The 44,428-nt window shown below is 58.1% G+C and carries 44 protein-coding genes and 2 pseudogenes; 10 read left to right on the top strand and 36 right to left on the bottom strand.

Translation table 11 applies throughout. The features are described 5' to 3' along the window. Positions 1-341: 341 nt before the first annotated feature. From DSM25558_RS24005 to DSM25558_RS23990, 4 genes are read right to left on the bottom strand one after another with little or no spacing between them, the layout of a single operon-like run. On the bottom strand, positions 342-1,184 hold the full coding sequence (locus DSM25558_RS24005; RefSeq protein ID WP_077107179.1) for an MOSC domain-containing protein: 843 nt from the start codon (positions 1,182-1,184) through the stop codon (positions 342-344). Between the two features lie 8 nt (positions 1,185-1,192). Then, positions 1,193-1,834 (bottom strand): HD domain-containing protein, encoded by a 642-nt coding sequence (locus DSM25558_RS24000; protein ID WP_077107176.1) that lies wholly within the window; start codon positions 1,832-1,834, stop codon positions 1,193-1,195. 53 nt (positions 1,835-1,887) lie between these two features. Continuing rightward, entirely contained in the window at positions 1,888-4,650 is a 2,763-nt protein-coding gene (locus DSM25558_RS23995) for a DUF2339 domain-containing protein (protein WP_077107175.1), read from the bottom strand. Positions 4,651-4,695: 45 nt separating this feature from the next. Next, entirely contained in the window at positions 4,696-6,270 is a 1,575-nt protein-coding gene (locus DSM25558_RS23990) for a VOC family protein (RefSeq protein WP_077107178.1), read from the bottom strand. A gap of 285 nt (positions 6,271-6,555) precedes the next feature. On the opposite strand from DSM25558_RS23990, the gene DSM25558_RS23985 reads away from it, so the two are divergent. The 3 genes from DSM25558_RS23985 (at position 6,556) to DSM25558_RS23975 (ending at position 9,381) form a co-directional block, all read left to right on the top strand. After that, a complete protein-coding gene (locus DSM25558_RS23985; RefSeq protein ID WP_077107174.1) occupies positions 6,556-7,596 on the top strand; it encodes an ABC transporter substrate-binding protein in 1,041 nt (346 codons plus the stop codon). A gap of 181 nt (positions 7,597-7,777) precedes the next feature. Further along, complete coding sequence (locus tag DSM25558_RS23980) at positions 7,778-8,566, top strand: ABC transporter ATP-binding protein (RefSeq protein WP_077107173.1); 789 nt, start codon at positions 7,778-7,780, stop codon at positions 8,564-8,566. Continuing rightward, positions 8,563-9,381 carry an ABC transporter permease gene (locus tag DSM25558_RS23975; protein WP_077107172.1) on the top strand — a complete coding sequence of 273 codons (819 nt, stop codon included), beginning with the start codon at positions 8,563-8,565 and terminating at the stop codon, positions 9,379-9,381. Before DSM25558_RS23980 ends, DSM25558_RS23975 begins: the two co-directional genes overlap by 4 nt. Before the next feature lie 9 nt (positions 9,382-9,390). Here DSM25558_RS23975 and DSM25558_RS23970 read toward each other — a convergent pair whose 3' ends face one another. Genes DSM25558_RS23970 through DSM25558_RS23960 form a run of 3 tightly spaced genes read right to left on the bottom strand, consistent with a single transcriptional unit; the run spans position 9,391 to position 10,916 of the window. Next, positions 9,391-9,726, bottom strand: a complete 336-nt coding sequence (locus tag DSM25558_RS23970; RefSeq protein WP_371480493.1) for a HepT-like ribonuclease domain-containing protein — start codon at positions 9,724-9,726, stop codon at positions 9,391-9,393. A 20-nt stretch (positions 9,727-9,746) separates the two neighbouring features. Further along, a complete protein-coding gene (locus DSM25558_RS23965) occupies positions 9,747-10,043 on the bottom strand; it encodes a nucleotidyltransferase family protein (RefSeq protein WP_077107170.1) in 297 nt (98 codons plus the stop codon). 51 nt (positions 10,044-10,094) lie between these two features. Next, positions 10,095-10,916, bottom strand: a complete 822-nt coding sequence (locus DSM25558_RS23960; RefSeq protein ID WP_077107169.1) for a mechanosensitive ion channel family protein — start codon at positions 10,914-10,916, stop codon at positions 10,095-10,097. Positions 10,917-11,196: 280 nt separating this feature from the next. Here DSM25558_RS23960 and DSM25558_RS23955 point away from each other — a divergent pair, with 280 nt between their 5' ends. After that, the gene (locus tag DSM25558_RS23955; protein WP_077107168.1) at positions 11,197-12,015 is read left to right on the top strand and encodes an EF-hand domain-containing protein; all 819 of its coding nucleotides are present in this window, start codon (positions 11,197-11,199) and stop codon (positions 12,013-12,015) included. Positions 12,016-12,137: 122 nt separating this feature from the next. Here the strand turns inward: DSM25558_RS23955 and DSM25558_RS23950 are convergent. The 8 genes and pseudogenes from DSM25558_RS23950 to DSM25558_RS23915 all read right to left on the bottom strand — a co-directional run bounded on the left by DSM25558_RS23950 (position 12,138) and on the right by DSM25558_RS23915 (position 16,921). Beyond that, positions 12,138-12,661 (bottom strand): annotated as a pseudogene (locus tag DSM25558_RS23950) (tyrosine phosphatase family protein). Further along, on the bottom strand, positions 12,658-13,269 hold the full coding sequence (locus DSM25558_RS23945) for a YfbR-like 5'-deoxynucleotidase (RefSeq protein ID WP_077107167.1): 612 nt from the start codon (positions 13,267-13,269) through the stop codon (positions 12,658-12,660). Before DSM25558_RS23945 ends, DSM25558_RS23950 begins: the two are co-directional and overlap by 4 nt. Before the next feature lie 2 nt (positions 13,270-13,271). Next, a complete protein-coding gene (locus DSM25558_RS23940) occupies positions 13,272-14,120 on the bottom strand; it encodes a CAF17-like 4Fe-4S cluster assembly/insertion protein YgfZ (protein ID WP_077107166.1) in 849 nt (282 codons plus the stop codon). 73 nt (positions 14,121-14,193) lie between these two features. Continuing rightward, the gene (locus DSM25558_RS23935) at positions 14,194-14,922 is read right to left on the bottom strand and encodes a hypothetical protein (RefSeq protein ID WP_077107165.1); all 729 of its coding nucleotides are present in this window, start codon (positions 14,920-14,922) and stop codon (positions 14,194-14,196) included. A gap of 14 nt (positions 14,923-14,936) precedes the next feature. After that, positions 14,937-15,194: a hypothetical protein gene (locus DSM25558_RS23930; protein ID WP_077107164.1), complete on the bottom strand. Its 258-nt coding sequence runs from the start codon at positions 15,192-15,194 to the stop codon at positions 14,937-14,939. 104 nt (positions 15,195-15,298) lie between these two features. Continuing rightward, the gene (locus DSM25558_RS23925) at positions 15,299-15,667 is read right to left on the bottom strand and encodes a TIGR02301 family protein (protein ID WP_244554296.1); all 369 of its coding nucleotides are present in this window, start codon (positions 15,665-15,667) and stop codon (positions 15,299-15,301) included. Between the two features lie 116 nt (positions 15,668-15,783). Beyond that, entirely contained in the window at positions 15,784-16,203 is a 420-nt protein-coding gene (locus DSM25558_RS23920; protein WP_077107162.1) for an NUDIX hydrolase, read from the bottom strand. Between the two features lie 37 nt (positions 16,204-16,240). Further along, positions 16,241-16,921, bottom strand: coding sequence for a glutathione S-transferase family protein (locus DSM25558_RS23915; protein WP_077107161.1), 681 nt, complete (start codon positions 16,919-16,921; stop codon positions 16,241-16,243). A gap of 117 nt (positions 16,922-17,038) precedes the next feature. Between DSM25558_RS23915 and DSM25558_RS23910 the strand changes: the two genes are divergently transcribed. Together DSM25558_RS23910 and DSM25558_RS23905 are read left to right on the top strand one after the other, a co-directional pair. Then, the gene (locus DSM25558_RS23910; protein WP_077107160.1) at positions 17,039-17,362 is read left to right on the top strand and encodes a YnfA family protein; all 324 of its coding nucleotides are present in this window, start codon (positions 17,039-17,041) and stop codon (positions 17,360-17,362) included. Positions 17,363-17,365: 3 nt separating this feature from the next. Then, positions 17,366-18,127: an SOS response-associated peptidase gene (locus DSM25558_RS23905; protein ID WP_077107159.1), complete on the top strand. Its 762-nt coding sequence runs from the start codon at positions 17,366-17,368 to the stop codon at positions 18,125-18,127. Between the two features lie 12 nt (positions 18,128-18,139). Here DSM25558_RS23905 and DSM25558_RS23900 read toward each other — a convergent pair whose 3' ends face one another. The 6 genes from DSM25558_RS23900 to DSM25558_RS23880 all read right to left on the bottom strand — a co-directional run bounded on the left by DSM25558_RS23900 (position 18,140) and on the right by DSM25558_RS23880 (position 25,839). Beyond that, on the bottom strand, positions 18,140-19,438 hold the full coding sequence (locus DSM25558_RS23900; RefSeq protein ID WP_077107158.1) for a GGDEF domain-containing response regulator: 1,299 nt from the start codon (positions 19,436-19,438) through the stop codon (positions 18,140-18,142). A 277-nt stretch (positions 19,439-19,715) separates the two neighbouring features. Further along, positions 19,716-19,850, bottom strand: a complete 135-nt coding sequence (locus DSM25558_RS29685; protein WP_256387093.1) for a hypothetical protein — start codon at positions 19,848-19,850, stop codon at positions 19,716-19,718. Positions 19,851-20,031: 181 nt separating this feature from the next. Further along, on the bottom strand, positions 20,032-20,889 hold the full coding sequence (locus DSM25558_RS23895; RefSeq protein WP_077107157.1) for a CDP-alcohol phosphatidyltransferase family protein: 858 nt from the start codon (positions 20,887-20,889) through the stop codon (positions 20,032-20,034). A 24-nt stretch (positions 20,890-20,913) separates the two neighbouring features. Next, positions 20,914-21,612 carry a phosphatidylserine decarboxylase gene (locus tag DSM25558_RS23890; protein ID WP_077107156.1) on the bottom strand — a complete coding sequence of 233 codons (699 nt, stop codon included), beginning with the start codon at positions 21,610-21,612 and terminating at the stop codon, positions 20,914-20,916. 150 nt (positions 21,613-21,762) lie between these two features. Beyond that, positions 21,763-23,649 carry an ABCB family ABC transporter ATP-binding protein/permease gene (locus tag DSM25558_RS23885; RefSeq protein ID WP_077107155.1) on the bottom strand — a complete coding sequence of 629 codons (1,887 nt, stop codon included), beginning with the start codon at positions 23,647-23,649 and terminating at the stop codon, positions 21,763-21,765. A 120-nt stretch (positions 23,650-23,769) separates the two neighbouring features. Then, a complete protein-coding gene (locus tag DSM25558_RS23880) occupies positions 23,770-25,839 on the bottom strand; it encodes a LysM peptidoglycan-binding domain-containing protein (RefSeq protein WP_077107154.1) in 2,070 nt (689 codons plus the stop codon). Between the two features lie 155 nt (positions 25,840-25,994). On the opposite strand from DSM25558_RS23880, the gene DSM25558_RS23875 reads away from it, so the two are divergent. Beyond that, positions 25,995-26,615 (top strand): LOG family protein, encoded by a 621-nt coding sequence (locus DSM25558_RS23875; protein ID WP_077107153.1) that lies wholly within the window; start codon positions 25,995-25,997, stop codon positions 26,613-26,615. Between the two features lie 10 nt (positions 26,616-26,625). Here the strand turns inward: DSM25558_RS23875 and rarD are convergent, their stop codons facing one another. From rarD to DSM25558_RS23800, 14 genes are all read right to left on the bottom strand, one after another. Beyond that, positions 26,626-27,540: an EamA family transporter RarD gene (rarD, locus tag DSM25558_RS23870; protein WP_077107152.1), complete on the bottom strand. Its 915-nt coding sequence runs from the start codon at positions 27,538-27,540 to the stop codon at positions 26,626-26,628. Between the two features lie 169 nt (positions 27,541-27,709). Next, positions 27,710-28,666: a prolyl aminopeptidase gene (gene pip, locus DSM25558_RS23865; protein ID WP_077107151.1), complete on the bottom strand. Its 957-nt coding sequence runs from the start codon at positions 28,664-28,666 to the stop codon at positions 27,710-27,712. A gap of 10 nt (positions 28,667-28,676) precedes the next feature. After that, positions 28,677-29,141 carry a GFA family protein gene (locus DSM25558_RS23860; protein ID WP_077107150.1) on the bottom strand — a complete coding sequence of 155 codons (465 nt, stop codon included), beginning with the start codon at positions 29,139-29,141 and terminating at the stop codon, positions 28,677-28,679. Next, positions 29,138-29,614, bottom strand: coding sequence for a GFA family protein (locus tag DSM25558_RS23855; RefSeq protein WP_077107149.1), 477 nt, complete (start codon positions 29,612-29,614; stop codon positions 29,138-29,140). The genes DSM25558_RS23860 and DSM25558_RS23855 overlap by 4 nt, the downstream gene beginning before the upstream one ends. Further along, entirely contained in the window at positions 29,611-29,979 is a 369-nt protein-coding gene (locus DSM25558_RS23850; RefSeq protein ID WP_077107148.1) for an endonuclease domain-containing protein, read from the bottom strand. The genes DSM25558_RS23855 and DSM25558_RS23850 overlap by 4 nt, the downstream gene beginning before the upstream one ends. Before the next feature lie 301 nt (positions 29,980-30,280). Beyond that, positions 30,281-31,660 (bottom strand): cysteine--tRNA ligase, encoded by a 1,380-nt coding sequence (gene cysS / locus DSM25558_RS23840; RefSeq protein ID WP_077107146.1) that lies wholly within the window; start codon positions 31,658-31,660, stop codon positions 30,281-30,283. A gap of 211 nt (positions 31,661-31,871) precedes the next feature. After that, positions 31,872-32,612 carry an SDR family NAD(P)-dependent oxidoreductase gene (locus DSM25558_RS23835; protein ID WP_077107145.1) on the bottom strand — a complete coding sequence of 247 codons (741 nt, stop codon included), beginning with the start codon at positions 32,610-32,612 and terminating at the stop codon, positions 31,872-31,874. A 190-nt stretch (positions 32,613-32,802) separates the two neighbouring features. Beyond that, positions 32,803-34,296: an amidophosphoribosyltransferase gene (gene purF / locus DSM25558_RS23830; RefSeq protein ID WP_077107144.1), complete on the bottom strand. Its 1,494-nt coding sequence runs from the start codon at positions 34,294-34,296 to the stop codon at positions 32,803-32,805. A 138-nt stretch (positions 34,297-34,434) separates the two neighbouring features. After that, the gene (locus DSM25558_RS23825; protein ID WP_077107143.1) at positions 34,435-35,022 is read right to left on the bottom strand and encodes a CvpA family protein; all 588 of its coding nucleotides are present in this window, start codon (positions 35,020-35,022) and stop codon (positions 34,435-34,437) included. A gap of 96 nt (positions 35,023-35,118) precedes the next feature. Further along, positions 35,119-36,519, bottom strand: coding sequence for a DNA repair protein RadA (radA, locus tag DSM25558_RS23820; protein ID WP_077107142.1), 1,401 nt, complete (start codon positions 36,517-36,519; stop codon positions 35,119-35,121). Between the two features lie 5 nt (positions 36,520-36,524). Beyond that, entirely contained in the window at positions 36,525-36,806 is a 282-nt protein-coding gene (locus DSM25558_RS23815; RefSeq protein WP_077107141.1) for a type II toxin-antitoxin system RelE/ParE family toxin, read from the bottom strand. A 25-nt stretch (positions 36,807-36,831) separates the two neighbouring features. Beyond that, positions 36,832-37,101, bottom strand: a complete 270-nt coding sequence (locus DSM25558_RS23810) for a type II toxin-antitoxin system ParD family antitoxin (protein WP_077107140.1) — start codon at positions 37,099-37,101, stop codon at positions 36,832-36,834. Positions 37,102-37,165: 64 nt separating this feature from the next. Next, positions 37,166-38,335, bottom strand: coding sequence for an alanine racemase (alr, locus tag DSM25558_RS23805; protein WP_077107139.1), 1,170 nt, complete (start codon positions 38,333-38,335; stop codon positions 37,166-37,168). 196 nt (positions 38,336-38,531) lie between these two features. After that, positions 38,532-40,028, bottom strand: a complete 1,497-nt coding sequence (locus DSM25558_RS23800; protein WP_067643954.1) for a replicative DNA helicase — start codon at positions 40,026-40,028, stop codon at positions 38,532-38,534. 330 nt (positions 40,029-40,358) lie between these two features. On the opposite strand from DSM25558_RS23800, the gene DSM25558_RS23795 reads away from it, so the two are divergent. Genes DSM25558_RS23795 through DSM25558_RS23785 form a run of 3 tightly spaced genes read left to right on the top strand, consistent with a single transcriptional unit; the run spans position 40,359 to position 43,563 of the window. Further along, positions 40,359-40,814, top strand: coding sequence for a MarR family winged helix-turn-helix transcriptional regulator (locus DSM25558_RS23795; RefSeq protein ID WP_077107138.1), 456 nt, complete (start codon positions 40,359-40,361; stop codon positions 40,812-40,814). A 26-nt stretch (positions 40,815-40,840) separates the two neighbouring features. Continuing rightward, positions 40,841-42,478, top strand: a complete 1,638-nt coding sequence (locus tag DSM25558_RS23790; RefSeq protein ID WP_077107177.1) for an MFS transporter — start codon at positions 40,841-40,843, stop codon at positions 42,476-42,478. 17 nt (positions 42,479-42,495) lie between these two features. Continuing rightward, the gene (locus DSM25558_RS23785; RefSeq protein ID WP_077107137.1) at positions 42,496-43,563 is read left to right on the top strand and encodes an HlyD family secretion protein; all 1,068 of its coding nucleotides are present in this window, start codon (positions 42,496-42,498) and stop codon (positions 43,561-43,563) included. A gap of 606 nt (positions 43,564-44,169) precedes the next feature. Here DSM25558_RS23785 and DSM25558_RS23780 read toward each other — a convergent pair. Next, positions 44,170-44,428, bottom strand: a pseudogene (locus DSM25558_RS23780) (transposase); the annotation flags it as partial.

Below are 44,428 nucleotides of genomic sequence, written 5' to 3'. Positions count from 1 at the left end.
CATCATGGTCGTTCCCGACACAAAAGCTTGCACCAGAGGGTGAAACCGCAACGTCGAGACGCTCCTTCGACACGTCGATACCAACGATAATATCCATCTTATCCCATCCTTGCCTAATCGGGCTTTGCACGCGCAAGCGGCCCTGGCGACTGTTCGGGTTCGATGGAACGGCGGATGCACAACCGGGCTCTGCCACGGGCTTGGTGTCCCTAAGGGGCTTCGGTCTCACATCCGCCACCGCACAGGGCATTAAAACGCCAAAGGACGGCGAAGGGAAGTTACAAGGGGGGTAAGCCCCACACTCTGACATTCACTATAATCGCCTTACGACGTAAACGCTCTCACCGCCTCTTGAACGCCCACCCCTCGGCGCGCTCCTCCAAAACCCTCGCCACATCTCCCACCGCAATCGCGCCTTCACCGCGCGGTGTTACGTTCCAGCCGAACAGCGGGCCGGGGACGCGGCGGTCGGCGGACATGCGTAGGCGGCCCATGGCCTTCATGGGAGAGGGTACGTCGCGGGAGCCGGTGGTCTGATCCTGCGTGGTCATGATGCAGCGGGCGCAGGGCTTGACGAGATCGAAGCGGATGCCGTTGATCTCGAGCGCAGCCCAGCGGTCTTCTGCCCAGGGCTCATCGGTTTCCAGCACGATATTGGGGCGGAAGCGCTCCATGCCGACATGGTCTTCACCATTGGCGGCCATGTTTTCGTTCAGAGCGGCAAGGGATGCCGTGGTGGTGACGAGGATCTGGTAGCCATCCGCGAAGGTCACGGGCGTATCATTGCCGGTCCATTCTAGGCTAGCGCTGCGGCTTGACTGCTCATCGAAAAAGGCAAGCTTTACATCCCGCCCAAGCCAGCCGGATAGGGTGTTATTGACATCATCGGTCGCAACGGCGGCATCCACCACGGATTTCCACACGGTCGCATGAATGCGGGCATCGGAGGGTTCAGCGTTGACCTGGCCTTTACCATCGACCGAGAGATGAAAACCGTTCTGCTCAGCCCGTACGGTAATCGTGGCGATTTGCGGCAGCTCGCGCTGGGTGATGAATTGCCCGGATGGATCGACCAGCATGGCGCGGCGGTCGCCGGGTAGGCCCTCGGCGCTGATTGGGCTTTCGGCCAGCGAAATGCCGCGGGCGCTTTTCAGCGGGTAGATGTTGAGTTCGGTAATGCGCATCATGGGCCTCATATCTCATCCAGAAACAGGTCAAGCACCTGTTGCAGCCGCTCATGCCGGTCCTTGGCGATCTGCCGTCCGGTTTCGGTCTGGAAACCGTCTGCCAGCTTGAACAGCTTGTTTTCGAAATGGTCGATGGCAAAACGCCGGTCGTCGAGCGGGCGGTTTTTTGCCAGCGGATCGGCGGGATCGTAAAGGGCCGAGCCCATACGCCCCGCAATATAGAAACAGCGCGCCGCACCCACCATGCCGATGGCATCCAGCCGGTCCGCATCCTGAAGGATTTTCGCCTCCAGCGTTTGCGGCGCGATATTGGCGGAAAAACTATGGGTCAGAATGGCGTGAGCGACGGCCTCGATATCAGCGTCCTCCCAGCCAAGGTCACGCAGTATATGGGAGGCCTTTTCCGCCGCCAAACGTGAGGCTTGCGCGCGCAATGGGGAGTTCTTTTCCACGGCCACGCAATCATGCAGCAACACGCTTGCCGCCAGCACCGTGCCGTTGCCGCCTTCTTGCGCATGAATGCGCATGGCATTGCGGAACACGCGGTGGATATGCGCCAGATCGTGCGATCCGTCGTCGCCTTCCGCCGCATGCGGTATCAGCGTTTCGGCAAGCTGCTCGTAAGGCGCAAAGGCTTGTGCCTGCATGTGATTCCCCCGTCTGGACGGTTGCTTTTAAGACGCGGGCAAAGCAGGCGCAATCACCCCTGCGCTTCCTCCGGCTTTGGCTGGGCGGTCAATATCTTCTGGTAGAACAGGCCGATACCGATCAGCACGGCGCCCAGACCGATGAAGGACAAAGCGCGCAACACGCCTTCCAGATTGCTCATATCGATTAGGAAAGCCTTGGCGACAGCCAGCAGAACCAGAGCCGCGGAGGCCAGCCGCAGGCTCTTGGCATTGAAGCGTGAGCCGAGAACGAGCAGCAGCACGCCGATGACCAGCCAGACCACGGAATAGCTGTAGGTTTCGCCCTGAAGGAAGCCCTTCCAGTCCGCGATGTTCTCGCCCTGCCAGAAGCGGCGCACGGACAGCGTTGCCCATGCGAAACCAAGTGCCGCGCCGGAGAGAGCCAGCAGCGTGACATAGGCTACAGGGCGTTTGCCGCGCGCATACCAGGCCAGACCGCCATAGGCCAAGGCCGGAAGCAGATAACCGATCAGCAGCAGATTGAGGAACGGCCACGGCCCGGTGCCTTCGCCGGTAAAGTAAGGGTTGAGCGCGAAGAAATGCGCGACCAGCACGTTGAACATGGCAATGACGCCCGCCAGCATGGAGCCATAACGGAAGATGGGGCTTGGGCTTTTCAAATCCAGCGTCATCAACACGCCGGACATGCCGATGGTCAGCAGCGTGTAGATGGACTGTTCGCCCAGCGTCGGCACCGAGTCGTTGAGAACGCCGCCATTCATGGCATGGCGCACGAGGATGGCGATGGCCAGCAGGCCCATGAGGCTGGCAATAGCTTGCAGGAAATTCTTTGCCCGCACGCCCGGCCAGTCGCGCAACAGCCATGCGGATACGATGGCGAGTAGTGCCGGGATGCCGTAGCCGGGCAGCAGCGCGTTGAACACCGGCGTCGTGCCAAGGTTCTGCGGGCCGACGATGGTGGGTTCCCAGGCGATACGACCGAGAACGAAAAGGCTGGCCAGCGCCATGACCCATGGCAGCGCCGCCCAGGAGCGCTGACGCGTGGCAAGCACATAGGCAAAGCCGATAACAGGGATGAGAATGGTCGTCGCGAGCCCTTCTGTCAGCGTGTGGACGACGAAGGTGAAGGCCAGAAACGAGCCAAGCACCATGGTGTTGACAGGCATGACGAAAGCGTCATCCCGTTTGCGGTCCAGCCAGTAGGCGTTACCCAGCAGAACGAGGCCAACCGACAGGCCATAGGCGGCGTGCAGCCAGTCGCGCGTCAGGTTGCCATATTGCACGAAGCTGATGATGCCGAGACCGAGCGGGACGACCGAGCCAATGACGGCCCAGAGAGTTCCGAAGGACGGGTCGTTTGACGTCTTGCTCCGAACGGCCTGCCAGGAGAACAGCAGGAACAAAATGCCCAATATCCGCGTGACTGGTCCCTGCACGGCAACCGCGTCAGCAGTGGAAAGCGCGGTCGTGGCATCACCCAGCACCGGAAGATAATTGATGCCGAAACCGGCCAGGAGATTGGCGCAGCCGAGTGCCGCCAGCGACGCGAAGATGGCGGGCCAGATGGCGTAGTTACGGCCAGCACCCAGCGCCGCCAGACCGATAATGAGAACGGCCATCGCAAAGGCCGGGTGCATCGTGATGGCAGTTTCAATGACCGAGAAGGCCAGCGCCGGCAGCACGACGGCCAAAGACAGGGTCACACCAAGGCTGGCCGGCGGCCGGCCGAGCAATTCTGCAACGACAGGGAAATAGCTGTCCGAACGTGGCGTATAAATTGCCATGTCACGCGGCTGACCGGGGTATTTCCCGGGCCAGATCCAGATTGAACCGGCAATCATGGCCATCAGGCTGGCGACAACGGGTTCGGCCTCGATAATGGGCGCAAACACCATGTAGCCGATAGCCCACAGGCCCAACCCGGCATTGGCGAGAGCGGGAACGACATGCCACCGCTGGCGTCGCGCGGCCCCTGCCGTGGCAAGCCACGAGACGGTCAGGAAGCCGAACAGCGCCCAGATATTCGGGCTTTCGGTGGAAATCAGCGCCGGTGTGACCATGGAGCCGAGAAGACCGAGCCCGGCCAGCGCCTGTCCATGGAGAAGCGACAGGGCAATGGTGGCGAAGCCGACAAGCGCCAGTATGACGAATGCCGTCGTCGGCCCGATATAGTCGTAAATGCCGTATGCCGCGTAGGTGACACCGAACAAAGTCAGCGCGCCCGCTGCCGTCAGCACGCCGGGAATCATGGCATTGGAATAGGCGCTGGCAATGCCCGGCACAACCTTGCGACGGATCGCTTCACCGGCGGCTGCCAGCAGAAGACCGAAGATTGCTGCCATGGAAAGCCGCACGGCGGGGCTGAGAAGACCGCTTTCGATGGAGTATTTGACGAGGAAAATGCCGCCCAGCGCCAGCGCCAGGCCACCGGCCCAAACCGCCCAGCGGGCACCCAGCCTGCTTTCGAAGCTTTCTTTCGGGCGTGCGGGCGTGGCAGGCAAGGTGAAGGTTTCCGACGCGTCATCCGCTACCGGCTCATCTGCCGCAGCCCGCGCGGCGATTGCCTGATCTTCTTCGGATACTTCCTGCGCAGAATCAGCTTGGAAGGCTGCGTCGACGGGCGGCTGCTCTTCGGCTGCTATTGCATCCTGCGCGGGGAGGGCTGCCACCCCGCCCGCAGCGATCTGCGCTTTGAGCTTCGTCAACTCCGTCTCGACAAGCAAAAGCCGTCTGGAGTTTTTGATGCTCGCATTCAACGTGTAGAAGAAGGCGACGACGTAGCCGATGATAAGCAGAAACAGGAACAGTGTCATAAAAACCCCGAATATGGTCCTGTTTTTTAAGCCTTTTCTAGCCGCTTATGCAAGTCCGGTTGTGGGCAATGCGTTTGCCCATCGTTTGGCAAGCTCGACATCATCAAGTCCCAACTCGTGGCCATGCGGAACAAGCGCCACTTCGGCCTCCGCGCCAGCGCGGGTGATATACTGTTTCAATGCTTCGCCTTTGTCGCGGTAACGGTCCGTTTCGCCAACCGCCAGCGTCAATCGCGTGGCCGAAAGATCGGTTTCCGGCCAGTGTTCAAGCACCGGCATGGGCCGCAAAAGCAACGCATCTGCCGCAAATTGCGGATAGAGCGCAAAGAAAGCGGCAAGGAAATTTGCGCCGTTGGAATGGCCGATGAAGCTGAGCTTGCCTTTATCGATACCATAGGCCTGCATCGTCCCCTCCATGAAGACAGAGAAGGCTTCTGCTTCCGAGACAATATCCTTCTGATCGAAAGTCGAATCGGCAAAACGGCGGAACCAGCGGGCAATGCCTTCTTCCGTGCTGCGTCCACGCACGCCCAGCAGCGTTGCATGCGGATTGGCCGTGTGGGCGAGCGCCATGAGGCTGGTTTCACTGCCGCCGGAGCCATGCAGCAGGATGATGGTGCTGCCATCCGGCTCTTTCGGTGTGTAAAAGCGGTGCACGAAGGGCAGGTCGCGGTAGATGACGCGTTCTTCACCCGGCAGCGCGAACTGCGGCAGCGCCACGCGCACGTCCTCCTCATCGCGCATGAACAGCGGCGGGATGAACAGTTGCTCGCCCATCGTCTCAAACGGTTCGTCCACCGTCATGCCGGGTCCATCCGTCGCCATCTCGATCAGCACGTCGCCGGGCTCGCGCGCATAAAGCGAGTGAAAATATTTGCGATCATGCGCATTGGTGGGCGAGGAGTTGAGCGACTTCAACGCCTGGAGCGTTTCGTTCAGCTCGTCCATATCTGCCGCACGAAAGGCGATATGATCCACCGTGCCGGTGCCGGGTGCGCTGGACCAGAAGCCGGTGGCATCCCTGATATCGATGATATCGCCAGAGGCCGAAACGGTGCGGCGGATAGCGCCCTGCTGGCTGACGCTGATATAGCCGAAATGCTTGGCCAGAAAGCTTTCGGTTTCCTCCGGCACTTCGCTCAGCATGGTTGCGCCACGAATGCGGCGAATGGCATGTTCCAGCGGAATGCCGGGCGCTTCATGCGGGATCGCTTCTGGAAAGGCATGGGTGCCGACGAGTTTCAGGATGATGCCATCGGGGTCTTTCAGGCGAATGACCGGCTCACCGAATTCCTCCATCGGACCTTCGGTGCGGATGCCGGCAGACAGCGCCCGCGTCAGCCAGAAACCGATGCTGGCGGGATCGATGGCGAGCGAAACTTCCAGCGTCTGGCCATAACCCACCCGGCCTTGCGCCCCATCCTCCCAGACGAGAAATGTCAAGAGGGAGCCGGGAGAGGCGGCATGATCTCCGTAAAGCAGATGAAGCTGCATCGCATCTTCGAAGCCGGCGGTGCGTTTTGCCAGTCTCAAGCCCAGAAAGCCGACGTAGAAATCCACATTGGCCTGCACCTTGCGGGTAATCATGGTGATGTGGTGGATGCCAAGGGCCGATGTCATGAGCGGTGTCTCCGTGTCTTCATTCATGGCGGTATGTTCTTCGAGCAAAGCTTTTTGGCAATCCCACGCCAGGAGAACGATGTGTTCATTTTGTGAACAATGACGTGACAGTCTTCTCTATTGCCTGCGAAATATGCGGTCTGCACGCAAGCGTGAAGCTTATTGATTATATTTTATGCGACATAAATTTTGAGCAAAATATGTGCGATTTTCGCTTGCTATCCGAATTTAAATTGGTTTGTATGGTCCCAACGAGATAAAAATCTCCAGAGGGAAAAAATCAGAATGTTGACGCGAAGGCTGTTTTCAAAAACAGCGGCTTTGGCCGCTATCGGTATGTTTGCAACGATCGCAACTGCCCCAATACCAGCCTTCGCGGAAACACCCATCAAATTCACACTCGATTGGAAGTTCGAAGGTCCATCCGCCGGTTTCCTGCTGGCGCTGGACAAGGGGTACTTCAAGGCCGAAGGGCTCGATGTCACCATCGATAGCGGCAATGGCTCGGTCGAGGCCATCCCGCGCGTTGCGACCGGCGCGTACCAGATGGGTTTTGGTGACATCAATTCCGTCATGAAGTTCCTGGACGAAGACCCGACCCAGAAGATTAAGGCCGTCTACATGGTGTACGAGCGCCCGACATTTGCGGTCGTGGGCCGCAAGTCGCTGGGCATCACGGGTGATCCGAAATCACTGGAAGGCAAAAAGCTGGGCGCACCGCCGCCGGATGGTGCCTTTGCGCAGTGGAAGGCGTTCAAGCAGGTCGCCAAGATCGATGACAGCAAGATCGATATTCAGTCCATCGGTTTTCCGGTCCGCGAGCCTATGCTGGCAAAGGGTGACGTCGATGCCGTCTTCGGCTTCGCTTTCTCCGTCATTCTGAACCTGAAGGCACAGGGCATCGCCGATGACGATATCGCCACCATTCTGATGGCCGAACACGGCTTGAATCTCTATGGCAATGCCGTGCTGGTAAACACTGATTTTGCAGAAAAAAACCCTGAGGCCGTGAAGGGCTTTCTGAAGGCGCTGGCAAAGGGCTTTGCCGATTCGGTCAAGAACCCGGAAGAGGGCGTGGCCGCCGTGTTGAAGCGCAACGAAACGCTGAACAGCGATATCGAATTGCAGCGTTTGACCATGGCCAATGCCATGAACATCAAGACACCTTACGTGGTGGAGAATGGCATGGGCGGCGTCGACCCGGCGCGTCTGGCAGCTTCCATGGAAACGCTGAAAGTCTCCGTCGGCCTCAAGGGCAATGTGAAGGCCGAGCAGGTTTTCGACGCCAGCTATCTGCCGCCGAAGAATGAGCGCCTGTTGCCTTGATGGTGTGTCGAGTACCTTAAGACTGCCGTCACCCCGGCCTTGAGCCGGGGTCCAGTGCGATCAAGTCCTTGATCGCAAAAGACTCTTTCGCACCGCAGACGCGGTGCCGCTGGATTCCGGCTCAGGGCCGGAATGACGGAAAAAAGAACGGCTCTCCGAGAAAGTGAAGACAGGAACAAGCATGCCTCATCTGGTTGAAATCGATGGCGTCGATATGCGCTATGGCGGGGCATCTGGTACGCTTGCCGTTTCAGGTCTTGATCTCAAGGTCAAAAAGGGCCAGTTCGCCGCCGTCGTCGGTCCATCCGGTTGCGGCAAATCGACCTTGATGAAGCTGGTCACCGGCCTGCATATTCCGCAAAAAGGCAATGTCATCGTCGCCAACAAGCAGGTGACGGAGCCGGTGTCCATCGTCGGCATGGCGTTTCAGAACCCCACAATGCTGCCATGGCGCACGACGCTGGAAAACATTCTGCTGCCGCTGGAAATCGTTGAAAAACACCGCCACCGACTGCGGGCGAACAAGGCTGAATATGTCGCCAAGGCGGAGCGTCTGCTGGAAATCGTTGGACTGAAAGGCTTTGGCTCCAAGTTTCCATGGCAGCTTTCCGGCGGCATGCAGCAGCGCGCCAATCTCTGCCGCGCCTTGATCCACGAGCCAGACTTGCTGATGCTGGACGAGCCCTTCGGCGCGCTGGATGCCTTCACCCGCGAGGAATTGTGGTGCGTCATCAGGGATCTGCACGCCGCCAAGCGCGTCACCATTATTCTCGTCACCCATGATCTGCGTGAGGCAACATTTCTGGCCGACAAGATTTTCGTGATGAGCGCACGACCGGGCCGGGTGCTGGCGGAACACAAGGTGCCTTTCGCCCGCCCGCGCCAACTCGATCTGATGTATGAAAAGAGCTTCAACGAAATGGTTCAGCAATTGCACGGTGAGATCGCCAAGGCGAGGGTGGCGGCATGAGCGCGGTTGTTGAAAACACCGTTACCAAGGAACCCCGCTTGCCGCTGGTCGCCCGTGTGAACTGGGTCAAGGCTGCCCCCTGGCTCTATACCCTTGCGCTTTTTCTTGCGTGGGAACTGCTGGTCTATGCGCTGAAAATGCCGCAGACCGTTTTGCCATCACCGGTGCGGGTCGGCCAGGCCATCATTCAATACTGGTCGCCGATCTGGAAAAACTCGCTGCAAACGCTGTACACGACGACGCTCGGCTTTGCGCTGGCAGTGGTTGCCGGGCTGGGAATCGGCCTTTTCATCGGCTGGTCGAAGACCATCTATGCCGGGCTTTATCCGCTGATGATCGGTTTCAACGCCATTCCCAAAGTCGCGCTGGTGCCCATCCTCGTCATCTGGTTCGGCATTGGCACCGTACCTGCGGTGCTGACGGCCTTTCTGATTTCCTTCTTCCCCATCGTCGTCAACGTCGCGACCGGCCTTGCCACCATCGAGCCGGAAACCGAGGACGTTTTGCGGGCGCTGGGCGCGAAGAAAATGGACATCATGCTGAAAGTCGGCATTCCCCGCTCCATGCCCTATTTCTTCGGCTCCCTCAAAATCGCCATCACACTCGCCTTCGTCGGCTCGGTAGTGTCAGAAACCGTCGCCTCCAACTACGGCTTGGGAAACATGATGAGCTCGGCCCAAAGCCAGTTCAACGTGCCGCTCGTCTTCGCCGGTCTGCTGATGCTGGCCGTAGAAGGCATCGTCATGTACGCACTGATGGCGTGGGTTGAGAGACGCATGACAGGCTGGGCGCACCGGTCCACGATGGGGCAGTAGAAGAGAGCGTTAGGAGCGCGTCTCTTCCAAGGTATCCAGAATGCTTTGAACGCCATTTTTGAGCGGTGTGATGTGTTCGGTCACAACCGCCCAAACGACATCGTCGGCAACCCTGTGATATTCGTGGCGAAGGACATTTCCGACGCCGCGAATTTGTTTCCAGGGCACGTCAGGTACGGTGGTCAGTAAATCGTCGGGGATGTGCCGGGAGGCCTCCGAGATGATTTCCAATGCGCGCTGGATGGCCAGCTTCAGCAACCAATCGCGTTCGAAATCCTCTATGGTCTTTCCGGTTGTATGCACCTCGATGCCATTAATTGCATCCAGCATCTCGACAAGAACCAAATCTACCCTGCGTTTGACCATTAGAAAATCCGGATTGCGGATTGTTCGATGTCGCCTTTCAGCATTGGATGAAGGCTGGTGCGCGTGGTGACATCCACGCTTACCGATAGCTCTTCTTCCAGAAACTGTTTGATGCCGACAAGATCAAAAAGCGAAAAGCGCTTTGCGGGATCGTAATCGATAAAGAGGTCCAGATCGCTGGAAATCAGCGCCTCATCCCGTGCTGTCGATCCGAACAGGTAAAGCGTCGTAGCGCCCATGCGCTTTACCGCATCGGCGCGTCGCTTGAGCTCTTCTATGGCAACGGCTTTTTCCATGATGGAACTTTATACCATGTGTCGCGCGCCATCTACTTCAATAAACGGTGCCTAAGCGCCCTCGGCACTCACCTGCACATCCCGCTCATCAAACGCTGCCTTCAGCGCCTTGGTCACGTCGCGGGTAGTCGCAAACCAGTTTTCGCTGCGGGCCCAGTAACGCAATGTCACCGTCGCGCCGTCATTGCTGACGGAATCGATAAAAGTGGTTGGCGCGGGGTCCAGAAGCACGCGGCTGTCGGAGCGGGCGATGGTCATCAGCATGTCCTGGGCATCGGCGGTGCTTTCGCCCTTTGGCACGGTGACGCTGAGTTCGTGGCGGCGGGAGGGGAAGCGGCTGTAGTTGGTGATTGGCACGTTCCAGAGCGTGGAATTGGGTGCTAGGCGGTAGAGGCCATCGCTGGTTTTCAGCTCCGTGGCGAAGAGGCCGATTTCAACGACGGTGCCGGTAACAGCGCTGGTTTCGATATATTCACCGACGCGGAACGGGCGAAGCACTAGAAGCATGATGCCGGCGGCGATGTTCTGAAGCGTCCCCTGAAGTGCGAGGCCAACGGCCAAGCCTGCGGCACCCAGTGCAGCGAGGATGGAGGCGGTCTGCACGCCGAACTGGCCGAGCACCATGACGAGCACGAGAATAAGGACGACATAACGAACGATGCCTGAGAAAAAACGCGCCAGCGTTTCATCGAAACCACGGATGCGGGAAAGTCCTTCATAGGACCAGCGCTGTAACAACATCGCTGCAACCCAGCCGATGATGAGCAGTATAAGAGCGCCGACGATCGAGAAGGAATATTGAACCATCAGCGCGCTTGCTTGGCGAAGTGCCGCCTGTGATGCGACGATAATATCGGTTGCCTGCTGGTCCATCAATCATAGTCTCCTGCTGTTGTTTCTGAAATGGTAACGACGTGATGCCCGTTTTGCTCCATCTATGATGCGAAACCATGCCGCGACAGGGCTCTCACGTGAGCAAAATCCTTAAAACTTTATTAGTTTTTTCTGCATAATTATGAAAAATAATGGTTAACAAATTCTTTTGGTTTTGAGCGTGAATCACATTAGCGTGTACGCGTTCGCATTTATTGCGTGGCGCGAACATGTCCCCCCAAAATGTTTGAAAAAATTTGCTCCGACAGGGAGACCATTAATGACGACCATTTCATCTGTTTCCAATTATCAATATAATCGAAGCCTTGGTGGCCTCGGAAAAACGAGCGAGAGCACTGTCGATTACGATGAGAGCAGCGCATCCTCGTCGCGTAGCTCTTCCGCAAGCTCAGATGTAAGTTCCGACAGCGCAGATAGCAGCAGCGCGATCAACCAGTTCCTATCGACCTTGATGACCCTCGTCCTCAATCTTTCGCAAAGTGCAGCGTCGAGCGATACGAGTGAGCAATCCGACGCCGATTATTTTTCCGGTCTTGATACGGATGGAAGCGGTGCGCTTTCTCAAGCCGAGTTTTCTGCAGGTCGGCCTGATGATTTCACGGAGGAGATGTCCGATACGCTCTTTACGCATCTGGATGGCGACGGCGATGGTGCCATCAGCGCAGAAAAACTGGCAACGAAGGAGTCGGGGCGTAACGGCCCGCCACCTCCTCCTCCAGGCGAATTCAATAGCGATGAAGCGGCTTCTGCCGATATTTCCGCGCTCGATACGGATGGCGACGGTGTTGTCTCTCAGGCCGAGTTTCTAGCCGGGCGTCCCGATGACGTGACAGAGGATATGGCGACCAACCTATTTGGTGCGATCGATAGCGATGGTGACGGTACAATCAGCGTGGAAGAGCTGAAGGCACAGGAACAGCCACAAGGCCCTCCGCCGCCAGCTATGTCCAATGAGACGGCCAGCAGCGAAGGCAGCAGTTCGCTTGACGATCTCATCTCGCGTCTGGAAGAAATTGCCAGGGCCTACCAGGCCGTCAACAGTGACGAGGATGTCTCTTTGCAGGCTATCAGCGTCTGATTTGGTGACAGACCTGTCGCATGTTATGCGGCCGTTTAATTTCGCAAAACCGGGAGGGTGCACCGCGCTCCCGGTTTATCCGCGATAAAATCATGCCAGTCCGTTCGTTGTCGCCAAAGGCCCTAACTGGGTTCGGCAATTGGCAACACGAAGGGCACGTTGCCATCCGTATCCGCACCGCGCCCAATTGTCTTGATCGCGGCAATCAGAGCACCGCCACGACCCAGCAGCCGGTCGCCGATTTCAATGATGCGGGCATTGGGTGTGGCATAGGGGGAGACGGTGCGAAGCCGTGCGGCGAGGGCCGCATCGTCCTGCTCGGGCTGGACCGCGAGAGCGACGATAATGGCCGCTGCCGGAGAGCGGGAAACGCCCATCCAGCAATGGATCAGCAGCGGGGCCGATTGGTCCCAGCCATGGGCAAAATCGACAGTTGCTGAACATGCAGATCGTCAGGCGCAATCAGCTTGTCGGTGCCTTTGAAGGTGATGTCGTTCATTTGCAGCGTCAGATGCCGGTCTGCGGAAATCACTGCAGGGCGATGAAAGGCCTGCTCCTTGGCAATCAACGTCACCATTTCCCGCGATTTATGACGCACGGCCATTTCCGCGATACGGGAGAGAGGGCAGACAACGATCTGGCTCATGCCTTGCCCTTTCGCAGCACATCGATGGCCTCGAAGCGCTCGATGAAGCGGCTTTGGGCTTCAAGGGCCGGCACGGGGTCTATCTCGATCATGTCCTTGGTGATACCGCGTGGCAGGCCGAAAAACTTCTGTGCTTCCGCCATGGAAAACCCGGCAAGTTCGGTCGCTTCGAAATAGGCGGCCACAGTGTCCGCCTTCTTGATTCGGTCCTTGAGATCGCGGCTGGCATGCGGCGGCAGGGTAAAGCGCAGATGCACGGCGGCTTCCAGCCGCTTTTCCACGCTCTTGTAGCCGCCACCGACCACGGATTTGAACGGGGAGATCATATCGCCGATGACATATTCCGGCGCATCATGCAGCAGCGCCATCAGCATATCGTCAGGCGTGGCAGCAGCATTCATCCGGCAAAATACCGTCTCGACGATCAGGCTGTGTTGCGCAACCGAAAAAGCATGGTCGCCGTGCGTCTGGCCGTTCCAGCGCGCCACACGGGCAAGACCATGGGCGATATCCGCCAGTTCCACGTCGAGCGGTGAGGGGTCCAGCAGGTCGAGCCGCCTGCCGGAAAGCATGCGCTGCCATGCGCGGGGTGTTTTTGAGGTCGCCACGCTCAGTCTTCCGCAGTGGCTGACGGATCGACAGCGGAAAAGCTGAGGCCGCTCCATGCGGGCAGGGTAACGGTCACGGCGATGCCTTCCGTGGTGATATCCGTACCAGCCGCCATGGCATCTGCGGCGCGATCCGTGCGGATGATGGCCAGACCCTGCTTCCCGCTGACGGTGCCAAGCGTGCCGATAGGTTTGCCACCCGCGACGATTTCCGTGCCGGTAGCGGGGAGTTCAGCTTCAGAGGTCACGATGACCACGCGGCGTCGTGCGGTACCACGGTGTTTCATGCGCGAGACGACTTCCTGACCGACGAAGCAGCCTTTTTTGAACGACACGCCGTCATTCACGTCCATTAGGACATCATGTGGAAAAGCGTCGCTCAGCGCGTAATCGATACCAGCGATGACGATGCCGTTGGCGGTGCGCAGGGCATCATAGGTGGAGGCTTCGCCAGGGGCGGAAGAACCAGGTAGCCGATAGAGTTCTATGCCGGCCTTGGCGAAACGACTATCTTTAACGGCACCTTCGGGTGGGGCTTCGTCCCAGAATACGCTAGCGCCCTTGGCTTCGTCCGCCTTCAAATCCACCGGCGCGCGCAGCTTGTACATGGTCAGGCGACGCAGCAGCGCGTCCTGCTGGTCGGCACCCGTTTCCACAACATAACCGTCACCATTCCGCCAGATCAGGAATTCGAACATGATCTTGCCTTGCGGCGTCAGCAGCGCGCCGACGCGTGCTTCGCTCTCAGGCAGTGAGTCGAGATCGGGCGTGATCAGATTTTGCAGGAAATCCGTGGCTCCGGTGCCGGAGACATGAATGAATGCGCGGTCTGCTAAGAAGGCGGAGGACATGTGCTTTACCGTTCGGGTTGGTTGTCACCCGAACAGTTAGGGTTTTTGAGCATCAACAGCAAGCGTTGTGACCTCAGTCGCCGGCGCTAAAGAACTTCCACTGGCCATCCGGCGAGATGCCGATGCGGTAAAAGCTGTAATTGCCATATTCCTGCATGTCGGCCAAATCGCCTGCCGTGATAATGCGCAGCAGTTCCACCTTTTCCGGTGGCGTCAGCGTCGTCAGCGACTTTCCAGCGAAATAGGGGAAGACATACATTTCATCCGGGGTGCCAGCATCCACACGTGCATAACCGGTGGAGAGGAGGTCGATGATGATGGCGAGCACTTCCAGCCCGTCGGGATCACCGGAAAAGCTTTTCAGAGCGGCAATTGGGTCGTTGCCGTTGTCACCATCCACGCGGGCCTGGTTAGGGCCGGTATTGACGAGCGGACGCAGCTTTTCGATGTCGCCAGTGGAGGCGGCATCAATGATGAGCTGGCGCAGGCGACGCACGGGTTCCGGTGCCTTGCTGATGTCATGTTCGATCTGTGCGGAAATCTGCGGCGCGTCGGTCTGCTGTCCGGATGAGCGGTTCACCAGCGGATCCGGCAGGGGAATGCCGTCCGAATCACCTTCCACTGCTTTCGGTTCAACGGGCTGCTGCTTGTCTGCGGGCTTTTCGCTCTCACTTGCAGCGTCCGGTGCCGGGCGAAGCTCGGAAAGCGCGTAGGCACCATGGGGCACGCTGGCAACGGCCAGCGACAACATCAAGGAAAGCGCGGCAGAAGAGCGCAAAAGCCCCTTGCTAAAGCAAGACATGACTGAACTCCGGCTTACTGAATAATACGGTGAGGGGAGAATTCGCCCTCGAGCATCCGCTGACGCAGCGATTCGAGCATGGCTTCAGCGCCTGCTTCGCCATGCATGCGGACGGTTTCGCGCATGGCCAGAGCAATAGCGGCGTCTGCGATGATCTCCGGCTCGATGCCATCGGCCATACCATCGGCCCATGCTTCGTTCTGATGTTCCAGAGCGACCTGCATTTTTTCATGCACGATCATATCGTGGATTTCGTTACGGCTTGTTTGCATCTTTCATCCTCGACAGGCAGGCAACTCGTTACCACCCTGTTAACAACTCTAACAGTCTTTTATCAAAACGGCACGGCCTGCGGCCAAAAGAGGTTAATAAACCTCTAATTTCCAAACCTAGACGCGATTTCTTGCGCCAGTGTTGCCCCTTCGATACGGTATTTCTCTTCCGCTGCAATGGCAGCCGACGTGCAGGTGGTGTGAACCGCCGCAAATGTGCGGTATCCGCGGTTGAAAGCGGCCGTCATGCGTTGCTTGCGCTCCGGCTCGCTGGCGGTATCCGCCACCAGCAGATCGTTCATCGCCTTGCGCCATTCTTCCGAACCGGAAGCCGGGCAAATCGTGCGCAGATATTGCACCGCACCCAGTATTTCAGACAGCCGCGCCATCTGGTTATCGTAAGGGGCAGGCTTGTTGGCAGGCGGTGGTGCAACGGATTTTACCGACGGCTGCGCACCAACCTGCGATGTCATCGGCAAGGCCATGCCGAGACCCAAAAGCAGTGAGAGCAAAATCCGTGGTTTCATCAGTTTACGCATTACCCGACATGTCGTTTTGACAACGTGTGCACAACTAGCCGCGATTCTGCTCAGCATTGCAACTGGCCCAGCAAACGTTCAGCGCATTCCACAACGCTGTCAGGCGCGGGCAGGCTGCGGATTTCCTCCAGCGTGTACCAGCCCGCATCCGCAGCATCATCCGCCGCCAGCACAGCGGCTTCGGCATCCGCTTCCACAGTGTAGACCGAAAGGAAGAAATGGCTCGTCAAATGTCCGTCGGCGTCATGGCTCGGCAGATCATAGGTCGCGAAAAGCTGTGGATGACGGGCGATGATGCCGGTTTCCTCCTCCAGTTCGCGCAGCGCCGTCACGTCTGGTGTTTCTCCGGGCTCGCCGCGACCGCCGGGAAAGGCGAACATATCTTGTGATGGCGGGTTGATGCGCCGCACGAGCAGCACACGGTCACCACGTCGGACGATTGCGGAAGAGGCAGGTTGGGGCATGGGCATGCAGTGTCCTTATAAGGTTATGCATCCCATTATGCGCTCAACCTTGCAGGAAACGTGGCGGCATCTTCTCGTTGTAGGGAAAATACTGAAAATAGGGCCGCGCCTCGGCAATCGTGCGCTTGACTGAAGGGCGCTCCATCAGTCGCTCGAAATAGGCGGCGGTGTTCGGCATGTCATCTTTGAACGGATGAAGGATCGACGCGTAGAACAGGGCAGGCGATGCCGCGCAATCCGCCATGGAGAAATGATCCGCGCCCGCCCACAGCCGTCCTGCCATGTGCTTTTCAAGAACGGCATAGGCCTTGTCCAGCATCGCAAAGGCTTCCGAAACGCCATGCGGATCGAGGCAATCGGCCAGACGCAGCCGCTCCCCGACGATCCTTTGCATCGGCATATGGACATAGAGATCGAAGAAGCGGTCCCACAGCCGCACTTGCAACGCCTGCTCCGCATCCACGGGCAACAGCCGCACCGCACCCGGATAGTGCTGCTGCACATATTCGATCATGATGCTGGTTTCCGGAATATCCATGCCGGTCACACTATCATGCAGCACGGGAATTTTGCCGATCGGCCAGCGCGAAAACAGCGCCTCTCTTGATTCTGAATCGCCAAAATTGACCATAACTGCTTCAAAAGGCGTCTCGTTTTCGTAAAGCGCAACAAGAGCCTTGTGGCAGAAGGATGAGAGCGGATGAAGGTAGAGCGTAAGGGTCATGGCACCAGTTCCAATAAGTGATGATCGTTAAGACGCGGCATTCAATATCGGATTGCTTTCGATATGATGCGCCAAAGGAATCGAAAATTCCACACCGTCGTTTGGCTGGAAAACGGAATGAAACTCTACCTTATCTACGCTGCCGCAGCGCTTGCCGAGATCGCCGGATGTTTTGCGTTCTGGGTGTGGCTGCGCATGGAAAAATCGGGCGGGTGGATTTTGCCAGGGATGATTTCGCTCGCAGCTTTTGCGTGGTTGCTGACGCTGGTACCGACAGAGGCGGCGGGCAGGGCCTATGCGGCTTATGGGGGCATCTATATTGTTGCCTCATTGATCTGGCTGTGGAGTGTGGAAGGACATGTGCCGGATCGTTGGGATGTGGCGGGCGGCGTTGTTTGTCTGGCGGGTGCATCGCTCATTCTTTTTGGACCGAGAGGCTAAGTCATGTGCGGGCGGTTTGTCTTGAATGCTTCGCCGGAAGAGGTAGCGGACTATCTGGATTTGATCGGGCTGGAGGATTTTCCGGCGCGGTTCAACATCGCGCCGACCCAGCCCATTCTCATCGTGGTCGAAGGCACGCAGCCTGAACCGGGCAGCAATCTGCCGAACCGGCAGGCCATGCTGGTGCGCTGGGGCTTCATGCCCGGTTGGGTGAAAGACCCCAAGGAATTTCCGCTGCTGATCAACGCCCGCTCCGAAACGGCCATCGGCAAGGCGTCATTTCGCGCCGCCATGCGCCACCGGCGCGTTCTCATTCCCGCCACGGGATTTTACGAGTGGCGCAGACCGGCGAAGGAAGAGGGTGGAAAGCCGCAGGCCTTTTACATCAAGCCCAAAAAGGGTGGTATCGTTGCCTTCGCCGGGTTGATGGAGACGTGGTCCTCTGCCGATGGTTCGGAGGTGGATACTGGCGCAATCCTCACGACATCCGCAAACCGCTCCATCGCGCGCATTCATGACCGGATGCCGGTGGTGATCTCACCCGAGGACTTCAGCCGGTGGCTGGATTGCAAAACGCAGGAGCCGCGCGATATTGTTGATCTGATGAGGGCGACCGACGAGGACTTCTTCGAAATGATCCCGGTGTCTGATAAAGTCAACAAGGTCGCCAATACAGGTGCGGATTTGCTTGAGCCGGTGGCGGAAGTGCTGGCTCCCGCACCAAAACAAGCACCCAGAGACGATGCGCAAATGTCGTTGTTCTGAGCGAGAAAGCCGTTATCGCCGGTCGATTTCGCGCATTTCGCTGCGAATGGTGACGTCGGAATAAACCTGGTTTCGTCCATTGGCTTTTGCGACGTAAAGCAACTGGTCCGCTGCCGTCAGTTGGTGGTCGATGGAGCCGCCCGTTTCGACCTCCACCACGCCCACGGAGATCGTGAGCGCAATATCAGTACCGCTCAAAGCCTTGCCGTTGCTCTCGACTTCCATACGCAGGCGCTCACAAAAAGCATGCGCCTTCTCGCCGTCCAGTCCTTTGAGGAAGATCGCAAATTCCTCGCCGCCGATGCGGGCGACGATATGGTCTTGCGGCCCGCAGAAGCTGGAGAGCAGCTGCGAGAGTTTCTTCAGCGCCTTATCACCGGCATTATGGCCAAATGTATCATTGATCTGCTTGAAGTGATCGATATCCAGAATAGCGACTGCGCCGCTTTTGATTGTCCGGTCACTGTTTTTCAATGCGTCGAGAAGGACATCCGCTTGCTCGAAGAACGAGCGCCGGTTGGGCAGGCCGGTCAGGTGGTCCTTTTCCGCAAGTTCACGCAGCCGCATCAATTGCTTCAAGGTTTCGACATTGTTGTCGATGCGACATTGCAACTCCTCGGGTACGAAGGGCCTGTAAATGAAGTCCGATGCGCCAGCCTTGAGAAAGTGTGCGGACAGCATCCGGTCTGTGGAAGACGAAACGCCAATGATCCGAATATCCTCGGATGAACGTTTTGCACGAATGAGGCGCGTCAGCTCATAGCCGTCCATGTCAGGCATGTAGTAATCGGTAATCACCAGTTGGACCGAGGAATCGCCGGATAAGATGTCCAGCGCCTGTGCGCCCGAATAGGCTTCGCGCACGCTGAAATTCTGCCGCGTCAAAATTTCCACGAGACTTGATCTCGCAGCTTTGGCGTCATCGACGACGAGAATAGAAAACTGACGGTTGGTCAAAATCCGCTCGACGGTTTTGACCACCGTATCCACCGTACGGCGTCCATCCTTGACGATATAGTCGATGATTTTCTTTTCGGCATAATGCTGCCGCGCTCTTTCATCCACGGTCGCCGTGAAGACGATGGTGGGGACTTTATGTTTCTCCAGCAAATTTAGGATTTCACCGTTTGGCGCATCGGCAACTGTCAGCCCGGTCAACGCCAGGGTGAAATTGTGCTGCGTCAGCAGGCCGGAGGCTTCCTTCAGGCTCTCGCAGTGAAAAACCTCCGCTGCAGTATCGTCTGCCAATTTGTTTTTGAGCAAGATGGATAGAGCAACGGAATCTTCGATGAGAAGAATTTTATCCTGCATGACCTGGTCTCAACTTCCGAAAACGAATTGCGGAGTCATTGTTTTCGTTAGGCTGAAAAGCTCAGTTGCAGCAAACAGTGCAGAAACAATCATCCGAAAAGGCGTCGCGATTTGTAAAATTTAATATGTATTTAGTCTGTTTTACTTTTTCGTGAAGAGCCCAATTTTGTACGATAAAATAGCACATATCGAGTTCACGGCTGTGTGAAGGGCCAATAAAAATGGCACCTCGAAGGGTGCCAGTTCTGGTCAGTTTATGAGCGAATACCGCTGAAGATCAGGCCGCCTTTGGCTCTTTCGGCTTGCGTGTCAGCATCATCGCAGCGGCTGCTACGGCCTTTAGACCAAGTGGTCTGTAGTGGCTGTTAAGATCAGGCTTTGCCGCCGATTCGGTGTTTTTCGTCTCGCTCATGTCAGTCTCCGAAGTTCCCCTTGAACGCGTCGATCTGACTGCGTTGCTGATAACCTCTCTCGAAGGAAATCGTGACGAATTCGAGGCAATTTTAATCAATTGAAAATTGCAGACTGCGACATTTCGTGTTCACCCACAGACATTATACCGCCGCAATGAAGCTGGCGGTTGTCCGAGCGAGCTAGAGACCTCGGTCCATGCCGCCGCCGTGATCGTCATGAACATCCTCGATCGTCAAGGTGCCGAAGCGTTTGTGCCAGAGGCGAGCGCTGAACGGCAAGAATATCAGATAGGCGAGAACCGTAAGAACCAGCACTTCCCATGTGAAGCTCATCAAGAGCGCGACGTACAGCACGACGATGAGGATGGCGGGCAGCACCAGATCGCGGCGAATGCGGCTTTCGGATTTGCCGGACCAGACCGGCAGACGGCTGATGAGGAAGTAAGCGATCAATACCGTGTAAGCAGCGGAGATGTAAGCGAATGTCTTGCCGGCTTCGACGCCGATGAAGCCGAGATAGACGGGCAGAAGCACCAGCATCGCGCCCATCGGCGCTGGTACGCCGACGAAGAATTCGTTCTGCCAGGGTGCTTTGACTTCACGCTCGATCATGACGTTGAACCGCGCCAGACGAAGACCCGCCGCGATGACGTAGATGAGGGCGGCAATCCAGCCCAGCGAACGCGCCTGATCCAGCAGATAGGCATAAACGACAAGGGCAGGGGCGACGCCGAAATTGACGATGTCAGCCAGCGAATCCATCTGCGCGCCAAACTTGGACGTCGCCTTCATCATGCGCGCCAGGCGGCCATCGACACCATCCAGAAACGCCGCGAGTAGAACCATGGCCACCGCCAGTTCGAACCGGCCTTCAAAGGCCAGCCGAACGCCGCTCAGACCTGCGCAAATGGCAAGAACTGTGACGAGATTGGGAATGACTAGACGGAGTGGGATTTCCCGCAAACGCGGCCCGCGTCCGCCATCCGTGTCAATCTCTGGCTTGCCGTTGATGCTTGGTTCAGACGTCGGCGTTTCCATGGTACTTGCCTCCCTGTCGTTCTATCAGCCGCGACGGCTGACGAGCGGCCCCTTGGCCGAGCCGAATTCCGCCAGAACGGTTTCACCGGCAATGGCTGTCTGGCCGATGGAGACGCGTGGCTGGAAACCTTCCGGCAGGAAGATGTCGAGGCGCGAACCGAAGCGGATGAGCCCGAAGCGTTCACCGGCATCGACCGGTTCGTTCGGCTTGACCCAGCAAACGATGCGGCGGGCGACCATGCCGGCGATCTGCACGACGCCGACCTTGCCATGTGCGGTCTCGATGACGAGGCCGTTGCGCTCATTGTCTTCCGATGCCTTGTCGACTTCGGCATTGAGGAACAGGCCGGGGCGATAGGCAACGTTGATGATGCGGCCGCGCACTGGTGCGCGGTTTACGTGGCAGTTGAAGACGTTCATGAAAACGGAGATGCGAACCATCGGTTCTTTGCCCAGTTCCAGCTCCAGCGGTGGAACGACTGTCATCACGGCAGAGACCTTGCCGTCGGCAGGGCTGATGATCAGATCGTCATCCTGCGGCGTTACGCGTTCCGGATCGCGAAAGAAGTAGGCGCACCAGAGGGTGAGAACGAGGCCGACCCAGAAAAGCGGTTCGGCTATCCAGCCAAGCACCAGCGATGCGATGAAGAAGGCGGCGACGAAAACATAACCTTCCTTATGGATCGGCACGATGGTGTTACGAATGGTGTCGAACAGGTTCATTGATCTTTCTTCTCCGAATTGGTTATCGCTGCATATATAATTGTTTGACGCCGATATACATGTTCTAACGCGATAAAACACGCATAGGTGACTACAGGCAAACCGTGTCACGGGCAATGTGTTCCGCTTGCGCGCAACGGGTTATACCGCTCAATGCGCGGGTTCTCCACGGTCTACAACACCCAGATCGTCTTTCTCACGCACTTCGCGCAGCCGTTCCTCGGCCTGAATGGCTTCGCGCTGGCGGCTCCACATGGAGGCGTAGAGCCCGCCGGAGGCAATGAGGGACACGTGGGTGCCACGCTCGGCAATCATTCCATCCTTCAAAACGATGATCTCGTCCGCGCCGATAACGGTCGACAAGCGGTGGGCGATGACGAGGGTGGTGCGGTTTTTCGACACCACATCCAGCGCGCTCTGGATTTCCTGTTCCGTATGCGTATCCAGCGCCGAGGTCGCCTCATCGAGAATGAGAATGGGCGGTGCTTTCAAAATCGTGCGGGCGATGGCAACGCGCTGTTTCTCTCCACCGGAAAGCTTCAGGCCGCGCTCACCCACCATGGTCTGGTAGCCATGCGGGAGCTTGCTGATGAAACCGCTGATTTGCGCCGCATTCGCCGCCGCAAAGACCTCAGCCTCAGTCGCATCCGGTCGTCCGTAACGGATATTGTAGGCCAGCGTATCGTTGAAAAGCACCGTATCCTGCGGAACCATGCCGATGACAGAGCGCAGGCTTTTCTGCGTCACGCCGCGAATATCCTGACCGTCAATGGTGATCGAGCCATCCTGAATATCGTAAAAGCGGTAAAGCAGACGCGATAGCGTCGACTTTCCGGCACCCGACGGCCCGACGATGGCGACCGTTTTGCCTGCGGGAACATCGAAGGAAATACCCTTGAGAATCGGACGTTCCGGGTCATAGGCAAAGCGTACATCGCGAAAACAGAGCGCACCGGTGCCGATCTGCAATTCCGTCGCATCCGGCGCATCCACCACTTCCGCCTGAACTTCCAGCAGATCGAACATCTCTTCGATATCGGTCAGTCCTTGGCGGATTTCGCGGTAGACGAAGCCGATGAAGTTGAGCGGCACGGAAAGCTGTAGCAGCAGCGCATTGATGAAAACGAAATCGCCGATGCTCTGTTCGCCGCGCTGCACCGCCATTGCCGACATGACCATCATCACAGTCGAGCCGATGCCGAAAATCACGCCCTGGCCGAAGTTGAGCCAGCCGAGTGACGTCCAAATGGCGGTGGCCGACTTCTCGTATTTCGCCATGGAGGCATCGAAACGATTGGCTTCCATCTGCTCGTTGCCGAAATATTTGACCGTTTCGAAGTTCAGCAGAGAATCGATCGCCTTGGTGTTGGCGTCGGTGTCGCTGTCGTTCATGGAGCGGCGAATACCGATGCGCCAGTTGCTGGCCCTGACCGTAAACCAGATATAGGCCCACACGGTGATGACCGTGACCGCCACATACCAGAAGCCGTAGGACAGCCAGAAGATGACGGCCGTCAGCAGAAACTCGATAAACGTCGGCGCGGTGTTGAGAATGGTGAAGCGGACGATGGTTTCGATGCCCTTCGTGCCACGTTCGATGACGCGCGAAAGGCCGCCCGTCTTGCGCTCCAGATGGAAGCGCAGCGACAGCCGGTGCATATGCACGAATGTCTTGTAGGCAAGCTGGCGAACCGCATGCTGGCCGACGCTGGCAAACAGTGCGTCGCGCAACTGGTTCAAACCGATCTGGACAAGGCGCGTCAGATTATAGGCGATGACCAGCACCACGGCGCCCAGCAGGAAAACGGGCAAGAGACCCGCCATATCCAGCTTGCCGTTCAGCGCATCCGTCGCCCATTTGAAGAAGTAGGGAACAGAGATCAGCACGAACTTGGCGAGGATGAGAAAGAAGGTTGCCCAAACCACGCGCATCTTCAGGTCCGGCCTGCCTTGCGGCCACATATAGGGCCACAGGTTGATGATGGTCTGCAGCGGGTTGCCCGCATCCGCTGAAATCGTCTTTTTCTGGTCGGTCATATCATGCTCCGGCGTCTGCCAGAGTGCAGACAGCAAAACGGCGACCCGCTGATCCGGACCGCCGTCTTGACGCTAAATAAGGGTGACATCACACGATTGCAATGCCTGGCGGCGCCGAGATCAGCGACCCATCATGCGCTTGCGGTGAAGTTCTTCCGCATTCGGCAAGGCACTCTCGGGAACACCGAAAATCTGGCCCGGCTCGATGAGGTCAGGGTTTTTGATCTGGTCCTGATTGGCGAGATAGATCGTTGTGTAACGAACGCCCTGACCATAAACGCGGCGCGAAATCTGCCACAGCGTATCGCCGCGACGAATGATCACGGCGCTATCGCTATGGGCAAGCGGTGCCTGTTCGAATGTCTTCGGACCCGTCGTTGGTGCCGGAGCCTGAGCCTGAGCGGAAGGGGCATCGGCAGAAGCAGGTGCTGGCGCATTCAGTTCTGCGAAGCGATCCGTCAATCCGGCAATCTGCTTGCCAACCGCTGCAACATTGTTCGGCAATCCGTCGATGATCGTGAACAGCGCACGCGCCTTGGCGGCAATGTCACCGGCGAAAGTCGTAAACGCCGTATCCGTGGTTGCGGCAGTACGGAACTCGGACAAGGAGCGCAGAGCAATTGCGGTCGCAGATTTTGCAGCGGCAACCTCTTCCAGAGCAGGCGTGTTACCGTCCTTGTAGAGCCCTGAAAGAATGGAGAATGCTTTGGTCACATCGATGCGCAATGCTTCGAAGGCCGAGCGATCGCTGACCACATCAGGCGTTTGTGCAGCGGTGCCATTTGCAGGGGCAGATGGCTGTGCCGGTGTCTGTTGCATGGCAACGGTTGCCTGATCTGTCTCTGGACGCGCAAACGGAACCCGCACGCGAACGGTGACGTTGCCAGCCGCATCCAGAGCTTCTGCCGTCACGATGTGATTGCCGACCGAAAGATCGACATCGCCCTCGATCACGAAACTGCCGGACGCTTCGGCCTTGCCGTTACCGATCTGCTTGTCGTCCACAAGAACCCGCACGGCTGCACCGGCAGGTGCGGAGCCCGCAACGAAGATTTTGGAACCTTCGAATTCGACAGCCAGAACACGAATGGTCGGCGTTTCAGATGGCGTGGCCGCAGGCGTCTGGCTTGGCGACGCCGTCGTTGTGCCATTTTGCGCCGGTGTGGCAGGTGCCGTTTGTGGCTGTGCAGGCGCCGCTGTCGCTGGAGGCGTGGTCTGCGCAGTGTCTGTAGCGGGCGCGCCTTCCGGTACGCTCATCAGGCGGCTTGCCTTGCCGGGTGTCGTTACCATGGCAAGAAGCTCACCGTTTTTCTGCGCAGGTACGGAAACCGTAGCGGTCTCCTGAGACTGCACCGCATTGCCATCCGTGCCGGTGGAGCGAAGAATGATTTCGTGGTCACCGGGCTTGAGCGGGTTGTCGAGGACAGCAACGAAATCACCGCTTCCTTCGACCTTCGTCTGCGCAATCACCTGACCGTTATTGACGATTTCGAGCTTGGAGCCGGGCACGGCCTTGCCAGCGATGACGGCGGAGCCATTTGGCTCGACACGAAGGACATCGAAGGTTGGCACCTTTGCCGCGTCTGCTGGGGCCGAAGCCGGGGCAGCAGCGGGAGACGCAGGCGTGGGAGCGGTCGCGGGCTTTTCCGGAACCGGTGCGCCATCATCGGTGCCAGCGAAGACGCCACCGAGACGACGGACCTGAGCGGCAGCGGCGGATGCATCTGCAGGCAGGCCACGCAGGAAGGCGATTGTTCTTTCGGCCGCAGTGCGCGCCGTCGTGATCAGCCGCGAGGTGGTCTCATCCAGAGATTCGGGAATAGCGACATTGTCGAGTTCCTTCAGCGAGTCCTCGACCCTCTTGCGGGCAGCGGCAAATTCTTCATTGGAAGGCACCTTGTTGTCCGCGAAGCGACCGGTCATATCCTTGATGGACTGGTTTGCCGATTCCGCCAGGCGACCGACCTTTTCGGCGACGTTTTCTGTGTCCTTGGCGGCATCCGACAAGAGATCGCCTGCCTTTTCGCCACCCATTTCCACACTGTTCTTTACGTCGTTGCCCGCCTGATTGATCACATCACCAATCGGCTTGTCGTCGCTGGACATGCGTGGAAGAACGAAGAAGACCATGAGCAGCGTCGCGACGCCCAGCACGATAAGCGCCAGCAGTCCGGCCCTTTTATTGTTCATTGTCTATCTCCGGGTAACGTTCTTGTCTTTACGTTGCGATAGCTAGCGTCTAAGTCGTGCTCGCACAAGCGGCACCCCCTGCAAAAGCTGTGTTTCCGGGCTGTCAGTCCCCAAATTTTCTTGACGGATCGGCTGCCCCATAGTTCCTTCGTGCCATGACTGAAGAAAATACACCGATTCGATCCATCTGCGTTTATTGCGGTTCCCAGCCCGGGCGTGATCCGGCCTACATGGAAGCGGGACGCCTTCTCGGAAAATCCATTGCCGAAAACGGCATTCGCCTCGTTTATGGCGGCGGCACGAAAGGCATAATGGGTGCCGTCGCAAGCGGCGTCCTGTCCAGCGGCGGCGAAGTCACCGGCATCATACCGGAATTTCTGGTCGATATGGAGGCCACACGCCATTCTCTCGGACAATTGAACGAATTGATCATCACTAAGGACATGCATGAGCGCAAGCATATGATGTTCGAGCGCTCCGATGCCTTCGTCACCTTGCCCGGCGGCATCGGCACATTGGAAGAGATCGTCGAGATCATGACCTGGGCGCAGCTCGGCCGCCACGCCAAGCCGATGGTGTTCGCCAATATCAACGGTTTCTGGGACCCGATGCTGGAACTGATCCGCCATATGCGCGATCAAGGCTTCATCCACCGCGCCCATCTGCTGAACCCGTTGGTGATCGACGACACACAAAACATCGTTCCCGCCATCATAGAACGCGCCCAGGCCCAGCAGAACCCGGAAGGCGATCAGTCGGTCATCTCTCAGCTGTGAGATCTGACGCTTACTTTGCGGCCTTCCCACGGATCAGGCCCGGCACGGTGTAGATCACCAGTGCCGACCAGATCATGATGAAGGCGATGAGGCGAACCGTGTCGAACGGCTCGTGAAAGACGAAAATGGCGATGATGAAGATCATCGACGGGGCGATGTACTGCATGATGCCGATGGTAGAGAGCTTCAGCAGTTTCGCGCCATTGCCATAGAAGATCAGCGGTGTTGCGGTGACGATGCCGCTGGCAATCAGCAACCACGTATCCGCCGGTGTCCCCGCCATGAAATGTGCCTGACCGGTGCTCATGAGATAGGCGATGAAGGCAATGGCCGGCGGGGTCAGCAGCAATACCTCCAGCAGAAAGCCTTGTGTCGGCCCGATTGGCAGTGTCTTGCGGAAAAAGGCGTAAAAGCCCCAGGATGCGGTCAGCGCCACGGAAACCCAAGGCAGGCTGCCAGCGTGCCATGTCAGCAAGGCGACGGCGGATGCGGATAGCGCGATTGCGACCATCTGCACACGGCTCAGCCTTTCCTTCAAAAGCACAGCGCCCAGGAAAATGCTGAACAGCGGGTTGATGAAGTAACCCAGCGCCGCATCGAGCGCGCGTCCGGTGCCGATGGCCCAGATATAAACGCCCCAATTGATGCTGATGATGGTTGCCGTCAGGCAAGCCATGGCCAGCATACGCGGCGTGGTCAGCGCCTTTTTGATTTCGGCCGTGCGCCCCAGCACAATCAGCACGGCGGCGGCAATCGGTACGGACCAGATGACGCGGTGCGCGATGACCTCGAGCGGCGAAACATGCGCCACCGCCTTCATGTAGAACGGCAGAAAGCCCCACAGGATGTAGGCAACGAAGGCATATGCAAACCCACGGGCGCTATCGCCCGATTGCGGTGCGGGAATTGTCTGGTTCATTGCCATGGGAGCCGCCAATTGAATAGGAAAGCACCGGCCTATTCCTCTTTCACGTTATATACCAATTCATTTGCGTGAAGGATCTGATGAAAAGAGCTTCATCTGCTGAAAAAATGGATACGCCGCCTGAATCGAAATATCAGGCGGCGCAGCTACGACGTTGTAAATATTGGCATTACTTGCCCGCGAACCGGTCCGTGGCGCGAATAAGCTGATCGAGAATACCGGGTTCGCTGAGCGCATGGCCTGCGGCTTCCACGATGTGCAGATCAGCCTTCGGCCACGCCTTGGAAAGCTGCCAGGCATATTTCAGCGGGCAGGGCATGTCATAGCGCCCATGGACGATGACGCCGGGGATGTCCTTGAGTTTATAAGCATCGCGCAGCAACTGGCCCTCTTCGAACCAGCCCGCATTTACGAAATAATGGGTTTCGATGCGTGCAAAGGCGATGGCATATTGCTCTTCGCCAAAATCATCGACACGGCTTTGATCGGTCACGAGGGCGATCGTCGCACCTTCCCACTGGCTCCAGGCTTTGGCGCATTCCAGCTTTTTCGTCTCGTCGGTGCCGGTCAGATAACGGTTATAGGCCACCATCGTCTCGTGGCGCTCGGCTTGCGGAATGGGCGCGATGAAGGTTTCCCAGCGGTCCGGGTACATTTCGGAAACGCCGAACTGGTAGTACCAGTCAAGCTCCGGCTTGGTCAGCGTGTAGATGCCGCGCAGAACGAGTTCACTGACACGCTGCGGGTGGGTTTGCGCATAGGCCAGCGCCAGCGTCGAGCCCCATGAACCGCCAAACACCTGCCATGTCTGAAAGCTGAATTTTTCCCGCAGCTTCTCCATATCCGCCACCAGATGCCATGTGGTATTGGCTTCCAGAGACGCATGCGGTGTGGAGCGCCCACAGCCGCGCTGGTCGAACAGGATCACGTCGTAAAGCGCAGGATCGAACACGCGACGGTGGGTCGGCGTAACACCGCCGCCGGGGCCGCCATGTAGAAAAACGGCAGGCTTGCCGCCCTTGGTGCCGACGCGCTCCCAGTAGATCACATGGCCATCACCCACATCCAGCATGCCGGTTTCGAAGGGCTCGATCTCTGGATAAAAGCTGCACAAGGTGTCACTCATTCTGTCGTCCTCAATTCACACTGTCTTCAGGCGGCCAAACCTCGGTATCATGGTCCGGGTGCTGGTAAGACACCATCATGCTTTCATCCAGACTTTGCTGTGCATGTGGCTTGTCGAACAGCGTCTTGATCCACGGCATCTGCATATGCACGTTGACCTGCACCTGTGGCTCGATCTCCTGCGGATGATCGAAAGCGCCGATGGCGATCTCCACGCCGCCGGGGTGATGATAGGTCAGCGGCGTGCCGCATTTGTTGCAAAAACCGCGATGGATTTTCGCAGATGAGCGGAATAGGCTGGGCTGCCCGCGCGTCCATGTCAGATGCGCCTGATCGGCTGTCACGAGCGCGCCGAAGAAATTGCCGAACTGTTTCTGGCACATGCGGCAATGGCAAATCGAAGGGCGGCCAATCTTGCCCGCATGAAACCGCACCGCGCCGCACTGGCAACCGCCGGAATAACCCGCATCACTCATGTGTTCTTCTCCTGTGGCCATGCCTGCGTGTCGTGATCTGGATGCTGATAGGATGTCAGATCAGCCAGATAGTCCACCGACGTCAAGTCATCTTCCGTCGGCACGGCTGGCAGGGTGTGGAGGCTATCCACAAACCCGATCTTCCGCTCGACACCCCACTGCATCGACGGCGGAAAAGCCGAGGGCTCATCGAACGCCCCAGCCGCAACCGCCACACCATCCGGTGCCTCATAGGTCAGCGGCGTGCCGCAATCGCCACAAAACCCACGGCTCACCACACTGGAAGACCGAAACCGCTTCGGCTCTCCCCGCGTCCATGTGAAGTCTGTGCCACGCACGGAAACCAGCGGGGCATAGTAAGCGCCGAACGCCTTCTGGCACATGCGGCAATGGCAGATGGAACTGTCTTTCAGGTCGCCCTCGACGCGAAAACGGATGGCACCGCATTGGCATCCGCCGGTGTGAGTTGTCATGGTCGGTCCTCCCCGATCGTTCTGATGATGTGGAGACAGACATTGTCGATGTCGCTCAGGATGTCGTGGTTCCAGAAACGGATGACGGTCCAGCCATCGTTTTGAAGTCGGGCGGTTCTTTCATCATCGTACATAATGGCCGCATCCTGCGTATGTTGGGAGCCATCTATTTCGATAATGAGGCGATGATCTGAGCAGGCGAAATCAACGATATATCCTGCAACTGGCATTTGCCGCCGGAAACTCATCCCTTCCAAACGGTGCGCCCGAATAGCATTCCAAAGTTTAAGCTCAGCGTCGGTCATCGCTTTTCGCATTTGCCGCGCGTATGCGCGATGCTGCGGTTTCACGTCTGCATGGGGCATGGTTGGCTCGCGGCTTTGGTTTCAGCCGAAGATTGGTTCAATGAGCAAAAAATCGCAAGCCGATTATAGCAATGGTTGCGTCAGCTTCATTGTAGGCTTGAGGGTGTGGCTCGCCCCCCTCTGTCCTGCCGGACATCTCCCCCACAAGGAGGGAGATCGGCTGGGCGCTCTGACACCATTTCACTCTCGACGCGAGAGGTGGCCGAAAGGTCGCCGCGAGTCGATCTCCCCACCTGTGGGGGAGATGCCCGGCAGGGCAGAGGGGGGTAAGCGGCAACCTCAGACCCCTCGTCGGAACTACCTACCGCTTGATCTCCCAAGTCGTCACCCGCTCACCGTTGTCCTTGCCATCCTTTAACTGAATGCCCTTTGCCGAAAGCTCGTCCCTAATCCGATCCGCCTCCGCGAAATTCTTTGCCTTCAGCATCTCCAACCGCATCGCGACAAGCGAGTCGATGGCGTCGGCAATGGCCCCATCCACCTCTGCCTTTTTCGGCAAAACACCTAGCAATGCTGCACTGGCAGCGAAGGCCGTCAGCTTTTCCGGGTCGGCATTGGCGGCTTGGGCAAGCGCATGCAGAGCCTGCACCGCAGCCACCGTATTGAGGTCGTCCGCCAGCGCATCCAGCACGGCCTGATCCGGCTCGGCATCACCAACATCGGCGGCAGGCCACTTGGCCAGCAGGCGTTCGGCTTCCTCCAACCGCTTCACCGAAAAATCGATCGGCTCGCGGTAATGCGTCATCAGCATCGCTAGACGCAGAACTTCGCCCGGCCATTGGCGGCCGCCGAATTTTTCCGTGTGCAGCAGTTCGTAAATGGTGATGAAGTTGCCGTCGGATTTCGACATCTTGCGGCCTTCGACCTGCACGAAGCCGTTGTGCATCCAGACATTGGCCATAACATGCGTGCCGTGGGCGCAACGGGACTGGGCGATCTCGTTTTCGTGGTGGGGGAAGATCAGGTCCAGCCCGCCGCCGTGAATATCGAAGACCTCGCCGACATAACGCCCCGCCATAGCCGAGCATTCGATATGCCAGCCCGGACGACCGCGACCCCACGGGCTCTCCCAGCCGGGTTCATTGTGGCTGGACAACTTCCACAACACGAAATCACCGGGGCTTTTCTTGTGAACTTCCACGGCGACACGCGCGCCAGCCTGTTGCTCATCCAGCGGACGCTTGGAAAGCTGGCCGTAATCGCTCATGGATTTCGTATCGAACAGCACTTCACCGCTGGCGACATAGGCATGGCCGCGTGCGATCAGCTTCTCGATGATCTCGATCATCTGCGGAATGTTGTCGGTGGCCCGCGGCTCGACGGTAGGCTCAAGGCAACCGAGCATGGCGACGTCGTCATGGAACTGCTGCGCCGTCTTTTCCGTCACCGCGTGGATGGCGTCGTTCAGCGGCAGGTTCGGGTAGTCACGCAGCGCCCGGGCGTTGATCTTGTCATCGACATCGGTGATGTTGCGGGCATAGGTAACATGCGCATCGCCATAGGCATGGCGCAGCAGACGATAGAGAACGTCGAACACGATGACAGGCCGCGCATTGCCGATATGGGCAAAGTCATACACCGTCGGGCCGCAGACATAGATGCGGACATTATCGGTATCGATCGGCTGGAACTCAGCCTTTTCGCGGGTCAGTGTGTTGTGGAGTTTCAGGCGCAAGGACATGGCTCTTCCTCAAGGGCAATCAGTTTCCCCAGCCGGAACGTTTGTCTGCTTTTGACCTTTCGGGAGACGAAAACGATCTGGCGGGGTGTGAGACCAGCAAAATTTAACTCAGCAACAGCAGCAGATCATCGTTTTCATTGCTTGCCTTATGAAACGGCAAGCGGATTTGGTCAAGAGCGATTGGTGCTTGGCGTCGCACCAATCGGCAGCTTCACTCCGGCGCGCGGTAGCTCACGAATTTACGGTCCCTGACAACGTAAATCTTGCCGGTTTCAGTCACCTCTGGTGATGCCAGCGGCAGGAGAACAGCAGCGATCTCCGATGGGTGGGGCAGGGTATCCGGGTCTTCACCAGGCATGGCCTGCGCGCGCATGGCGGTGCGAGTGGCACCCGGATTGATGCTGTTGACGCGCAACGCGGTCGTTTCCGTCTCCGCCGCCCAGGTACGGGCCAGCGCTTCGACGGCTGCCTTGGAGGTGGAGTAGGCACCCCAGAACGGGCGACAGGAATGAGGTGCGCCGGATGACAGGATGAGGGCGCGGCCAGCATCGGACTTCAGCAGCAGCGGTTCCACAGAACGGATCAACCGCCAAGTGGCGGTGACGTTGATGGTCATCACCTTTTCGAACACTTTCGCCTCGATGTGGCCGACAGGGGAGATGACGCCGAGAACACCAGCATTGGCGACGAGAATATCCAGCTTACCCCAGCGCGCGTTGATGGAAGCGCCCAGCGCATCGATGGCATTCATGTCTGCCAGATCGAAAGGCACCAGCGTCGCCGTGCCGCCGGCAGCCTTGATCGCATCATCCAGGTCTTCAAGGCCACCCACCGTGCGGGCGCAGGCAATGACATGCGCGCCTGCTTTTGCCAGTTCCAGCGCCGTGAAATAGCCAATGCCACGGGAAGCGCCGGTGACGAGCGCGATGCGGCCTTTAAGGTCTGTCGTCATGCTTTTAAAATCCCCCGCCGGACCTTGTGATCCGGCCTCTTCTCCAAACGGTTGCCGATGTTTCCTCATCCCTGTGCTTGTCACAGGGATCCAGTGCGTTCAAGTCCCTGCGCGCTAAAGGCCCTTTCACGGCGCAGACGCGCCGTGGCTGGATTCCTGTGACAGCAACAGGAATGAGGGAAGTAAACCGTCAGCCGTTGCTGGCCAGCATGGAAATCTTGTTGCCCATGGACTCGCCATTCTTGTCGAGCAGGCGGGTCGGGTATTCACCGGTGAAATAGTGGTCGGTGAATTGCGGGCGCGCATTGTTGCGGTCTACACCGCCAACCGCCTGGTAAAGCCCGTTGATGGAGAGGAACGCCAGCGAATCGACGCCGATGAATTTCGCCATGTCCTCGACATCCGCATACTGGTTGGCCAGCAGCTTGTCGGCGTCAGGCGTGTCGATGCCGTAGAAATCCGGGTGGAAGATCATCGGGCTGGCAACGCGGATGTGGACTTCCTTGGCACCGGCCTCGCGGATCATCTGCACGATCTTGACCGATGTCGTGCCGCGCACGATGGAATCATCCACCAGAACGACGCGCTTGCCCTCGATCATGGCGCGGTTGGCGGAGTGCTTCAGTTTCACGCCCAGCGCACGGATCGACTGAGTCGGCTCGATGAAGGTACGACCGACATAGTGGTTGCGGATGATGCCGTATTCGAACGGAATGCCGCTTTCCTGCGCAAAACCGAGTGCGGCAGGCGTTCCACCATCTGGCACCGGCACCACGACGTCTGCCTCGAGTGGCGCTTCCTTGGCGAGAATGCTGCCCATGTTCTTGCGGGCCGTATAAACGTTGCGGCCGCCGACAACAGAGTCGGGACGGGCGAAATAGACATATTCGAACAGGCAAAGGCGCTCTGGCTGCGGCTTGACCGGCTTGCGCGCGTCGATGGTGACAGAACCGTCCGGCTGTATTTCGCAGATGATGACTTCGCCATTTTCCACATCGCGAACGAACTTTGCACCGATGATATCGAGCGCACAGGTTTCCGAGCAGAAGATCGGCTTGCCATCCAGATCACCCATGACCAGCGGGCGGATGCCCGTGGGGTCGCGGGCCGCAATCAGCTTGGTGCGCGTCATGGCCAGCATCGAATAACCGCCCTCCATCTGGCGGATCGCATCGATGAAGCGGTCTGCCGTGGAGGAATGACGGGAGCGGGCGATGAGGTGAAGGACCACTTCCGTATCAGAGGTAGACTGACAGATCGCACCGGTTGCTATGATCTGGCGGCGAAGCGTCAAGCCGTTGGTGAAGTTGCCGTTATGGGCAATGGCGATGCCGCCCTCTTCCAACTCGGCAAACAGTGGCTGCACGTTGCGCAAAGCCACTTCGCCTGTCGTGGAGTAGCGGGTGTGGCCGATGCAGATGGACCCGGGCAGGCGGGCAAGCGTGACAGGGTTTGTGTAATGATCGCCGACGAGGCCCATATGGCGTTCCTGATAGAAACGCTTGCCATCGAACGACACCATGCCCGCCGCTTCTTGTCCGCGATGTTGCAGGGCGTGCAGACCGAGCGCCGTCAGTGCCGCCGCATCCGGATGTCCGAGAACGCCGAAGACGCCGCACTCTTCATGCAAGGTATCGCCATCGAGAATGTCGTTGAGGGTGGAATGCGAAAGCGGCTCGTTCATCTGGCTTGCCTTTGCTGAAGTACCAAAAACAAAAACCGCGCTGGTAAGTGTTGTCTACCAGTGTGGTCTGTCTGCTGCTTGAAGTGAATGTCTAGCACAAATAGCGCGCCTTGCATGCATTGCAAGACGCGCCTGTTGTCAATTCGTCGTAGTCGGTGGGTTTGCTGCCGGAGCATCGTCCGCCGGTGTCTGTTCCGTGGTGCCTTCGGTTGGTTTGCCGAGGATACGCGCCCGGATTTGCGGTTCGATATTATCCGGCAAGGCCGCTTCCAGCTTGGCCACCAGGCCATCCAGGAACGGCTTGGATTTTGCCTGTGTCACCCATGTCGGCTGCGTTCTGACATCGACCAGCCAATTCCAGAAGGCAACGGCGACGACCAGCAGAAGAATGCCGCGTGCTGCACCGAACAGGAAGCCAAGGGTGCGATCCAGAGCGCCGATGCGGCTGTCGATGATGAAATCGGCAATGCGCGACGTTATGAACGAAATGATGATGAGCGCGACGAGGAAGATGACACCGGCAGAACCGGCAATCGCGATCTTGTCGTCATCCGTGTAGTTGCGCGCATAGGGCAACAGCATCGGATACAGATAATAAGCGGCTGCGACCGAGCCGCCCCAGCTGGCGATGGACAGGATTTCACGCGAGAACCCTCGCACCATGGCGAGAACAGCGGAGAACAGGACAACGGCGATAACGATGCCGTCGAAAATCGTAATGGGCATTTACCAACTCCGGAGGTCGCGACACTGAATGGAAGCGCCACTGTGCCAACTTTCGTTCCTCTTACACTAGCCGTTTAGCCAGCGAAAGGATCAATCTTAGTCTTCCTCAACCTGTCTGAACCGGTTGCCAGATCCCGCGATACGCGAGACGAGGTCCGGTAGGCTTTCGATCTCGGTCCAGCGCCCTTTGGCACCCTTCGGCAACTCAGCAGAAGCCGAAGGCAAAAATGCGGTGGAAAAGCCAAGTTTTTCAGCCTCTTTCAACCGTTGCCCCGTATGCGACACCGGCCTGACCGCGCCCGACAGGCTGACCTCGCCGAAATAGACGCAATCGGCGGGCAGGGCAAGACCGGCAAGCGAGGAAACCAGTGCAGAGGCAATTGCCATGTCTGCCGCTGGTTCCGAAATGCGATATCCGCCCGCGACATTGAGGTAAACGTCATGGCTGCCCAGCTTCACGCCACAATGAGCCTCCAGCACGGCAAGAATCATGGCCAACCGCGACGAATCCCAGCCGACGACGGCGCGGCGCGGTGTGCCGAGCGATGTCGGGGCGACCAGAGCCTGCACCTCCACCAGCACGGGCCGCGTGCCTTCCATGCCCGCAAAGACGGCGGCACCGGGTGATTTCTCGTTGCGCTCGCCGAGGAATAGTTCGGATGGGTTGGAGACCTCACGCAGACCCTTGTCCGACATTTCGAAAACGCCAATTTCATCAGTAGGGCCGAAGCGGTTTTTGACGGTGCGCAGGATGCGATAATGATGGCCGCGATCACCTTCGAAATACAGCACCGCATCGACCATGTGTTCCACCACGCGCGGACCGGCAATCTGCCCGTCCTTGGTGACGTGCCCTACGAGAACCATGGTGGCCCCGGTCTGCTTGGCAAAACGGATCATGGCCTGAACGCCGGTGCGCACCTGCGTCACCGTTCCGGGCGCAGAATCAGCCGTGTCGCTCCACAGTGTCTGGATGGAGTCGATGATGATCAGATCAGGCCGCTTGCCCTCGGAAATCGTGGCGAGAATGTCCTCGACATTGGTTTCGGCGGCCAGCAAAACATCGGTATCGGCAGCACCCAGACGCTGGGCGCGCAGCCGCACCTGCGCCACCGCCTCTTCGCCCGAGACATAGACGACGCGATGTCCGCGCCGAGACAATGCCGCCGCCGCTTGCATCAGCAGCGTGGATTTACCGATCCCCGGATCGCCACCGATCAGCACCGCAGACCCACGCACAAACCCGCCACCGGTTGCCCGATCCAGCTCGCTCATGCCGGTTGGAATACGCGGTGCTTCTTCGATTTCACCGGACAGCGATGTCAGCGTAACGGGCCGCCCCTTCTTGGGCGTCTTGCCCGGACCAGAGCCGATGCCACCCATTGGGTCTTCCTCGACGATGGTGTTCCACTCACCACAGCCTTCGCATTTACCCGCCCAGCGGGTGTGAACAGTGCCGCAGTTCTGGCAGATGAATTGTGTCTTGGCTTTGGCCATAAATGTCAGTTTTCTTCTTGCTTGAAGTCTATATCGGAGATGTCTTGATGGCCGTGAAGGACGCGAAGAATGACAAGCTCGGTGTCTTCGACGCGAAAGAATATCAGCCGTTCGCGGTAAGCGATGCTGTGGACGCCGGGCCCGAAGTCTTCCTTGGAGACACCCGTCAGCCCTAGTTCAGCTATGGAATGAACTTTTCTGCGAATGTCTCTCGCGAGGCGATCAGCCGCGGCCAGATTCTGATCTGCAATGAAGGCGTGATCCTGGGCAACATCAAGCCTGGCCACAGTTGTCCAAACGGGGCTGCGCGTTTTAATGACCAGTCCCCGTTTTTTGCTGCGCAGATAACGCGCGAATGTCCTTGAGGAAATCCTCTTCCGAATCATAGTGATGAACGCGCCCGGCCGCGACATCATCCAGCCCCACCTGAATAAGACGCTGAAGTTCTGCCTTCCTGCCTTCATCGCTGTTCAGCAACCGCAAGCTTGCATGCACCACCGCGTCGGCGTCCCTGTACACACCCGCTTTCACCTGCTCATCAATAAACTTGCGATCCTGCTCGCTGAGATGGATTTCGGTCATTTCGATCTCCTTTTGTTCTCGTATAGCACAGGTCTTCAGCGCTTTCCAAGAGGCAAGAAAAGCTTCACTCGTCTTCGATCAGATATTGTCGCTCGTAGCGCAATCCAAGGCCGGTCAACATTTCGTAACCGATAGTTCCCGCCGCACGCGCCACCTCATCCACCGGCACGTTGGGGCCGAAAAGTTCGATGTAATCGCCCGCACGGATGGCATTTACGGGTACGTCCGTGACGTCGAAAATGGTGAGGTCCATCGTCACGCGGCCCGCAACTGGCACTTCGTAGCCGTTGATGAAGCCGTAAGCGCCGCCATAGCACATTTCACGCAGCGGAATGCCGGAACCGGAGAGCGAGCGGTGGTAGCCATCTGCATATCCGACGGATGCAATCGCCAATCGGCTGGCACGCTTGAGAATGAAGGTGCCTCCATAGCTCACCGTCTGGCCTTCACCGGCATCACGGATCTGGATGATCCGCGCTTCGGCCTTTGCGACCGGGCGCATCGGGTTCGCCATATCGTTCACCGCTTCTGCGCCGTAAAGTGCGATACCGGGGCGGGTAAGATCGAAGTGGTAGTCTGGTCCAAGGAAAATTCCGGCAGAGGCCGAAAGGCTTGATTCGATGCCTTCGAAAGCTGCGCTAACCTGCCGGAATGATTCAAGCTGTGCCTTGTTCATCAGTGATGATGGCGTGTCGGCGCAGGCGAGGTGGGAGAGCACGAGCACGGGATCGAAACTGGCTGGACGCGTCGTGTCATCGGCCAGAAACAGCGCGTCCTCCATCGGCAGGCCCAGCCGGTTGAAACCCGTGTCGACGTGAAGCGCAAACGGGTGGTCTCCGCGCTCCGCCAACGTTCCCATCCAGAAAGAAAGCTGTTCTTCGGACGCGATGACCGGCACGAGATCATTGCCGAAGACCTGGTGCTCCTGCCCCGGCCAGATGCCGGAGAGCACGAAGATACGCGCTTCCGGCGCATGCGGGCGCAGCGTCGCACCCTCCGCAACGGTAGCGACAAAGAAGTCCCGTGCACCCGCATGATAAAGCGTCGCGCCGCAATCCTCGATCCCCATGCCATAGGCATCCGCCTTGACCACTGCCGATGCTCGCGCCTTGCCAGAACGCCGGGCCATATCACGCCAGTTATCGGCAAGCGCGCCAAGGTCCACCGTCACGCGAAGCGGTGCGGTGTCGAATGCGTCTGTCTCGGAAAAGCTGTAGTCAAACTCGTCTGTCATGATCCTGCACCGCTGAGAAAGATGCCTACGATCTATCACTTTTGTTCAAGACGGTCATGACGGAGTGGGCCAAATTTGGCCTATGCACAATGTTTCTCAGCCAGACGTCAGGCGGAATCGGATTGTGAACAGGGACCGCCAAGCCCCTGAAAAGGCACCGCCCCACGTCTTGGAAACGCGGGGCGGCATATCGAAATCAATGTTCTTCGTACTGCGTAAACGATGGATCGGCCAAGTCCGCAAAGCGGGTGAACTCGGCCTGGAAGGCCAGCTTCACCGTGCCCGTCGGTCCGTGGCGCTGCTTGGCGATGATGACATCGGCCGTGCCTTTGACCTTGTCGAACAGGGCTTCCCACTCGGCGTATTTCGGGTCCGAGATGTCGCGTGGTTCCATGTTCTTGACGTAATACTCCTCGCGGAACACGAACAGCACCACGTCGGCGTCCTGCTCGATGGAGCCGGATTCACGAAGGTCGGAGAGCTGCGGGCGCTTGTCTTCACGGCTTTCCACCTGACGAGAAAGCTGTGAGAGCGCGATGATGGGAACGTTGAGTTCCTTGCCCAGCGCCTTCAGGCCGGTGGTGATCTGGGTTATTTCCTGCACGCGGTTTTCGCCGCCTTTGCCGGAACCGGTCATCAGCTGAATATAGTCCACCACCAGGCAATCAAGGCCGCGCTGGCGCTTGAGGCGGCGGGCGCGGGCAGAGAGCTGGGCGATGGAGATACCACCGGTCTGGTCGATATAAAGCGGCACCTTCTGCATCATCTGGCTGCATGCAACCAGCTTTTCGAAATCGGCCTCGGTGATTTCACCACGGCGAATTTTCGAGGACGAAACCTCGGTCTGCTCGGAAATGATACGCGTTGCCAGCTGTTCGGACGACATTTCGAGCGAGTAGAAGCCGACGACGCCGCCATTCTTGGCCTTGTAGGACCCGTCTGGCTGCACTTCCTGCTCGTAGGATGCCGCGATGTTGTAGGCGATGTTGGTGGCAAGGGAGGTCTTGCCCATGCCCGGGCGTCCGGCAAGCACGATCAAGTCGGACCGCTGCAAACCACCCATGCGGCCATCCAGAGAGTGGATGCCGGTGGAGATGCCCGAGAGATTGCCGTCACGCTCAAAGGCCGCACCTGCCATGTCGATGGCCAGCGATACCGCGTCGTTGAACGACTGGAAACCGCCATCGTAACGACCGGTTTCCGCCAGCTCGAACAGGCGGCGTTCGGTGTCTTCGATCTGCGTCTGCGGCGGCATGTCCAGCGGTGCGTCATAGGCAATGTTGACGACGTCTTCGCCGATCTGAATCAGTGCACGACGAAGCGCAAGGTCGTAAATGGCACGGCCATAGTCCTCGGCATTGATGATCGAGACGGCGTCCGATGCCAGTCGTGCGAGATATTGCGCAACCGTCAGGTCGCCGATCTTGCCGTCTGCGGGCAGGAAGGTCTTGATCGTTACCGGGTTGGCGGTCTTGCCCATGCGGATGATATCGCCGGCGACTTCGAAAATCTTGCGGTGAAGCGGCTCGTACAAATGTACGGGCTTCAGGAAGTCGGAGACGCGGTAATAGGCGTCGTTGTTGACGAGAATGGCACCCAAAAGGGCCTGTTCCGCTTCGATGTTGTTCGGCGCTTCACGGTAGAGCGGTTCAGCAGCCGGGGCGGGGGTGATCTTTCTCACAGCGTCGTTCATGGTTTTCTGTGATCTCCCTTGAGGCTGGTTCGGAGCCTTCGTTTCTTGCAAGCCTGCCGGTTTGAAGTGAGCGGCAGCGGCAGTCAAGGACAATGCGGCAACAGTGGCGGAGAGCCGTGCCGTAACAGTGGCAGGCGGCCTCACAAATTGTGTTGTTAACAGTAATCCACAGGCTGATCCGTGAGCGTCATCACACCGAAAACGAATCGCTGTCGGTCCGCCATGAGTTTACGGCATGGCTGCTATTTCAACAAAGCCTCTTGCATATTTCCGATCGCGAAAATAAATAGGGATAAAATAGATAGTGTGCTAATTATAAGGACTAGTTACTTGTCTCGCGCGACAGAAAAAGAGCAGCTTTTCGATGAGATGGCGGCCTTCAACCGCAAGCTCAGATCCTTCTTCGACGCAAGGGTGTCCGAGCAGGGGCTGACGCTGGCCCGTGCCAGAGCCCTCTTTGCGCTATCGCGCCGTGGTCCGTTAAAGCAGAATGAGCTGGCCGAGGAACTGGAAATCGAAACGCCGACCCTCGTTCGGCTGCTGGATGCGATGGAGAAACAAAACCTCATCGAGCGGCGTTCTGACGAGATCGACCGGCGAGCAAAGCGCATTCACATGACGCCAGAAGGTCTCAACTTGTTCGAGGATGTGCATATGCAGGCCAAATCCATGCGCGCCGCCATCGCAGCCGATATTTCGACGGATGATATCAGCGCCGCATTGAACGTCGTTCGCCGTCTGTCAGCCAATCTGCAAAACCTCGCTGGCGAAAAGGTGCAGTCGTGAGCAACGCCGTATCAGACAGCCAGGATATGCCGGACAAGGTCGAAGCCGAGGTGGAAATGCCTGCCGCGCCCGTTGCGCCGCCGGAAAAAACCGTCTTCATGAAGCTGGTCTATATTGTCTCCGGCCTGTGTTTCTTCGTGACCCAGGGCATGGGCATGAACATTGTCATGGCCAATATCTACCAGCTGCAGGGCGAGTTTTCGGCAACGATTGCCGAGGTCGCCTGGCTTTCGGCAGCCTATATGGCTCCTTACGCCACCTTCTCCATCGCGCTGTTCAAGGTGCGCCAGCAATATGGGCTGCGGCCCTTTGCGGAAATCAGTATCATCTGTTTCGTGCTGGCATCCTGTCTTAATCTCTTCGTGACGGATCTGCATTCGGCCATTGTCGTGCGCTTCGTCAGCGGCATGGCGGCAGCACCGCTGTCGTCGCTGGGCTTTCTCTATATTCTCGAAGCTTTCCCCGTGCAGCGCAAGCTGACGCTGGGCCTCAGCATCGCGCTTACGGGTACGCTGCTGTCGGCCCCGCTGGCCCGCATCATCTCCCCCGAATTGCTGGATATCGATGGCTGGCAGGCGCTTTACACCATGGAGGTCGGGCTTTCGCTGGCCGTGCTGCCCATCATCTATCTGCTGCCGCTGACGCCACCACCGCGTGCCAAGGTCATCGAGCGGATGGATATATTGAGCTACCTGCTGTTTGCTGGTGGCCTGGGCTGTCTCGCCGTGTTTCTCACACTCGGCCGCTTCTATTGGTGGTTCGAAACGTGGTGGCTCGGCGTCTTGCTAGCAACCTCCATCGGCCTGCTAGCACTGATGACCGCGATTGAACTTCCTCGTAAAAATCCGATGCTGGATCTGCGCTGGATATTCTCACGCACCAATCTGCACCTGATCGCAATCTTGCTGATCTACCGCGCCGTCTCGTCAGAACAGTCCTCTACGGCGGTCAGCCTGTATCAGCAACTGGGCATCCTGAACGAGCAGACGACCGGGCTTTATGCGCTCATCATCGTGGCGACGCTGCTCGGCGGTGCCTTATGTGCTTTGTTGATGTTGACGAAATATGTGGATACCGCCCATGTCATCGCACTTGCGCTAATCGCGCTCGGGGCCTTCATGGATAGCGGCTTGACCAATCTCGTGCGGCCGGAACAGATGTATCTGAGCCAGGCAATGATCGCCTTCGGCGCGGCCATGTTCCTGCCGCCTGTTATGGCAAAGGGATTTGGCGCAGCCTTGGCGAAAGGACCGCCTTACCTCGTCAACTTCATCACCATCTTCATTTTCACGCAGATCACAGGTTCGCTGCTGACGACCGGCCTTCTCGGCTCCTTCGTGACGCTGCGGGAAAAATTCCACTCGAATATTCTTGTGGAAAGCATCCTCTTGCAGAACCCGCAGGTGGCACAACGCGTCAGCCAACTTTCTGCCGGTTACAGCCACGTTATTACCGATGCGGCGTTGTTGAAGGCGGAGGGTCTGTCGCTGCTGGGCGCGCAGGTTACGCGCGAGGCTTATATTCTGGCGTATAACGATACGTTTTTGCTGATTTCAGTCTGCGCCGCTGCTGCTCTTGTCATGCTTTTGCTTCATCTTGCATGGTTACGTCTCAAGTCTCTGCTGAAAAGCGAAGACGAGACCGTGGCCGCACCTCAATCCTGATTGTCCGAGATATAAAAATGCTGAAGAAATTATTCACGCCTCTTACTCTCATCGTTCTCCTGGGCGGCGTCGCCGGTGTGGCGCTGGTGCTTTACGCATGGCGGCTGCCACCCTTTTCCAGCTCGGTCGAAATGACCGATAACGCCTATGTGCGCGGCTATGTCACGACCATGAGCCCGCAGGTCAGCGGTTACATCGTCGATGTTCCGGTGAAAGACTACCAAGAGGTCAAGCAGGGCGACGTTCTGGCCAAGATCGATGACCGCATTTTCCGCCAGAAATTGGCGCAGGCCGAGGCGTCGCTCGATAGCCAGAAAGCCGCCTTCGACAATTCCCGCCAGCAGGAAATCGCCGCCAAGGCCAATATCGCCTCTGGCGAAGCGGCCGTCGATGGCGCACAGGCCTCCCTCAAGCAGGCCCAGCTTGCAGCCGACCGTCAGGATAGTCTTCTGCGTAGCGGTGCGGGAACCTCCAGCGTACAGGAAGAAGCGCAGGCCAATCTCGACAAGGCCCGTGCAGGTCTGTCGCAGTCGAAAGCAGCGCTCGAGGTGGCCCGGCAGGATCTCCAGACCATCATCATCAACCGTGGTTCCTTGCAGGCGGCGGTCGCCAATGCGGAAGCAGCTGTGGAACTGGCCAAGATCGATCTGCAAAACACAGAGATCCACGCGCCTAGGGATGGCAAGCTCGGCGAAGTCGGCGTTCGCATAGGCCAGTATGTGGCGGCTGGAACCCAGCTGATGGCAGTCGTGCCGCATGACGTCTGGGTCGTTGCCAACTTCAAGGAAACACAGCTCGGCGGAATGGAAGCAGGGCAGGTGGTTTCGATTTCCGTCGATGCCCTGCATCGCAGAAAGCTGACCGGCAAGGTAGAACGCTTCGCACCCGCTGCCGGCTCCGAATTCGCTGTCATCAAACCGGATAACGCCACGGGCAACTTCGTGAAAATCGCCCAGCGTCTCGGCGTGCGTATCTCCATCGATCCGGACCAGCCGCTGGCTGCGGAGCTTTCGCCCGGCATGTCTGTGGTGGTGCGGGTGGACAAGGGCGTCGCACCGGCCGGCGCTGAAACGGCTAAAAAATAAAAAAAGTTTTCTCCACGCTCATCCGACCCATGCCTACAATCTCCCCACGTCCGCAGCCGCAATGTGTCGCGAAACATTTGGCGGAGGCGGAGGTTGGTGGCTGGTTGTAGACGTGCACCAGACATTAAGAACGGTGGACCCAACCACCCCGACCCGAGGACCATTCACGGCTTCGGAAAATCGGGGCGGCGAAGTTTCACCGGAGACTGCTTATAAAACTCAGGCCGGGTCTTTTATGATCCGGCTTGAGCAAGACGACCGGGGCCACGCAAATGCGGAGCCAACGACAAACACCAAACCAAAGACATATCCGCATTTGCGTGTGTTCTTGGCGTTGAGGTTGAAGCAGGCCACGGGTGCAGGGTGCCGCGTGAAGGGCGAAGCGTGACTTGAGGTGAAGTAGTTTTGTCAGATCGATTGTCGCTGTAGCGGGTGGGGTTTACCCCCCTCTGTCCTGCCGGACATCTCCCCCACAAGGAAGGAGATCGAATCGTTGACACCTCTCGCCCGTCTCAAAGGCTGCGGAGAGAGCTAGGAGTATGCGTCTATCCAATCTCCCCACCTGAGGGGGAGATGCCCGGCAGGGCAGAGCGACTGTCTTGGCAGTCAAGCGTTTTGCCATGGTTTATTTTCCCGGAGGATGGCGTTGAGGATGGTGAGAAGCTTGCGCATGGTGGCGACAATGGCGACGATCTTGGGCTTGCCGGATGCCACGAGGCGATCGCGGAAGGCTTTGAGGAGAGGGTTGTGACGGGACGCAACCAGTGCCGCCATGAACAGCACGCCCGCACCTTCGAGCGCCCGCCACCAATAAAGCTCTTGCCTTTCCATTTGCCCGATTGCCGGGTCCATGGTGCCAGTCCCG

The sequence above is a fragment of the Agrobacterium sp. DSM 25558 genome (assembly GCF_900100825.1).
Classification (GTDB): Bacteria; Pseudomonadota; Alphaproteobacteria; order Rhizobiales; family Rhizobiaceae; genus Agrobacterium.
The sequence above is the reverse complement of the archived record's forward strand: the minus strand, read 5'-3'. Positions and strand labels throughout refer to the sequence as shown.

What these genes read in the sequence shown, in the direction of transcription:
- DSM25558_RS24005 (WP_077107179.1), bottom strand. Translation starts at nt 1,184, where the DNA reads ATGCGCATTACCGAACTCAACATCTACCCGCTGAAAAGCGCCCGCGGC.
- DSM25558_RS24000 (WP_077107176.1), bottom strand. Translation starts at nt 1,834, where the DNA reads ATGCAGGCACAAGCCTTTGCGCCTTACGAGCAGCTTGCCGAAACGCTG.
- DSM25558_RS23995 (WP_077107175.1), bottom strand. Translation starts at nt 4,650, where the DNA reads ATGACACTGTTCCTGTTTCTGCTTATCATCGGCTACGTCGTCGCCTTC.
- DSM25558_RS23990 (WP_077107178.1), bottom strand. Translation starts at nt 6,270, where the DNA reads ATGACATCGGCCCTTGGCATCCACCACATCACCATGATTACCCGCAAG.
- DSM25558_RS23985 (WP_077107174.1), top strand. Translation starts at nt 6,556, where the DNA reads ATGTTGACGCGAAGGCTGTTTTCAAAAACAGCGGCTTTGGCCGCTATC.
- DSM25558_RS23980 (WP_077107173.1), top strand. Translation starts at nt 7,778, where the DNA reads ATGCCTCATCTGGTTGAAATCGATGGCGTCGATATGCGCTATGGCGGG.
- DSM25558_RS23975 (WP_077107172.1), top strand. Translation starts at nt 8,563, where the DNA reads ATGAGCGCGGTTGTTGAAAACACCGTTACCAAGGAACCCCGCTTGCCG.
- DSM25558_RS23965 (WP_077107170.1), bottom strand. Translation starts at nt 10,043, where the DNA reads ATGGAAAAAGCCGTTGCCATAGAAGAGCTCAAGCGACGCGCCGATGCG.
- DSM25558_RS23960 (WP_077107169.1), bottom strand. Translation starts at nt 10,916, where the DNA reads ATGGACCAGCAGGCAACCGATATTATCGTCGCATCACAGGCGGCACTT.
- DSM25558_RS23955 (WP_077107168.1), top strand. Translation starts at nt 11,197, where the DNA reads ATGACGACCATTTCATCTGTTTCCAATTATCAATATAATCGAAGCCTT.
- DSM25558_RS23940 (WP_077107166.1), bottom strand. Translation starts at nt 14,120, where the DNA reads ATGTCCTCCGCCTTCTTAGCAGACCGCGCATTCATTCATGTCTCCGGC.
- DSM25558_RS23935 (WP_077107165.1), bottom strand. Translation starts at nt 14,922, where the DNA reads ATGTCTTGCTTTAGCAAGGGGCTTTTGCGCTCTTCTGCCGCGCTTTCC.
- DSM25558_RS23930 (WP_077107164.1), bottom strand. Translation starts at nt 15,194, where the DNA reads ATGCAAACAAGCCGTAACGAAATCCACGATATGATCGTGCATGAAAAA.
- DSM25558_RS23925 (WP_244554296.1), bottom strand. Translation starts at nt 15,667, where the DNA reads ATGACATCGCAGGTTGGTGCGCAGCCGTCGGTAAAATCCGTTGCACCA.
- DSM25558_RS23920 (WP_077107162.1), bottom strand. Translation starts at nt 16,203, where the DNA reads ATGCCCATGCCCCAACCTGCCTCTTCCGCAATCGTCCGACGTGGTGAC.
- DSM25558_RS23915 (WP_077107161.1), bottom strand. Translation starts at nt 16,921, where the DNA reads ATGACCCTTACGCTCTACCTTCATCCGCTCTCATCCTTCTGCCACAAG.
- DSM25558_RS23910 (WP_077107160.1), top strand. Translation starts at nt 17,039, where the DNA reads ATGAAACTCTACCTTATCTACGCTGCCGCAGCGCTTGCCGAGATCGCC.
- DSM25558_RS23905 (WP_077107159.1), top strand. Translation starts at nt 17,366, where the DNA reads ATGTGCGGGCGGTTTGTCTTGAATGCTTCGCCGGAAGAGGTAGCGGAC.
- DSM25558_RS23900 (WP_077107158.1), bottom strand. Translation starts at nt 19,438, where the DNA reads ATGCAGGATAAAATTCTTCTCATCGAAGATTCCGTTGCTCTATCCATC.
- DSM25558_RS29685 (WP_256387093.1), bottom strand. Translation starts at nt 19,850, where the DNA reads ATGAGCGAGACGAAAAACACCGAATCGGCGGCAAAGCCTGATCTTAAC.
- DSM25558_RS23895 (WP_077107157.1), bottom strand. Translation starts at nt 20,889, where the DNA reads ATGGAAACGCCGACGTCTGAACCAAGCATCAACGGCAAGCCAGAGATT.
- DSM25558_RS23890 (WP_077107156.1), bottom strand. Translation starts at nt 21,612, where the DNA reads ATGAACCTGTTCGACACCATTCGTAACACCATCGTGCCGATCCATAAG.
- DSM25558_RS23885 (WP_077107155.1), bottom strand. Translation starts at nt 23,649, where the DNA reads ATGACCGACCAGAAAAAGACGATTTCAGCGGATGCGGGCAACCCGCTG.
- DSM25558_RS23880 (WP_077107154.1), bottom strand. Translation starts at nt 25,839, where the DNA reads ATGAACAATAAAAGGGCCGGACTGCTGGCGCTTATCGTGCTGGGCGTC.
- DSM25558_RS23875 (WP_077107153.1), top strand. Translation starts at nt 25,995, where the DNA reads ATGACTGAAGAAAATACACCGATTCGATCCATCTGCGTTTATTGCGGT.
- rarD (WP_077107152.1), bottom strand. Translation starts at nt 27,540, where the DNA reads ATGGCAATGAACCAGACAATTCCCGCACCGCAATCGGGCGATAGCGCC.
- pip (WP_077107151.1), bottom strand. Translation starts at nt 28,666, where the DNA reads ATGAGTGACACCTTGTGCAGCTTTTATCCAGAGATCGAGCCCTTCGAA.
- DSM25558_RS23860 (WP_077107150.1), bottom strand. Translation starts at nt 29,141, where the DNA reads ATGAGTGATGCGGGTTATTCCGGCGGTTGCCAGTGCGGCGCGGTGCGG.
- DSM25558_RS23855 (WP_077107149.1), bottom strand. Translation starts at nt 29,614, where the DNA reads ATGACAACTCACACCGGCGGATGCCAATGCGGTGCCATCCGTTTTCGC.
- DSM25558_RS23850 (WP_077107148.1), bottom strand. Translation starts at nt 29,979, where the DNA reads ATGCCCCATGCAGACGTGAAACCGCAGCATCGCGCATACGCGCGGCAA.
- cysS (WP_077107146.1), bottom strand. Translation starts at nt 31,660, where the DNA reads ATGTCCTTGCGCCTGAAACTCCACAACACACTGACCCGCGAAAAGGCT.
- DSM25558_RS23835 (WP_077107145.1), bottom strand. Translation starts at nt 32,612, where the DNA reads ATGACGACAGACCTTAAAGGCCGCATCGCGCTCGTCACCGGCGCTTCC.
- purF (WP_077107144.1), bottom strand. Translation starts at nt 34,296, where the DNA reads ATGAACGAGCCGCTTTCGCATTCCACCCTCAACGACATTCTCGATGGC.
- DSM25558_RS23825 (WP_077107143.1), bottom strand. Translation starts at nt 35,022, where the DNA reads ATGCCCATTACGATTTTCGACGGCATCGTTATCGCCGTTGTCCTGTTC.
- radA (WP_077107142.1), bottom strand. Translation starts at nt 36,519, where the DNA reads ATGGCCAAAGCCAAGACACAATTCATCTGCCAGAACTGCGGCACTGTT.
- DSM25558_RS23810 (WP_077107140.1), bottom strand. Translation starts at nt 37,101, where the DNA reads ATGACCGAAATCCATCTCAGCGAGCAGGATCGCAAGTTTATTGATGAG.
- alr (WP_077107139.1), bottom strand. Translation starts at nt 38,335, where the DNA reads ATGACAGACGAGTTTGACTACAGCTTTTCCGAGACAGACGCATTCGAC.
- DSM25558_RS23800 (WP_067643954.1), bottom strand. Translation starts at nt 40,028, where the DNA reads ATGAACGACGCTGTGAGAAAGATCACCCCCGCCCCGGCTGCTGAACCG.
- DSM25558_RS23790 (WP_077107177.1), top strand. Translation starts at nt 40,841, where the DNA reads ATGCCGGACAAGGTCGAAGCCGAGGTGGAAATGCCTGCCGCGCCCGTT.
- DSM25558_RS23785 (WP_077107137.1), top strand. Translation starts at nt 42,496, where the DNA reads ATGCTGAAGAAATTATTCACGCCTCTTACTCTCATCGTTCTCCTGGGC.